Origin of the sequence: Burkholderia sp. AU38729, from assembly GCF_020419725.1 — a bacterium.
Taxonomy (GTDB): Bacteria; Pseudomonadota; Gammaproteobacteria; order Burkholderiales; family Burkholderiaceae; genus Burkholderia.
In genome coordinates this window covers 57,672-115,342 of sequence record NZ_JAIZQO010000001.1, presented here as the reverse complement: position 1 = coordinate 115,342, position 57,671 = coordinate 57,672, and the positions used below count along the sequence as shown (strand labels likewise).

Genomic DNA, 57,671 nt, shown 5'->3' with positions numbered 1-57,671 from the left:
TCTGGACACGTGCGCACATGCCGCTATGCGGTCGGCCGTCGTGTGAAGATCCTCTCGATCCGATGCGCGCGCTGTACCTCGTCATCGTCGAGATAGATTGAGGTCGTCGAAATCGATGCGTGGCGCAGGTTATCACGCACGGTTGTGAGCGTTGCACCGTTGACCAATGCGTTCGTCGCATGCGCGTGGCACATCCAGTGCGGCGTGGCCCGTCCCAGCTTGTCTGCGAGCGGTGGATGTTCAGCCTCGATGGAATCGGCCGCACCATCGAAGAACCGGCGCAGCCTCTGCCGCAAACGTGGCGTGGTGATGCCCCGGGGCTCATCGAGGTGGCCAAGTAGCGGCGTATCAGGCGCCCATCGGGAGGGCGTGATTGGCTGGATCGGCAGCCTTGCATTCGCACGACTCGTGCGAAATCCGATGCGAACTGACTGCTGAGCTCTCAGCATCAAGCCAGACCGCGACGCAAGCGGTTTGGATGTCGCGTCGATCAGGCCGCTACATCGCATTTGGATAATGCGTCATGTCGGTATCAAAACAACACGCCGAGTGTCGTGCAGGATTCGCCCCACTTGGCGATCTATCGACGATTATTCGCTTTTGTATTGTGCGTGGAGCCACACCGATTGCCTGCGCCAAGGTGCCCTTGGACGGGCGTGCATACTCTCCTGGCCTCCACCAGTAACCAGCGAGGTGAATCAAAATATTGATATCGAGCGGAGTAAGCCCCAACGCCTGCTGACGCTCGACAATGACGTTCGGGAAAGAAGTCCAGCCCGACTTCGCCAACGGCACCGACCACTTGGCCGCAACACTCTTGTCTACTGCATGGTTGCCTGCGGTTTTGTCGCGACACTCATTTCGTGCTCCCCCGACGTTCATTGCGTTGAGTTAAGTATCGCGACGACGCATCGGTCTTGCAAGATCAGAAGAACGCATACGGGACGCCCTATGCATCTCCCCCTGCGCGTAGTTTGCTGTGTATTAGGCCCCTGCATCGAACTGGGTTCATCTCGTGATCCAGGTATGTATTTTGGGAGGTCTCCAGTTCCCCCTGGGGCCGACCTAAAGGCCGCCCGGTACAGCTCTCCGAAACGCCCCTGCAAGAACACGAAGCCTCCCCCTATTCGATCATATGGGTTCGCCTTGTTGACTCCGTGCCCATTTCGCAACATCACCGGAGACCCAGGGGGTCATGTGCGTATGCCCAGCCGGCTTACCGAACGTCGGGGGCACGACATTCAGTACCGCGCAGGGGCCCCCTCGCTCGTCTTAGATGTCAATCCGCTCGGTTTTACGACCAACGACACCGGCGTGCCCATGGCCGCTCGAAAATACGCGTTTACGGAAGCTATGCAAGAATCTTTCGACCCGTAAACGCATAGCTACGCCATGAGTGACACGCTGCAGGAAGAGCATGCAGCCGCAGATCACGCAATGCGCAACTGGACCTTCGAGAGGCAAGGTCCGGTCCGGATCGGTTCCGATGCGCACATGCAGATGTTCTGCCGCATGCTGCTCGACACACACAATCCGTACAAGCCGGCCGTGATCGACTGGCCGGCGCTCACACCCGCCGAGCTCAAACGGCTCACGTCGCTGCCGATCTGGGACATCGCGGTGCAGACCGAAGGCCGCGCATCGATCCGCGTGGCCACCTATGCGGCGACGATCGGCGATCCGCTGCTGCGCCGCGCACTCGAGATGGACGGCGGCGAGGAAGCGCGCCACAAGGTCGTGCTGTCGAAGCTCGTCGAGGCATACGGCATCCGGCTCGCCCCCGAGCCCGCCTACCCCGCGCCGAAAGATCCCGAGTGGTGGTGGATCGTCACGGGCTTCAGCGAATGCATCGACAGCTTCTTCGCGTTCGGCCTGTTCCGTTCCGCGCAGCGCTCCGGCTATTTCCCGCCCGAACTCGTCGACACCTTCGAGCCCGTGATTCAGGAAGAAGGCCGCCATATCCTGTTCTTCGTGAACTGGTACGCGTGGTACTGGCGCTCGCTCCCGTGGTGGCGCCGGCCGTGGTTCTTCGCGCGGGTCGCGGCCGTGTGGGTGCATTTGATCCGGGAGCGCATCGGCATCGCGCGCGGCATCGATTCCGACGGCGTCGCACGTGACGCGAACTTCCCGGCAACCGGCACCGCCGACATCGGCGACGCACTCAATCCGCGCGAGCTGATCGAACTGTGTCTCGCCGAGAACGACCGGCGGATGGCCGGCTACGACAAGCGCCTGCTGCGCCCGACGTTCGTGCCGCGCATGGCGCGGTTTGCGCTGCGGTTTCTCAAGAAGTAAGGCTACCGCGCCGGGCAGACGTCCGGTTGGCCCCGTTGTCCGGCCGGGCAACCGGACAACGCCTTCGTCGACGCTCGAAACCTCGGGCCGCTGAATTCCACCGGGATCCGGGCGCCGGCAACGGCATCGCCAGTATCCGGCGCGCACAGCAAGCGGGACACGACGATCGACGCACCCGTGCTGTTCGGCGGCCCGCGCCCGGGTCGCGTTCGAACTTCGCTACGCGTTCGTCGCACTTCCATGGCGAGCCGCCTCACTGGGGTTACTGCCCGCCACCCACTCGAGGCCGCCCCATCGCATGCGGTGTGGAACCTTGCAGACCTGCATCGACCCGCCGGATGTGGCGCGGCTGACACACTCACTCCCGCCCTTTTTTCTTCAGCGCTTCGGCGCGCGCGGACAAATTGTCACACCCCGGATTTGACAATTCGGGGACGTCGCCACCGAGGCCGGACAGCCCCTTTAACAACCTGTCGCCGCCGGGCGCACCATCGACGCAGGTCACGCCTGCCAGACGGATTTGCCCCGTCGCCGAACCCCATCCGATTGTCGCAATCTCCGAAATAGTCAATAGGACAAATTCGAAAGATGAATGGTGACGGTCTGGTTCACCGCCCTGTAGCACTTTTTTACAAATTCAACGGGCCAACCGGCCCGAAACGCCCGTCTCGCGGGCCATTGCGGCGGCCCGGACGCGCAAATCAGCACAGCCCGATGTTCGATATTTCAAATTAAATCTATTTTAAGATAATCCGCAAAATCAATTAAAAACCAAAACATGAACCATAAATTAACAAATTAATGAGATGGAGAACACTTTAACCACTTGCTCACCCCAAATACATTACATTGACGAAAGGATTGCTTAACTCGCAAACGTTTGCTATTTCATTTGTCTTACAGTTCGATGCTTTTGTTGTGTAATCCATCACACAAAACAACCGTAACATCATGATTTTTATAAGAAAAATCTAGAAACTCGCGGAAGTTTAAAGCCCTTCGCTAAACATTCTTACATCTTACAAATACATTCCGAGTCAATGCATCAAAAACGATCTATTAACCATCCTTTAACTTTCAAAACACTCCATTTATCACTTTTTATCAATCTGAAAAATCCTCCTCCAATAAACTCCGCCCATCAATTTTGAGATTCGCGCGAGCGCACGGAGCAATCCTCTAACAAAAGAGACCGGTGTGTGGCGTGCATATTTGGAGGTAGCAGGACATGAACCGCACATACCGCTCGATCTGGAACGAAGCCCTCGGCGCGTGGGTCGCCGCATCGGAACACGACTCGGCACGGGGCAAGCCGAACAAGTCGGCTGTTGCCGCCGCCGTGCTCGTCGCGCTGGCCGCACTGCCTTCGTTCGCGAACGCCAATACGTTCGTCCCAGGAACGACCAACGGCACCCAGTTCACGGTGTCGTCATGTACGTCGGGCAGTGGCAACGCTACAGTCGGCCGCACGACGACCGGCAACACCAATGCGTATCCGGTCGACGGATCCGGCACTTATTCCACGGTCGGTGGCTGTAACTCCACCGGCAACAACAACTTGGCAGCGACGGTTTACGGTGCGTTCGCACAGGTCACCGGTACCGGCGGCACGGCAACGGGCTTTCTGTCGTCTGCCGGTCTGTGGGGCACGTCCGCCGGCCTCGAGTCGACGGCCAGCGGCGCGGGTGCCACCGCGCTCGGCTTCGGCGCAACGGCCAACGCGCTGAATTCGGTCGCCATCGGCGGCGCAGCAGGCAATGGCACGACCCCGCTTGCTTACGCAAACTCGACCATCGCTTCGGGTGCAGGCGCGGTTGCGATCGGCAGCAATGCAACGAAGGGAGCGCAGTCGGCCGCTTCGGACGGAATTGCAATCGGCGGGCAGTCGTCGGTGGCGTCGAGCGCCACGTCGGGGATCGCAGTCGGCCGCGGCGCGGCCGTCAATGGCGCATACGGCATCGCGCAAGGCGACGGTGTCACCTCCGGCGCGACGGGCCAGAACGTGGCGATCGGCTCGTCGGGCACCACCGCGAACGGCGCCACGGCAGGCGGCGGTGCGGTCGCGATCGGTCGAGGCCAGGTCGCGAGCGGCGACGGCGCCGTTGCGATCGGCGATCCCAACAGCGCAACCGGCACGGGTGCCCTGGCGATCGGCGCGAACAACACGTCGAACGGTTCCGGTGCGCTTGCGCTCGGCAACGGCAATTCGGCGAGTGGCACCGGCTCCGTCGCGCTGGGCAACAGCAGCACCGCAAGCAACAGCGCGGTGGCAATCGGCAGCTCCGCGAACGCGACGGGCACGAACGGCGCCGTCGCAATCGGCAATTCGGCAACCGCGACGGGCGTCGGCGCAATTGCACTCGGCACCGTCGGCAGCTTCGCCGCCAACACGCGTGCGACGGGCGCAGACGCCATTGCGCTCGGCAACGGCTCGACGGCCAGCGGCGCGTCCGGCTCGGTCGCCGTCGGCTCCGCCGCCGTGGCCTCGAACAACTATGCGACGGCCTTCGGCTCGAACTCGACTGCGTCGGGTTCGGGTTCGGTCGCGTTCGCCCAAAATGCGAATGCAACGGTCTCGAACGCCATCGCCATCGGCGTGGGTTCGACCGCGAACGTCGCGAATTCGGTCGCCCTCGGCAGCAGCTCGGTGACGAGTAGCGCCGCGTCGGCGACGACCGGCGGCAATACCGCCGTCAACAGCACCACGATCGGCGGCCAGACGTTCGGCAACTACCAGGCCGGGACGCCGACGGGCGGCATTGTCAGCGTCGGCCAGCCGAACGCGGAGCGCCGCATCCAGAACGTCGCGGCAGGCCTCGTCAGCGGGACCAGCACCGACGCCATCAACGGCAGCCAGCTCTACGCAGTTGCAAGCACGACGACGTCGAGCATCACGAGCCTGTCGACGTCGGCATCGACCGGTTTGTCGTCGGCTAACAGCTCGATCACTTCGCTCTCGACCTCGACGTCGACGGGTCTCTCGTCGGCCAACAGCTCGATCGGCTCGCTGTCCACCGGTCTCTCGTCGACCAATAGCTCAGTCACTTCGCTGTCGACTTCCACGTCGACCGGCCTCTCGTCGGCTAACAGCTCGATCAAGTCGCTGTCCACGTCGACCTCGACCGGCCTGTCGTCGGCTACCAGCTCGATCGGCTCGCTCTCGACCGGTCTCTCGTCGACCAACAGCTCGGTCACTTCGCTGTCGACTTCCACGTCGACCGGCCTCTCGTCGGCTACCAGCTCGATCGGCTCGCTCTCGACCGGCCTCTCGTCGACCAACAGCTCGGTCACTTCGCTGTCGACTTCCACGTCGACCGGCCTGTCGTCGGCCACCAGCTCGATCGGCTCGCTCTCGACTGGTCTCTCGTCGACCAACAGCTCGGTCACTTCGCTGTCGACTTCCACGTCGACCGGCCTGTCGTCGGCTACCAGCTCGATCGGCTCGCTCTCGACCGGCCTCTCGTCGACCAACAGCTCGGTCACTTCGCTGTCGACTTCCACGTCGACCGGCCTGTCGTCGGCTACCAGCTCGATCGGCTCGCTCTCGACCGGTCTCTCGTCGACCAACAGCTCGGTCACTTCGCTGTCGACTTCGACCTCGACGGGTCTGTCGTCGGCCAATAGCTCGATTACTTCGCTGTCCACGTCCACGTCGACGGGCATCAACTCGCTGTCCACGTCCACGTCGACCGGTCTGTCGTCGGCCACCAGCTCGATTACCTCGCTGTCCACCTCGACCTCGACTGCGATCGAAGCCGCGAAGACGCACTACTACAGCGTCAACGACGGCGGTGTGCAGCAAGCCAACTACGACAACAAGGGCGCAACGGGCATCAACTCGCTCGCCGCCGGTGTAGCCGCCACTGCCGCGGGCGCCAGCAGTGTCGCCGTCGGCAATGCTGCCAACGCAGCCGGCGCAAGCGGCGTCGCCGTCGGCAATGCTGCGAACGCGAGCGCAAGCAACGCGGTCGCGATCGGTCCGAATGCCGTCGCGAGCAACGTCGGCAGCGTCGCGCTGGGCAGCGGCTCCACTACGGCCGCAGCCAACCCGACGCCTACCGGTACCGTCGGCGGCGTAACCAGCACGTTCGCGGGCGGTAATCCGACGAGCGTGGTCAGTGTTGGCAGCTCGACCAACCAGCGCCAGGTCACGAACGTTGCGGCCGGCGAGATCTCCCAGACCAGTACCGACGCAATCAACGGCTCGCAGCTCTTTGCAACCAATGTGGCCGTGAATTCGCTGTCGACGACAGTGTCGTCGTCCAGCAGCGCGATCTCGTCACTGTCGACTGGCCTGAGTTCGACCAACAGTTCGGTCTCGTCGCTGTCGACTTCCACGTCGACGGGGCTGTCGTCGGCTAACAGCTCGATCGGTTCGCTGTCGACTTCGACCTCGACGGGTCTTTCGTCGGCCAACAGCTCGATCGGTTCACTGTCCACCGGCCTCAGCTCGACGAATAGTTCGGTGACGTCGCTGTCGACGTCGACGTCGACCGGCTTGTCGTCGGCGAACAGCTCGATCACCTCGTTGTCCACCTCGACTTCGACCGGTCTGTCCTCGGCTAACAGCTCGATCACGTCGCTGTCGACTTCGACCTCGACCGGCCTGTCGTCGGCCAATAGCTCGATCACGTCGCTGTCCACCTCGACCTCGACCGGACTCTCCTCGGCCAACAGCTCGATCACCTCGCTGTCGACCTCGACCTCGACGGGTCTGTCGTCGGCCAATAGCTCGATCGGTTCGCTGTCCACCGGACTCAGCTCGACGAATAGTTCGGTAACGTCGCTGTCGACCTCCACGTCGACGGGTCTGTCGTCGGCTAACAGCTCGATCACGTCGTTGTCGACTTCGACCTCGACCGGCCTCTCGTCGGCAAACAGCTCGATCACCTCGCTGTCGACTTCGACCTCGACCGGCCTGTCGTCGGCAAACAGCTCGATCACTTCGCTTTCGACCTCGGCCTCGACCGGCCTCTCGTCGGCCAACAGCTCGGTCACTTCGCTGTCGACTTCCACGTCGACCGGTCTGTCGTCGGCTAACAGCTCGATCGGCTCGCTCTCGACCGGCCTCTCGTCGACCAATAGCTCGGTCACCTCGCTTTCGACTTCGACGTCGACGGGTCTGTCCTCGGCTAACAGCTCGATCACCTCGCTGTCCACGTCGACCTCGACGGGTCTGTCGTCGGCCAATAGCTCGATCACTTCGCTTTCGACCTCGACCTCGACCGGCCTCTCGTCGGCCAACAGTTCGATCACCTCGCTTTCGACCTCCACGTCGACCGGTCTGTCGTCGGCTAACAGCTCGATCACGTCGCTGTCGACTTCCACGTCGACCGGCCTCTCCTCGGCCAACAGCTCGATCACCTCGCTGTCGACCTCGACCTCGACGGGTCTGTCGTCGGCCAACAGCTCGATCGGTTCGCTGTCCACCGGACTCAGCTCGACGAATAGTTCGGTAACGTCGCTGTCGACCTCCACGTCGACCGGTCTGTCGTCGGCTAACAGTTCGATCACGTCGCTGTCGTCTTCCACGTCGACCGGCCTCTCATCGGCCAACAGCTCGATCACTTCGCTCTCGACCTCGACCTCGACCGGCCTGTCGTCGGCTAACAGCTCGATCGGCTCGCTCTCGACCGGCCTCTCGTCGACCAATAGCTCGGTCACCTCGCTGTCGACCTCCACGTCGACCGGTCTGTCGTCGGCTAACAGTTCGATCACGTCGCTGTCGTCTTCCACGTCGACCGGCCTCTCATCGGCCAACAGCTCGATCACTTCGCTGTCAACTTCCACGTCGACTGGTCTGTCGTCGGCCAACAGCTCGATCGGTTCGCTGTCCACCGGCCTCAGCTCGACGGATAGTTCGGTGACGTCGCTGTCGACTTCCACCTCGACCGGCCTCTCGTCGGCTAACAGCTCGATCGGTTCGCTGTCCACCGGCCTCAGCTCGACGAATAGTTCGGTGACGTCGCTGTCGACTTCGACCTCGACCGGCCTGTCGTCGGCCAACAGCTCGATCACGTCGCTGTCGACTTCCACGTCGACCGGCCTCTCGACGGCCAACAGCTCGATCACGTCGCTGTCGACTTCCACGTCGACCGGCCTCTCGACGGCCAACAGCTCGATCACGTCGCTGTCGACTTCGACCTCGACCGGCCTGTCGTCGGCTAACAGCTCGATCACGTCGCTGTCGACTTCCACGTCGACCGGCCTCTCGTCGGCTAACAGCTCGATCACGTCGCTGTCGACTTCGACCTCGACCGGCCTCTCGTCGGCTAACAGCTCGATCACGTCGCTGTCGACTTCCACGTCGACCGGCCTCTCGTCGGCTAACAGCTCGATCACGTCGCTGTCGACTTCCACGTCGACCGGCCTCTCATCGGCCACCAGCTCGATCGGTTCGCTGTCCACGGGCCTGAGCTCGACGAATAGTTCGGTAACCTCGCTGTCGACTTCGACCTCGACCGGCCTCTCGTCGGCCAACAGCTCGATCGGCTCGCTGTCCACCGGCCTCAGCTCGACGGATAGTTCGGTGACGTCGCTGTCGACCTCGACCTCGACCGGCCTGTCTTCGGCCAACAGCTCGATCGGTTCGCTGTCCACGGGCCTGAGCTCGACGAATAGTTCGGTGACCTCCCTCTCGACCTCGACCTCGACCGGCCTGTCGTCGGCCAACAGCTCGATCGGTTCGCTGTCTACGGGCCTCAGCTCGACAAATAGTTCGGTGACCTCCCTCTCGACCTCGACCTCGACCGGCCTGTCGTCGGCCAACAGCTCGATCGGTTCACTGTCCACGGGCCTCAGCTCGACGAATAGTTCGGTGACCTCGCTGTCGACCTCGACCTCGACCGGCCTGTCCTCGGCTAACAGCTCCATCACGTCCCTGTCGACTTCCACGTCGACCGGTCTCTCGTCGGCCAATAGCTCGATCAGTTCGCTGTCCACGGGCCTCAGTTCGACGGATAGTTCGGTGACGTCGCTGTCGACCTCGACCTCGACCGGCCTGTCTTCGGCTAACAGCTCGATCACGTCCCTGTCGACTTCCACGTCGACCGGCCTCTCGTCGGCGAACAGCTCGATCGGTTCGCTGTCCACGGGCCTCAGCACGACGAATAGTTCGGTGACTTCGCTGTCGACTTCGACCTCGACCGGCCTGTCGTCGGCGAACAGCTCGATCACGTCCCTGTCCACGTCGACCTCGACCGGCCTGTCCTCGGCTAACAGCTCCATCACGTCGCTGTCGACGTCGACGTCGACCGGCCTCTCGTCGGCCACCAGCTCGATCGGTTCGCTGTCCACGGGTCTCAGCTCGACGAATAGTTCGGTGACCTCCCTGTCGACTTCGACCTCGACGGGCCTGTCCTCGGCTAACAGCTCGATCACGTCGCTGTCGACCTCGACCTCGACCGGCCTCTCGTCGGCCAACAGCTCGATCACCTCGCTGTCCACGTCGACCTCGACCGGCATCAACTCGCTGTCCACCGGCCTGAGCAGCACGAACAGCACGATCCTGTCGCTGTCCACGTCGACCTCGACCGGCATCGGCTCGCTGTCCACCGGCCTGAGCAGCACGAACAGCTCGGTGACGTCGCTGTCCACGTCGACCTCGACCGCGATCAACGCCGCGAAGACGCACTACTACAGCGTCAACGACAACGGCGTGCAGCAAGCCAACTACGACAACACGGGCGCAACGGGCACCAACGCCCTGGCGGCCGGCGTGAACGCCAGCGCGGCAGGCGCCAGCAGCGTCGCGGTCGGCGACGGCTCGAACGCGCAGTCGGCAGGCGCGGTCGCCATCGGCCAGAACGCATCGGCAACGGGCGGCAAGGCCGTGTCGATCGGCTCCGGCAACACGGCAACCGGCGACGGCGCGGTCGCGATCGGCGACCCGAGCATCGCAACGGGTACCGGCGCGGTGGCGATGGGCGCGAACGACACGGCGACCGGCAACGGCGCAGTGGCGCTCGGCAACGCGAACACGGCCAACGGCGCGAGCGCACTCGCCCTCGGCAGCTCGAACCAGGCCACCGCGGACAACACGATCGCGCTCGGCAACCAGGCCACGGCAAGCGCCACCGGCGCGCAAGCGTACGGCTCGGCAGCGCAGGCAACCGCCGCCGACGCACTCGCCTTCGGCACGAACGCACAGGCCAACGTGGCCAACTCGATCGCACTCGGCGCGAACTCGGTCACGAGCGCCGCGAACCCGACGTCGAGCGCCACGATCGGCGGCGTCACGTACCCCTTCGCAGGCGGCTCGCCGGTCGGCGTGGTGAGCGTCGGCGCACCGGGCCAGGAACGCCAGATCACGAACGTCGCCGCGGGCCGGATCTCGGCCAGCAGCACGGACGCGATCAACGGCAGCCAGCTCAACGCGACGAACAACGCGATCAACACGCTGTCGACGTCGACCGCGTCGAACGTCGCGTCGCTGTCGACGGGCATCAACTCGCTGTCCACCGGCCTGAGCGCGACGAACAGCAACGTGGCGTCGCTGTCCACGTCGACCTCGACCGCGATCAACTCGCTGTCGACGGGCCTGAGCGCGACGAACAGCAATGTCAACTCGCTGTCGACGTCGACCTCGACCGGCATCGGCTCGCTGTCCACCGGCCTGAGCACGACGAACAGCAACGTGGCCTCGCTGTCGACCGGCGTGACCAACATCAACAACACGTTGAACTCGCTGTCGACGACGATCAACAACAACACGATTCGTTCCAACAACAACAACGGTGTCGCCGCCGACCTGAACGGCAAGGGCAACGACCTTCCGGTCGTCACCGCCGGTTCGAACTCGGTGGCGATCGGCGCGGGCTCCAACGACGGCGGCCGCTCGAACGTGGTGTCGGTCGGCAACGACACGCAGCAGCGCCAGATCACGAACGTCGCGCCGGGTACGCAAGGCACCGACGCGGTGAACGTGAACCAGCTGACGCAGGTGCAGACGACGCTGTCGACGGCACTGTCGGGCCAGCAGGCGCAGATCAACTCGCTGGGTTCGCAACTGCAGCAGACCGACCAGATGGCGAAGCAGGGTATCGCGGCCGTCGGCGCGATGGCATCGATCCCGCAGCTCGATCGCGATGCCAACTTCGGGATGGGCGTGGGTACGTCGACCTTCCTCGGCCAGAAGGCGATGGCGGTCAACATGCAGGCTCGCATCACGGAGAACCTGAAGGCGTCGATCAACGGCGGCTTCAGCGGCGGTCAGAAGGTGATCGGCGCCGGCATGCTGTACCAGTGGAAGTAACGCGTCGCGTCGAGCCGCCAGGCCGCCCGGCTCGCCAGCCGTCCGGCCCGCGGCGGCCCCGACGGCCGGACGAGCCCGCCGCGCCACCCGTGGCGGGCTTCAGTCAACCCAAGCATTGAGGATGTAACCGTGAACAAACTCGCTCTTGCGCTCGCACTTTCCGCAACGGCCCTCGCCGCGTGCTCGACCGCATCCGGCCCGACCTTCAGCGCTTCCGAACTGCAGCCGCGCGACGGCGTGCGGACCTTCCAGGTGGACTGCCACGGCCTGCTGTCGGGCCCGCAAACCTGCATGAAGGCCGCCCGCAAGATTTGCGGCGAAGAGCCGGTGCGCGCCGTCGACTCGGCCCGCGCGCTGCGCGACAAATCCGATCCCGCGACGCTCGTGTTCCAGTGCGGCGCGGCGCCGGTCGAGGCGGCTTCGGCCCCGGCCGCCGCGCCGGCGGCAGCCGTCGTCGAACAGGTGAACCTGTCGGGCGACGCGCTGTTCGCGACCGACCACGCAACGCTCGCCCCGACCGCGCGCGAATCGCTCGACCGGTTGCTGAGCGAGCGCGCCGACCACACGTACTCGCAGGTGAGCGTCACCGGCTTTACGGATTCGGTGGGCAGCGACGACTACAACCTCGCGCTGTCGAAGCGCCGCGCCGAATCCGTCGCGGCGTACCTGAAGGCGCACGGCCTGAAGACCGACTCGCTGACGGTCACGGGTCGCGGCAAGGCAGATCCGGTCGCGTCCAACGCGACGCCGGAAGGCCGCGCCAGCAACCGCCGCGTCGAAATCCGCCTGCAGCACTGAGCGGGCCGCCGCCGCGCGCGGCATCCCGCTCCGGCCGCCAGCGCGGCGCCGGGCGCGCACCCGACCGCCGCCGGACCGACCGGGCGCCGCTTCGCCGGCGCCCGTTTCCGTTGGTCGTCGGCTATGTCAAAGTTCGTCACGTCCCGCCAAAACCGGTGGTTTCCGTGCCACAATCGCCGCAGACAGTCGCCGGGGCAGCCTGCCCGAATCGCACGCCGTGCCAGGCGTGCCCGACGACACGCCGGAAACCGGCTGCCGCCCTCGCGAACCCGGTCGCCCGATTCGCCCGCCGCGGCGCACCGGCGCACATGCAACCATGACAATCCACGGCGCGCCGCTTCCAGGCCAGACGCTCGACGCGATGCCCGGACGCACGACGCCGCAGAGGAAACCAACCGGTGACGGACATCAATGAAGCCGCCTCGGGCGGCACCCGCAAGCAACGGCCGGCGGTCGGCATCTCGCTGTTTGCGCGCGACGGCCAGGCGATCTGGGAAAACGGCATACACCAGAACATCGCGTTCCTCGCGATGATGCTCAAGCGCTCGGATCGCGTCGGCCCCGTCTACTTCCTGAACGGCGGCGACGCCAACGCGCTGCCGGCCGGCCTCGAACTCGACGGCCTCGACATCCCGCTCGTGAAGCCCGCCGACGTCACGCACGAACTCGACGTCGTGATCGAAATGGGCGCGCAGCTGCCGGTGGAATGGCTCAGGCACATGAAGGCGCTCGGCAAGAAAATCGCCGCGTTCTTCTGCGGGCACGTGTATGCCGGCCTGTGCGAAACCCCGATCTTCGGCAAACCGTCGGGGCACATCTTCAACGGCGCGCCGTTCGACGAAGTGTGGCTGCTGCCGCAATACGACAAGACCGCCGCGCCGATGCTGCAGACCATCCTGCGCGCGCCGGTCCACCTGATGCCGCACATCTGGTCGCCGTACTTCCTCGATCGCCGCGTCGCCGCGCTCGCCGCGGAAGGCGCGACGTTCGGCTATCGGCCGGGCCGGCGCCCGTGGCACCTGGCGATGCTCGAACCGAACATCTCGGTCGCCAAGTCCTGCCATTACCCGATGCTCGCGTGCGACGAGTTCTACCGTGCGCGCCCGGACGCGGTTCAACACATGTTCGTCGTGAACTCGTTGCACATGAAGGAGCATCCGACCTTCGTGCACTTCGCGAACAGCCTCGACCTCGTGCGCCAGCACAAGGCGACCTTCGAGCCGCGCCTCGACCTGCCGGGCTTCATGGCGCGCCATGCGGACGCGGTCGTGTCGCACCACTGGGAAAACGGGCAGAACTACCTGTATTACGACGTGCTGTACGGCGGCTACCCGCTGATCCACAACTCGACGCTGATCGGCGACGCCGGCTACTACTACCCGGACTTCGATTCCGCCGCAGGCGGCCGAGCACTGCTCGAGGCCTGGCTGCATCACGACGAACGCCTCGACGACTACCGCGCGAAGGCCGGCCGGCTGCTGCAGTCGGTCTCGATCGACAACCCCGCGAACCTCGACGCGTTCGTCTCGCGTCTGGTCGCCTGAACCGGAGCATACGCATGTCGGACTCCAATGCCCGTCAAGCGCCCGGCGAGGGCAAGCGTCTCGTCGTCGGCGTGTCGCTGTTCGTGCGCGGCGCCGGCCAGTCGCTGTGGGAAAACGGCATCTTCCAGAACTGCCTGCTGCTGATCCTGCTGCTGCGCCAGTCGCCGCTCGTCGCGGAAGCCGTGATGGTGAACGGCGGCGAACAGGTCGCCGATCCGCAGATGATGCTCGGCGAATGGGACGTGCCGCTGCTGTCGATGGACGAAGCGCTGGAACGCTGCGACGTCCTGATCGAAATGAGCGCGCAGTTCGGCGCGGACTACCTGCGCGCGTTCCGCGAGCGCGGCGGCAAGGTCGTCACGATGCGGGTCGGCAACGACTACGTGATCGACATCGAACGCGCGATGTTCAACAAGCCGTCGGGCTTCCTGTTCTCGGGCGCGCCGTACGACGCCGTATGGACGATCCCCGAGTTCGAGCGCTCGTGCCTGCACTATTACCAGACGGGCCTGCGCGCGCCCGTCACGATCGTCCCGCACATCTGGCACCCGATGCTGTTCGACAAGGCGCGCGCGACGCTCGGCGCCGGGCTGTCGTTCGGCTATGCGCCCGGCAAGCCGCGCTGGCGCATGACGATGTTCGAGCCGAACATCTGCATGGTGAAGACGAGCGTCATTCCGATGCTGGTGGCCGAGGAAGCGTATCGCGCGAAACCGGATTTCCTCGAGTTCGTGCGCGTGTGCAACACGCTGCACCTGAAGGAACACGCGACGTTCGTCCACTTCGCGAAGAGCCTCGACATCGTGAATCACGGGATCACGACGTTCGAAAGCCGCTATGCGGTGTACGAGTTCATGGCCGCCTACGGCGATGCGGTGGTGTCGCACACGTGGGAAAACGCGCAGAACTACCTGTACTACGAGCTGCTGTACGGCGACTACCCGCTGATCCACAACTCGCCGTTCCTCGGCAAGGCCGGGTATTTCTATCCGGACTTCGACTGCCAGGCCGGCGGCCGCGCACTGCTGAAGGCGTTCACCGAACACGACGCGAACCTCGAGGCGTACCGCGAGCAGTCGAGGCACGTGCTCAGTTCCGTCAGCATCTACAACCCCGAGAACGTCGCCGCCTACACGGACGCGATCGCCACCCTCTATCGCGACGCGTGACGCGCCGCCCTTTCCGGACGCCGACATGAACGCACGCCCGTCCCTCACCCGCGCCAAATGGCTGATCGGCTGCGCCGTCGGTTCGATCGCGCTCGGCGCGCATGCGCAATCCGCCGGCGAATCGGCCGACGCGCTGCTCCGCGACTCGGATGCGGTGTTCAAGCAGCTCGATGCCGGCCGGTACGGCGCGGTATGGACCGACGCGGCTCCGTTCGTGAAGGCGCGCATCAAGCAGGACCAGTTCGCGGCCGACATGCAGCATGCACGCCAGTCGGTCGGCACGGTCAGCCGTCGCGGCTGGGCGCAGGTCACGCGCATCCGCTACACGAATGCGGCGACGACGCCCGACGGGCTTTACGCGAACGTCGACTACACGACCACGCTGACGAGCGGCGCGACGGTCTACGAGAAGCTGAGCTTCCGCCTCGAAGATGACGGCCGCTGGCACCTGACCGGCTACGTGCCGCGCCAGTCGCAGCATTTCGCGCAATAACCCGCGCGCCGCGCCCCCACGGAGCCGATCCGATGAAACTCAATGTCGCGATAACGATGAACGTGCAGCGCGACGCGACGCAGTCGATCTGGTACAACGGCGCGAACCAGCACTGCGTGTTCCTGTACATGCTGCTGAAGCAGTCGCCGCTGATCGGCGAGGTCTGGCTCGCGCACGACGACGGCATCACCGACTATCCGCAAGCGCTGATGATGGACGCGTTCGGCGACGCGCTGCGGCCGCTGTCGGCCGTCGTCCACCAGACCGACCTGCTGATCGAGATGAATGCGTTCATCGACCAGACCCACACGGATGCCGTACGCCGGCGCGGCGGCAAGTGCGTGTCGTACCGCTTCGGCAACGACTACGTGATCGCGGTCGAGACGATCAACTTCGAGAAGAATCCGTGGCGGCCGAACCCGAACCGCGTGCAGTTCGACGAGATCTGGACCAACCCGCAGCACATGCACACGTGCGCGGCGTATTTCCGGGCCGTCTATCGCGCGCCGGTGATCGAGCTGCCGCACATCTGGTCGCCGTATTTCATCGAACGCAGCCTCGACGCGGATCCCGAACTGAAGGCGCGCTTCGGCTATCGCAACCACGGCACCGCGAAGCGCATCGCGTTCTTCGAACCGAACCTGAACGTCGTGAAGAGCTCGATCGTGCCGATGCTCGCCGCGAACGCGTGCTACGTCGAGCATCCGGAGCTCGTCGAGCACGTGTTCATGACCAACACGTTCGACAAGAAGGAAAACGTCGCCTTCAAGCATCTCGCGCTCGGGCTCGAGATGGTGCGCGACGGCAAGGCGACCGCCGACGTGCGCGCGCCGTTCGTCGCGTGGGCCGCGCATCACACCGACATCGTCGTGTCCCATCACTGGGAAAACGGCCTCAACTACCTGCTGTACGACGCGCTGTACGGCAACTATCCGCTCGTGCACAACTCGCCCTTCCTGCGCGACGTCGGCTACTACTACCCGGACTTCGAGATCTTCGATGCGGCGCGTGCGATCGCGACCGCCGCGCAGACGCACGATGCGCGGCTCGACGACTATGCGGCCGCGGCCCGCCGCTGCCTGCACCAGGTCGACACGCTCGCCGAGCACAACGTCCACGCGTATTCCGCGCAGATCCGGCAGCTGTTCGACGGCCGCGCGCTCGGCTGACCTCCTTCGCACACGGCCCGCCCCTGAATCAGACCGTCCGCAATTTCGTCGGGATCGATTCGATGCAGGGCCCGTTCGTCATCAACCGGCACTGCGCGCTTCAGGCCGAAGCGCTGATCAAGACGGCCGGCCGCCTATCCGGGGCGAGCTCGACACGATCCTGCACGTGATCGCCCCGTTGCCGGACGATGCGACCGCGGTGGACGGCGGCGCAAGTGCGGGGCTCGTGTGCGTGCCGATCGCGCATCGGCTGCGTGCGTGCGGCGGCCGCGTGTAGGCGTTCGAGCCGCAGCGCACGCTGTTCCATGCGCTCGGCGGATCGATCGACAGGATGTTGATCGGGGCCGCGACGCGCGGATGATGTCGACGCGGGCCGCGCGTCTCGCGCTGTGGCCCGTGACTGACGTGAACAGGCGCTAGACCAGCACCCGATCGCCGCTTTGCGCGGCGAACGTACGGCCATGCCGCCGCCCCATCCGCGCGAGCACCGCGAAGCAATGCGCCACCGGCCGGCTGGCGCCGCCGGATGACTTGACGAGGCTGTCGGACACGCCACGCGCGATGGCCGAATCGTCGCCGCACGCGCCCGCGATGACGGCCGCGTAATAGTGCCGCGCCGCCAGCTCGCGGCCGCCGGCGTCGAGCAGCGTCATCCGCTGAATGCGGCGCGCAACGGCTTTCAGGCCGTCGAGATACGGCGTGACGTCGATCGGCACCTCGGTCGATTCGGCGCCCAGTTGCCAAAGCATGTCGGTCAGCTCGGTGATCGCGACGAGGTCGCGCGCACCTGCCGCCTGCGTGCCCGTTCCGCCTCCGGCCTTCGTCCCTGCCATGCTCAGCCCCTTTGCGATTCGCCCCGGCCACGCGCCGATCACGCCCGACATCGGCGTGCATCCTGCACGCCACCTCGCCGGTTCCCGCGCCGTCACGCGGCGGCCGGCGGCCGCCACGAAAAACGGATGCCCTGCGCCCACGCGACGCCGGCATCCAGGATGATCTGCCGGTCGACCTCGCTCTCCACGCCTTCGACGACGACGTGTCGCGCCCCTTCATGCGCGAACGCGATCAGCCGGCGGAGCTGGTAACGCCCGATCGCGTTGCGCTTGATCATCGACAGGATCGACCGGTCGAGCTTCACGATGTCGGGATTGCCGACCACCAGGTTGTTCAATGCGCTGAAACCGACCCCGAAATCGTCGATCGCGATGCGGCATCCGGCCTGCCGGAAGCGGTTCACGAACGATCGCCCCGCGACGGGATTCAGCGGCCCCGTCTCCGTGATCTCGACCACCAGCCGCGCCGCGACCGACGGCTCGCGCTCGAGCCGCCTGAAGATGGCCAGCCACGCGTCGTCGACCACCGCGCTCGCCGCCGCCACATTGCAGCCGTAGACGGCAGCCGGATCGGCACGCAGCGCGTCGATCGTGCGGCCGACCACGAGCCGGTCGAACCACCGCATCAGCCCGAGCGCCTCGAGGCGCGGCAGGAATGCGACGGGCGGCAGCGCATCGCGCTCGCCCCACCGCAATCGCGCCAGGCATTCCTGGTACAGCACACCACCCGACAGGTCGGCCCGGCACACGGGCTCTTGTGCGAACCCGAGCCGGCTTTCCACGAAACTGCGTACCGACGCAAGGTCGGGATGATCGTCGGGGGCGCCGAACACGAGATCGATTTCGTCACGATTCGCTTCCCGATTCGCCTCCAGGCGAGCTTCGACCGCATTCATCCGGCGCTCCGGCAAATGGCGAGCCGCCGATCGCGGCTCGACCTCAAGAAACATGCGGAGCAAGCCGACCATGACGCGCTCCGCCGCCTACCCGGCCCATCCTGTTATGTCGATCTTTTCCGGGAGCGTACTGTTCGCTTCGGCGCGCCGTCAAAATTCGATATTTTTCAACGATATTCAGTTACTGGAAATACACCATGCGCGCACGATATCGAATGTGCGACAGGCCACACTAACGCAAATTACGGAACCCCGATTCGGATGCTGTTTATTGTTCTCACCTAAACAACCCGATCCGATTCAGATCCCGCAATTTACGGATCTCGAAATCAGGAAATCCTGAATTGATCAGATAAATACCGGCCCGTGAAGCATCGTGTCATCGCCCGCTGCCGGGCCCATCGCGGAGGCCGGCAGCGACATCGAAAATCGGTTGCCGCACGTCATTCGATCATCGCAGCATCCAATTTTATTGTTTCAAACGAATTATTAAATTTTCAAACAGAATCAAACAGCCCTTAATCGATAATATCAATTTAATTCATACGACGAATATCGATTGAACCATTTTTAACAATTTTAAATACTTGTCAACCTCTAAAATGATTTCCGACGGACTTCCCTCGGAGCCGTCAAATTCGTGCCTTCAAAACCGTCGAACCGATCGGGTTCGGCGGTTTCTTTTTTAACGGCACGATTTCGTCAGACATTAGGGCGGGACTATCCCGATGGCGGAATTCGGCGCGACGGTGTGCGTCGCGCGAAAAATCGGGCCTTATGCGGCCGATGTGCGGACCAGGTTCGCGAGCAACGCGTCGTATTCGGCGACGAGTGCCGGATTGGCCGACGTATAGCGGCCGAGGATCTCGCGCTGGCGCCGCGTGTACGCTTCCCAATCGTCATCGTGCGTATGCAGCGCGCGCAGCAGCGCGTCGGCGCCCTGCTGCACGTCGTTGTCGGGATAGTAGTAGCCGAGATCGGGCGCGAGGCTCGCGTTGTGCACGAGCGGATAGCCCTGCCAGCACACGTCGAAATAGAAATAGTTGAGCGGATTCGACCATTGGTGCGACACGACGATATCGGTCAGGTCGGCCAGGAACAGCGGCGTATCGAAGCGCCCGACGAAGCTCGCCTTGCCCGCGCGCACGATGTCGAGGTAGTTCATCAGCATCACGAACTCGGGGCTGTCGTGTGCGAGATGGAGGGCATTCGTCACGTGCGTGAAGCAGATCGCGTCGGGATCGCGCCGATACGCTTCGTCGATGATCAGCATCGGATACACGCAGAACTTCACCACGTCGTGGTTCGGTTCCATCACCGTCAGCCGCTTGCCAGGCTCGCTGCGCGGCCGGTATTCACCGTGCTCGGGCAGCGGCGCGGCGCGCGCACTCAGGAACATCGGATCCCACACGAACGGCACGACGCGCCCGGGGCAGCGGCGCAGCGACTGCAGGAACGGCAGCGACGAGGGCGCGATCTGCGGAATCGCCCACACCTCGTCGTAGCCGCGGTTGATGAACAGCGAATCCCACAGCCGGCGGCCGAACAGCATCGACTCCATCACGTTGATGTACTCGACGCCGCAGCAGTAGCTGACGAGCTTCGCGCCGCGCGCCTTCAGGTAGGCCGTCTGCTCCCCGTTGACCTGGCCGCCGAGCTCGATCACCACGTCGAGCGAATCCTTCATGTCGTCGAACGTGCGCGTGTCGAATACGTGGCGATCCCACGGCAGCGCATCGGTGAGCGGCACATCGGTGGTGTTGACCAGCGTCACGCGATAGCCGTGCGGCGACGCCATCAGCAGCTTCGCGAGAAACAGCGCGTTCTGCTTGATGCCGTTGATCCACAGGCTTTCGTCGGGGGCACGCAGTCCGATCGTGATACCGATGCGCAGGCCGTTCAGGACAGGAGACGTCATCGTCGGCAGGATGGAAGGTTGGATGGGGATGGAATGGACGCAGTGTAGCGCGCGATGCGCCGCCCGCGTCAAGCGGCGCTCGCCGGCGGCAAGCCGGCATTCTAGCGGAGCGCCGGTCGCATACTGTCAGGGATGGTCAGCGCGCGGCCGGCGCATGCCAATCGGCGAGACGGCTGTGCGATACTCCGGCGACCCGCCGCGCTACCGGGATGTCGGGGGATGACCGGACGGTATCGGCATCCGGCGCGGGCAGACAACGACCTCGCAGCCGCGCTGCGGAAAAAAATGGCTGACAGAATGGAACGCGACGCCGCGCAAGTCTTCCGGGCAATCCATCACGAACAGGGGCGGCACGCGCCGGAACGCGTGCCCGGCCGCGATGCCGTGCCGACACACCCCGCGCCCGGCGCCCGCCGTGATCCGCTTCGCGGCCTCCGGAGCGCGCGATGATCGTCCTCAGCCATTTCAGTCACGACGCGCCCGCCAGCCTCGATAATCACCGGCAATACGCGCAGGCGCACGGCTATCGCCACGCAATCGTCGACGCCTCCGCGATGCCGCAGGCGCTGCCGCTGCGGCCGCTCCATCGCTACGAATCGCTGCTCCATGTGCTGCGCGGCGCGCAGCCCGACGAACTCGTGCTGCTGCTCAGCGAAGATGCGGCGATCATCGAGCCCGCCGCGCTCGATCGCCTGATGCGCGGCCGCGACATGCTGCTCGTCGACGCGTTCGCGCCCCCGTTGCCGCAGGTCGACGTGCAGATCTGGCGCAATACGGCGGCCGTGCGGGCGATCGTGATGCAGCTGGTGCAACGCTGCAAGCTCGGCAGCGAACCGCGGCTGACCTCGGAGGCCGCGCTGTTCGCGGCGCTCGACACGCATCACTACATGACCCCGATCGACGGGCTGTATCCGGTCATGCCGAGCAGCCCCGACCTCGATCCGATGTGGAGCCGCGAACCGACGTTCGCGATCAGCATCGACGACACGCCGCACGATCCGGAACGGAAAGGCGCGACGCCCCGTTTCCGCGACACGCTCGTCGCGCACGTCAATCGATGCCGTGCCGCCGGCCGGCCGATGTTCTCGTTCGATCACGATGCGGCCCATACGCCGGACGAAGCCGCCGAGCGCAGCACCTACAACCCGGGCCGCCCGATTGCGTTGATGACGCTCTACACGCCGAACATCGGCAGCTATGCGCGCGTCGCCGAACGGAATTTCCGGCGTTACTGCGACACGCACGGCTACACGCTCTACGTGCATCGCGACATTCCGGCCGAGATCGGCCTGAACGCGACCGGCAACTGGTTCAAGCCGTGGCTGCTGCATGCGTACCTGCAGCATCACGAATGGGTCGTGTGGCTCGATGCCGACGTGCTGATCGCGGACCAGCAGAAAGCGCTGGCGCCGCTGCTCGAAGGGCGCGACTGGCTGCTCGCGCACGATCTCGGCCAGTGGGCGTTCAACTCGGGCGTGATGGCATTCCGGCGCACCGCGCGCAACGACGCGATGCTGCGCGACATGATGACGACGATCGCCGCGCTGCACGACCGGTCGAGCGTCTATGCGAGCGACGGCGACCAGCTGCATTTCATTCGCGCGATGGAGCGCGACGGGCAATTGCACGGCGAAGGCGTGGCCGATCTCGTCAGCTTCAACACGCCCTGGCTGTTTCGCCGCGCGGACAGCTACATCGTCCACTACTACGGGATGTGGTCCGCGATGCGCGCGCTGATGATGGCGCACGACGACGGGGTGCTGGGCTGACACCGATGTCCGAAGCGGCAAAAGCCGTTCGACGACTACAATCCATTTCTCGAACCAGCCGTGATGGGAGAGCAGATTGGAACAGATCGGGTATTCGTGGCCAACCTTTGACCAGCTCACTCAGTATCTCGTCAAGTCCATCAACCCGAAGCATATTCTGGATATCGGGGCCGGAGGCGGCAAGTACGGGCGCCTGCTCAAGCCGGTCGTGCCGGACTGCCGGTTGACGGCGCTCGAATGCGACGAGGAGACGCATCCGTTCCTGATCGAGAACGGGTACGACGACATCATTTCCGGCGTCAGCGACACGCTCTATGAACGATCGGGTGACGCGTATGACACGGTCATTCTGGGAGACGTCATTGAACACATGCGTCACTCCCACGGTCGCGATCTACTGGAATTTCTCAACTATCGATCGCGGTACATCCTCATCTCGACCCCCGAGTGCATGCCGATGAGCACCGCCTCGTACTTCGAGAGTCACAATTCCGTCTGGCGCCCCGATTCGTTCATGTGGCACGACTTCTGGGCGCATCAGCAATGCGGGATCATGCACTTTTACCTGCTCAGAGGGCACCTCGACTGGAACGCGATGCGTCTCGATGCGCTTGTGGACGCCGCGAATTCTTCAAACCTGTTCAATACGCGCGCCAGCAACGAGCAAGAGTCCGCGAATGAAAACTTGCTCCAGCCGGTCAACCTGACGCTCCATGACTCCCGGTACGTGGAAAAACTCGATGGCGACCAATTTGCCGTATTTCGGCCGATCTGATTTCACGCACGTGATGCGATCCGACATCGACGCATCCAGCCTGCACGACGAATGAAAAAGGAAAAAGGCGCCTCACGGCGCCTTTTTCACGATTGACGGCACGTGCGAGCGGCGCTCAGATCGCCGTCACCGTCGGCGCGACGGCGGCCGGATCGGTAAGGCTGGGCTTGCCGGTTTCGACGTGCCCCGCGATACGTCGCGTCCACCCGGCATTCCCCGCCACCGCGAACTGCAGGTCGTACCAGTGGCTGCTGCACGACAGATCCCAGCGCGCCTCGATGCGCTGCCCGGCCGGCACCGTCAGCGTGCGCGCGGCGCTACCGTACGCGACATCGGTGGCCGTGACCGTGAGCGCGCCGGTGCCGGCGTTGGCGATCGTCACGTACACGTCGCCGTTGGCCGTGTCGTAGCATGGCGTGATTTCAGGCTTCGCGCCGGCATCGGCCGCGGCCGAACCCGCGAAGCGCCGGAAATAACCGTTCGGCCCCCACACGCTCACCAGGTAGTTGCCGTTCGCGTCGAGCGCCCACGTATCGGTCAGCTGCTTGCCCGCTTCGACCGTATAGCGGCGCGGCATCGCGGTCGCGTCACCCGTATAGACCCAGAAGTGCGCGCCTTGCGTGCCGGTATTCGCAAACGTCAGCGCGTAGCCCTGCGTCTGGAGCTGGCCGGTCACATGCAGTTCGTACGGCAGCGCGCGCGCCGGCCGCGTGCCGGGCTCCTGTGCCGTCACGACCTGTTGCGCGGTGCTGGCCGGCGCGGTCTGCGACGACGCGCGCGAGCACTGCAGGTCCGCCTGCGCGACGTACGCCTGCGTGCTCGGCAGGGTCGGCAGCGTGGCATCCGATTTCGAGAAGTCGAGCGCCGACGTCAGGTCGCCGCAGATCGCGCGGCGCCACGGCGAGATGTTCGTTTCCATCACGCCGAAGCGCTTCTCGATGAATTGCAGCACCGACGTGTGATCGAACACCTGCGAGCAGACGAAGCCGCCCTTCGACCACGGCGAGACCACGAACATCGGCACGCGCGGCCCGAGGCCGTACGGCAGGTTGTCGGCCGTGTACGTGCCGGTCTGGGTCGAGGTCACGACGTTGTGCCGCTCGAGCGACACGTCCACGGTGCTCATGCCGGAGCCCGGCAGCGTCGGCGCCGACGGCGGCACGACATGGTCGAAGAAGCCGTCGTTCTCGTCGTACATGATCAGCAGAACAGTCTTGCTCCACACGTCCGGATTCGACGTCAGCGCATCGAGAATCGTCGACAGGTAGTACGCGCCGTACAGCGGCGTGAACTTCGGATGCTCCGAATACGCGGCCGGCGGCAGCAGCCACGATACCTGCGGCAGCGCGTTCGCCTGCACGTCGGCCTTCAGCTGCGTGATCGGGCGCGTGCTCATCCCGCGCGTCTGCAGCGACGAGCCGGCCGGCGCGTTCACGAAGTTGTTGAAGCACGCGAGCATGTTCGTGCCGTAGTTGCCGGTGAAGTTGTCGAACCCGGTGCCCTGCTGATAGATCTGCCACGAGATGCCGGCCTTTTCGAGCCGTTCCGGGTAGGTCGTCCAGTTGAAAGGCGGCAGCTTGATCTTGTCGAACGGGTTGTCGATGTAATCGGTGTTGTCGAGCAGCGGGCCGCCGCCCGTGCCGAGCGGGTCGACCATGCCCGTCATCAGGTACATGCGGTTCGGGTGCGTGTTGCCGGGGATCGAGCAGAAGTAGTTGTCGCACACGGTGAATGCATCCGCGAGCGCGTAATGGAACGGGATGTCGTCGCGGACGTGGTAGCCCATCGTCATGTTCGACTTCTGCACCGCCCATTGATCCGCGCGGCCGTTGTCGATCGCGCCGTGCGTCGTCGCCCACGTATGCGGCAGGCCGCCGATACATTGCGCGTTGACGCCCGGGTTGGTCGTGTCGTAGCGGAACGGCGCGATCACGCTCGACGTGTCTTCCTGACGCGGCTGGAACCACACCGGCTTGCCGTTCGGCAGCGTGACCGGGAAGCGGTCGTTGTAGCCGCGCACGCCGCTCAGGTGTCCGAGGTAGTGGTCGAACGAGCGGTTCTCCTGCATGAACACGACGATGTGCTGGACATCCTGGATCGTGCCCGTGACGGTATTCGGCTCGATCGCCAGTGCCTTGCGGATCGATTCCGGCAGCAGTGCGGTGGCGGCGGTCGCGCCGGCGAGGCCGGCGGAGAACTTCAGAAAGTCGCGTCGCGAATGGGTGGCCATGCTGATTGCTCTTGATTGGATTTCTGGTGGAAACGGCCGGGATCAGGAAGCGGGCGAGGAGGCAGGCGCGGTGAAACCGGGCGGGCAGTGCATCTGCGCGGTGGCGACCACGCCGCCGCCGCAGGCGGCCTTCTGCTGCGCGACGGGTGCGGCGGGTGCGGTCACGTCGTCGTTGCAGGCGCCGAGGAGTGCGGTCAGCGCGATCAGGCCAGCGACCGCGAAGGGCCGTAGGGCCGAGTTTCGCATAACGTCTCTCCGTGGATGTGATGACATGACCCAGGCGCGGATGCGCTGCGGTCATATCGACGGCGAGATGCTAATTTCGACGTGTTACACGATGGTGTCGTGCGGCGGCAGAATCGGTCTGCGGCGGGTGAAAACACCCGAGGTGCGGAATGTGCGGCACGGCATGTCATCAGCGCCGGTGAATGCGTAATTCAATCGAAAGCTTCGGACTGCTGCCGCTTGTCGATGCGATCAAGGCGGCGCTGTCGCAACCACCGGCGCGCGATGAATCGCGACGCGATTTGCGCGGGCCGGCAGCCGCCGGCCCGTGTCCGACGAAAGCGCTGCTCAGTCTTCCGCCATCATCAGCAACTGCGCGCCGTCCGACACCTGGTCGCCGACGCCGTACAGCACTTCCGCGACCACGCCCGCGCTCGGCGCGCCGATCGTGTGCTCCATCTTCATCGCTTCCATCACGATCAGCGGCGTGCCGGCTTCGACCTTCTGGCCGGGCTCGACCAGCACCGCGATCACCTTGCCCGGCATCGGCGCGGTCAGGCGGCCACCGCCCTGCTCCGCGTCACCCGCATGCGCGAGCAGGTTGCGCCATTCGAACGTCTCCGCCGTGCCCTGCGTGAACACGTGGAAGTGGTCGCCGTCCGCATACACGCGGCCGCTGCTGCGCACGCCGCCGAGCGTCACGTCGAAATCGAGCGGCGTGACGCCACGCGTCCACGCGAACGGTTGTGCGGCGGCGGCGCCGATCGCGACGCGCGTACCCGCGCCGTCGTCCTCGTACGTCACCGTCACGTCCGCTTCGCGCTCGGCCGCGTGCCATTCGAGCGTGCGGCGATAGCCGCCGTTCAACCGCCAGTCCGGCAGCGCGCCCCACGGCGATGAACCCCGTGCGCCCGCGCCGCGTTCGCGTGCCAACAGCGCTGCGCACGCAAGCGCCAGCGTCGCGCGCGGCGGTGCCTGCGGCGCGAACAGCGCGTCGTGGTTGCGCTCGATCAGGCCCGTGTCGAGATCGGCCGTCGCGAACGGTGCGCACGCAACGATTCGCTGCAGGAACGCGGCGTTCGTGTGCAGGCCGACCACTTCACAGGCACGCAGTGCGCGCAGCATCAGGCTCAGCGCTTCGGCACGGTCCGCGCCATGAACGATCAGCTTCGCGATCATCGGATCGTAGAACGGCGTGATCGCATCGCCTTCGCGCACGCCGCTGTCGACGCGCACCGACGCACCGATCGCGAACTCGACGCCGGCCGGCAGCCGCAGGTGCTTCAGCGTGCCCGTCGACGGCAGGAAGCCGCGCGCCGGGTTCTCCGCATAGAGGCGCGCCTCGAGCGCGTGGCCCTGCACGCGCAGTTCGTCCTGCTTCAGCGGCAGCGGCTCGCCGGAGGCGACGCGCAATTGCCACTCGACGAGATCGAGCCCCGTGACCATCTCGGTGACCGGATGCTCGACCTGCAGGCGCGTGTTCATTTCCATGAAGTAGAACGCTTCGCCCGTCATGATGAATTCGACGGTGCCCGCACCGACGTAATTCACCGCACGCGCGGCCGCGACGGCCGCCTGCCCCATCGCCTGGCGCACGTCGTCGTGCAAACCGGGCGCCGGCGCTTCCTCGAGCACCTTCTGGTGACGGCGCTGCACCGAGCAGTCGCGGTCGAACAGGTACACGGTGTTGCCGTGCGTGTCGCCGAACACCTGCACCTCGACGTGGCGCGGGCGCGTCAGGTACTTCTCGATCAGCACGCGATCGTTGCCGAAGCTGCTCGCGGCTTCGCGCTGGCACGATGCGAGCGCCGCCGGGAAATCGTCGGAGCGCTCGACCACGCGCATCCCCTTGCCGCCGCCGCCCGCGCTGGCCTTCAGCAGCACCGGATAGCCGATCGCGTCGGCTTCGCGATGCAGGTTGGACGCGTCCTGGTCGTCGCCGTGATAGCCGGGCACGAGCGGCACGGCCGCCGCGTGCATCAGCGCCTTCGCGGCCGCCTTCGACCCCATCGCCGCGATCGCGTCGACCGGCGGCCCGATGAAGACGATGCCGGCCGCTTCGCACGCATGCGCGAAATCTTCGTTCTCCGACAGAAAGCCGTAGCCGGGGTGGATCGCCTGCGCGCCGGTGGCGCGCGCGGCTTCGATGATGCGCTCGATGCGCAGGTAGCTGTCTGCCGCGGCCGAGCCGCCGATGTGCACGGCTTCGTCGCATGCGGCCACGTGTTTCGCGTTCGCGTCCGCGTCGGAATAGACGGCGACGCTCGCGATCCCGAGACGTTTGCACGTCGCGGCGACGCGGCACGCGATTTCGCCGCGGTTGGCGATCAGAATCTTGTCGAACATGGCTTCGGTGTCGTCCGGAAAGAGGGGGTCACGCGCGCTGCGCGATCATTCACGCCACGACGGCGTGCGCTTTTCGAGGAAGGACGCAATCCCTTCGCGCGCTTCCGCGCCGGCGCGGGTGCGCGCGATCCAGTCGGCGGTCTGCTCGATCAGCGTCGCGTCGAGCGGCCGGCCGGCGACATCCGCGACGAGCCGCTTGCACGCCTTCACCGCGTCGGGGCCGTTCGCGACGAGCGTCGCGGCCAGCTTCGCGACGGTGTCGTCGAGCGCGTCGGCCGGCACCGCGTCGTGAATGAAACCGAGCGACGCCGCGCGCGTGCTGTCGAACACCTCGGCCGTCGTGAAGTACCGGCGCGCCGCGCGCTCGCCCATCGCGCGCACCACGTACGGCGCGATCGTCGCGGGGATCAACCCGAGCCGCGCTTCCGACAGGCAGAACTTCACGCCGTCGGCGGCGATCGCGATGTCGGCTGCCGCCACCAGGCCCACGCCGCCCGCATACGCGTCGCCATGCACGCGTGCGATCACCGGCTTGCCGCAGCGATGGATCGCCTCGAGCATCCGCGCGAGCTTGCGCGCATCGGCACGGTTCTCGTCGTCCGAGTAACCGGCCATCTTCTTCATCCAGTTCAGGTCGGCGCCCGCGCAGAACGCCGCGCCTTCCGCGGCGAGCACGATTGCGCGCACGCCTTCGTGCGCGTCGAGCCATTCGAACGCGGTAGTGAGCTCGGCGATCGTCGTCTCGTTGAACGCGTTGCGCACGTCGGGACGCGCGAGCGTGACGGTCGCCACGCGGCCGGCTTCGCTTACCTTGATCGTTTCGTATCGCATCGTTCAGCCCTCCCGGCCGTTACATGCGGAACACGCCGAAGCGCGTGTCTTCGATCGGCGCGTTCATCGACGCGGCGAGGCCGAGGCCCAGCACGTCGCGCGTCTGCGCGGGGTCGATCACGCCGTCGTCCCACAGCCGCGCGCTCGCGTAATACGGATGGCCCTGGCGCTCGTACTGATCGCGGATCGGCTGCTTGAACGCATCCTCTTCCTCGGCCGACCACGAACCGCCCTTCGCCTCGATGCCGTCGCGGCGCACCGTCGCGAGCACCGACGCGGCCTGCTCGCCGCCCATCACCGAGATGCGCGCGTTCGGCCACATCCACAGGAAGCGCGGGCCGAATGCGCGGCCGCACATCCCGTAGTTGCCGGCGCCGAACGAGCCGCCGATGATCACCGTGAACTTCGGCACCTTCGCGTTCGACACGGCCGTCACCATCTTCGCGCCGTGCCGCGCGATGCCTTCGTTCTCGTACTTGCGCCCGACCATGAAGCCCGTGATGTTCTGCAGGAACACGAGCGGAATCTTGCGCTGGCAGCACAGCTCGATGAAATGCGCGCCCTTCACCGCCGATTCCGAGAACAGGATGCCGTTGTTCGCGACGATCCCGACCGGGTGGCCCCAGATGTGCGCGAAGCCCGTGACGAGCGTCGTGCCGTAGCGCGCCTTGAATTCGTCGAATTCCGAATCGTCGACGATGCGCGCGATCACCTCGCGCACGTCGAACGGCTTGCGCGTATCGACCGGAATCACGCCGTACAGGCTCTTCGCGTCGTAGCGCGGCGGCTTCGGCTCGCGCAACGCGACCGGCGACGCAATCTTCGGCGCGAGGTGACCGACGATGTTGCGCGCGATCGACAGCGCATGCGCGTCGTTCTGCGCGAGATGGTCGGCCACGCCCGACAGGCGCGTATGCACGTCGCCGCCGCCGAGATCCTCGGCGCTCACTTCCTCGCCGGTCGCGGCCTTCACGAGCGGCGGCCCGCCGAGGAAAATCGTGCCCTGCTCCTTCACGATGATCGACTCGTCGCTCATCGCGGGCACGTACGCGCCGCCCGCCGTGCACGAACCCATCACGACGGCGATCTGCGCGATCCCCGCAGCCGACATCGTCGCCTGGTTGAAGAAGATGCGGCCGAAGTGGTCGCGATCGGGAAACACGTCGTCCTGGTTCGGCAGGTTCGCGCCGCCCGAATCGACCAGATACACGCACGGCAGCCGGTTTTCCGCGGCGATTTCCTGCGCGCGCACGTGCTTCTTCACGGTGACCGGGTAATACGTGCCGCCCTTGACCGTCGCGTCGTTGCACACGATCACGCATTCGCGGCCCGCGATGCGGCCGATCCCGGTGATGACGCCCGCGCCGGGCGCGTCGTCGTTGTACATGCCGTTCGCCGCGAGCTGCGAGAACTCGAGGAACGGCGCGCCCGGATCGAGCAGTTGCGCGATGCGGTCGCGCGGCAGCAGCTTGCCGCGCGACAGGTGCTTGTCGCGCGCGGCCTGGCCGCCGCCCTGCGCGAGCTGTTCGATCTTCGCGCGCAGGTCGGCGACGACCGCCTCGAGCGCGGCGGCATTCGCACGGAAGTCTTCCGAGCGCGGATTCAGTTTCGATTCGATGATCGGCATCGACGGGGCTCCGTTCGCGTGACGTGGGGCGTTACATCGTTTCCGCGAACAGCTCGCGGCCGATCAGCATCCGGCGGATCTCGCTCGTGCCGGCGCCGATCTCGTACAGCTTCGCGTCGCGCCACAGGCGCCCCACCGGGTATTCGTTGATGTAGCCGTTGCCGCCGAGGATCTGGATCGCCTCGCCGGCCATCCACGTCGCCTTCTCGGCCGTGTAGAGGATCACGCCCGCGCAATCCTTGCGCACCTGGCGGATGTGGTCGCTGCCGGCCGAGTCGAGGTGGCGGCCGACCGCGTACAGGTACGCGCGGCAGGCCTGGAACGTGGTGTACATGTCGGCGACCTTGCCCTGGATCAGCTGGAATTCGCCGATCGCCTGGCCGAACTGCTTGCGGTCGTGGATATACGGCACCACCGCGTCGAGGCACGCGGCCATGATGCCGGTCGGGCCGCCCGACAGCACCGCGCGTTCGTAGTCGAGCCCGCTCATCAGCACCTTCACGCCGCCGTTGAGCTGGCCGAGGATGTTTTCCTCCGGCACTTCGACGTCCTGGAACACCAGCTCGCCCGTGTGCGAGCCGCGCATGCCGAGCTTGTCGAGCTTCTGCGCGACCGAGAAACCCTTCATCCCCTTCTCGACGATGAACGCGGTGATGCCGCGCGAGTTGGCTTCGACGTCGGTCTTCGCGTAGACCACCAGCGTGTCGCAATCGGGGCCGTTGGTGATCCACATCTTCGTGCCGTTCAGCACGTAGCGATCGCCGCGCTTGTCGGCGCGTAGCTTCATGCTGACGACGTCGGAGCCTGCGTTCGGCTCGCTCATCGCGAGCGCGCCGATGTGTTCGCCCGACACGAGCTTCGGCAGGTATTTCTGCTTTTGCGCTTCCGTGCCGTTGCGGTGAATCTGGTTCACGCACAGGTTCGAGTGCGCGCCGTACGACAGGCCGATCGACGCCGATGCGCGCGAGATCTCTTCCATCGCGACCATGTGCGCGGTGTAGCCCATGTTCGCGCCGCCGTATTCCTCGGCTACCGTCATGCCGAGCACGCCGAGATCGCCGAACTTCTTCCACAGATCCATCGGAAACTGGTCGGTGCGGTCGACCTCCGCCGCACGCGGCGTGATTTCCTTCGCCGCGAACGTCGCGACGGCGTCGCGCAGCATCTCGATGTCTTCACCGAGCATGAATTGCACACCGGGCAGGTTGATCATGTCTCCTCCGTCTCCAGAAAGTGTGTGGCACTCACCGATTTCTGAGTTTCGCTCAAATCGAATGAATACCTAGATTCATTGACCTATACAGCGTAAATTTTGCACAGTTTCGCGCCTCGCCGGGTTCGGCGTCAATAGTTTTTTGAGTTACACTCAGATATCATGCCGAGATGACAGCCGCTACCGCCGACACCATGACCGCCACCGTCAAAGCCGACCGCGCCGATCCCTCGCGCGCGCCCGCCGGGCGCAAATCCCAGCAACGCGTGCAGGACATTCTGCGCGCCGGCCGGGAAGTGTTCGCCGAAAAAGGTTACGAGCATGCGACGGCCGCCGAGATCGCGCAGCGCGTGGGCGTGTCGGAGGCGACGGTGTTCAGCTATTTCCGCGGCAAGCGCGAGCTGTGCGCGCGCGTCATCGCGGATTGGTACGACGAAAACATCGCCGCATTCGAGGCAGGGATGCCGCAGGACGCATCGGTGCGGCAGCAGTTCGCGTTCATCGTGCGCACCCACCTGCGGCTGATGCTGGTGAACGGCACGGGCCTGTGCGCGCTGGTGCTGTCGGAAGGCCGCGCGAAGCAGCATGCGCTGAGCGACGAGCTCACCGCGCTGCAGCGCCGCTACACCGCGCCGCTGATGGACGTGCTCGCGCGCGGCCAGGCGGCCGGGCAGGTGCGCACCGACCTGCCGCTGAGCCTGCTGCGCTCGATGGTGTTCGGGCCGATCGAGCACGTGCTGTGGGATGCGATCCTCGGGCACCGCAAGCTCGATACGGAAACGACGGCCACCCAGCTCGTCGACATGCTGTGGGCGGCCGTGCAGCCGCCGGCGCCGGAACAGGCGGCGCTCGTGCGCTTCAGGAACGAAGTGGCGGAAGCCGTGCGGCGGCTGGAAGGCGACAGCACGCGCGGGTGACGCGCGGCGGGCAACGCGCCCGCCGCCTCATCGCCGCTTGCCTGTCGTCACGGGGTTCGGGGCCGCTACGACTCGTCGCCGACGCGCAGCGGCGCGCGGCTCTGCTCGTTGTTCAAATGGACGAACTTGCGCAACAGGCGCACCAGTTCCTGCGAATCGTCCTCCCCCATCCCGTCGAACAGGCCGGCACGCAATTCCTTCACCGACGGAATCAGATGCGTAAGCAGTTCGACGCCCGCCGGTGTCAGCACCAAGCGGCGCTGACGCCGCGGCAGCACTTCGCGCACGATCAATCCCTTCGCTTCGAGCCGGACCGCGATATCCGCGGTCGTCGACGTGTCGAGCGCGACCCGCTGCGCGAGCGTCACCTGATCGAGCCCCGGGCACTCGTAGAGCATCCGCAGGACCGCGTACTGCACCGGCGTCACGTCCCGGCCCAGCTTCTCGTAGAACATCGCAACCGCGATCTGGTGTGCGCGCCGGATCAGGTGCCCGGGTTCGTCGTACAGATCGAGCGGGAAAGCCGGTGCGTCGGCGGGATTCGTTTTTTTCATGAATGAGTCGATGACGTAAGCGGCGCGTGCCGGTGGCGCGCGCCGACGGCATGGCGCTGCCTCGCGCCATTTCCCGGGAAAACCAGTATACCGCTCGCCTTGCCCCCGCCAATCTCGATGAGTACACTGAATCTCATTCAGTACACGGAATATTGAGATGCCGCGTACCAGCGGCATCGACCTGACGGAGACGACGAACGTGTTTCTCAAGAATGCTTGGTACGTGGCGTGCACGCCCGATGAAATCGACGGCAAGCCGCTGGGCCGCAAGATCTGCAACGAGTCGATGGTGTTTTACCGCGCGGCGGATGGCCAGGTCGCGGCGCTCGAGGACTTCTGCCCGCACCGCGGTGCACCGCTGTCGCTGGGATTCGTGCGCGACGGCGTACTCGTGTGCGGCTATCACGGGCTGGAAATGGGCTGCAACGGCAAGGCGGCCGGCATGCCGGGCCAGCGTGTCGGCGGCTTCCCGCCGATTCGCAGCTTCCCGGCGGTCGAGCGGTACGGATTCATCTGGGTCTGGCCGGGCGATGCGTCGGCAGCCGATCCCGCGAAACTGCCCGCGCTGGCGTGGGCGGAAGACCCGGCCTGGGCTCACGGCGGCGGCCTGTATCACATCCGCTGCGACTACCGGCTGATGATCGACAACCTGATGGACCTCACGCACGAAACCTACGTGCATGCGTCGAGCATCGGCCAGAAGGAAATCGACGAAGCACCGCCGAAGACCACCAGCCACGGTGACGAAGTCGTCACGAGCCGCTTCATGGAGAACGTGATGCCGCCGCCGTTCTGGCAGATGGCGTTGCGCGGCAACGGGTTGGCCGACGACGTACCGGTGGACCGCTGGCAGATCTGCCGCTTCGCGCCGCCGAGCCACGTGATGATCGAAGTGGGCGTCGCGCATGCGGGCCACGGCGGCTACGACGCGCCGGCCGACCTGAAGGCGTCGTCGATCGTCGTCGATTTCATCACGCCCGAGACGGACACCTCGATCTGGTACTTCTGGGGGATGGCGCGCAACTTCCGGCCCGACGATCACGCCCTGACCGCCGAAATCCGCGAAGGCCAGGGCAAGATCTTCGCCGAGGATCTCGAGATGCTCGAGCGCCAGCAGCTCAATCTGGAGAAGTGGCCCGATCGCAAGCTGCTCAAGCTCAACATCGATGCCGGCGGCGTGCTGTCGCGCAAGGTGATCGAGCGGCTGCTCGCCGACGAGCTCGCGTCGAGCCCGTCGCGGCCCGTGATTCCGGTCGCGCAGGTCAGGGAGGCGTCATGAGCACCGCGACGCTGACGGTCCGCGTGGCCCGCAAGTGGCAGGAAGCACGCGACATCTGCGGCTTCGAATTCGTCAGCGATGACGGCTCGCCGCTGCCGCGCTTCGACGCCGGCGCCCATATCGACGTGCATCTGCCGGGCGGCCTCGTGCGCCAGTATTCGCTGTGCAACCACCCGGAGCACGGCGATCGCTATCAGATCGCCGTGCTGCGCGATGCCGACGGTCGCGGCGGGTCGCGCGCCATTCATGATGCAGTCCGGCAAGGCGATACCGTGCGGATCGGCGTGCCGCGCAATCAGTTTCCGCTCGCCCCCGACGCGCCGCACCACCTGCTGCTCGCAGGCGGGATCGGCGTCACGCCGATCCTCAGCATGGCGGAACGGTTGTTCTCGTCCGGCGGCGCATTCGACATGCATTACTGCGCGCGCTCGACCGACCGCATGGCCTTCGTCGAGCGGATCAACGCGGCCGGGTTCCGTGATCGTGCCCGCTTCCACGTCGACGACGGCGCGCCCGAGCAACGCTTCGACCTGGCCGCCGTGCTCGCCGCGGCGCCCGAAGGTACGCACCTGTACGTATGCGGGCCGCGCGGCTTCATGGATGCGGTGTTGAACGGAGCGCGCGAGCGCGGCTGGGCGGAAGCGCGACTGCACTACGAGTTCTTCGGTGGCGCGGTGGCGGCGTCCGGCGCGGATCGCGCGTTCCAGGTGCGGATCGCGAGCAGCGGCCAGGTGATCGACGTGCCGGCCGAATGCACGGTCATCGCCGCACTGGCGGCAAACGGCGTCGACGTGCTGACGTCGTGCGAGCAAGGCGTCTGCGGCACGTGCGTGACACGCGTGCTGCAAGGCGAGCCCGATCACCGCGATGCGTATCTGACCGACGAGGAAAAAGCCGCCGGCGACCAGTTCATGCCCTGCTGCTCGCGCGCACGAACCGACCTGCTGGTACTCGATCTGTAGACGGACACGCCCGACTCGAGGCGGCCCACCACCATACTGGAGACGATCAATGGCGCAACCTGCCCGGCCATCAATCAATACTGCTAAATTCCCGGTCGACCGATGGTGGGTCGCCGCGCTGTCATCCGAACTGACGGACAAGCCCATCGCCCGCACGCTGCTCGGCCATCCGGTCGTCCTGTTCCGGTTGCCGTCCGGGGAAGTCGGTGCGCTGGAGGATCGCTGCTGTCACAAGTCGCTGCCGCTGTCGTGCGGCTCGCTCGAAGCACGCGGCCTGCGCTGCGGCTATCACGGCCTGCTGTTCGACCGCGGCGGCGCATGCGTGGAGATTCCCGGGCAAGACCGGATTCCGGCCCAGGCGTGCGTGTCGTCGTATCCGGTGCAGGAGCAGGACGCGATCGTGTGGATCTGGATCGGCGCCGACGCGCACGCTCGACCGACCTGCGCGCCGCCGCGCTACGCGTTCCATACGGATCCGCAATACCGGTTCGGCGGCGGCCAGTACCATTACGACGCGCCGTATCAACTGATTCACGACAACCTGATGGACCTGAGCCACCTCGGCTATGTCCATCTGAAAACGATCGGCGGCAACGCGCCGCTGCATATGGGCGCGGAAACCCGCGTCAGCAGCGACGGCGACACGGTGACACTGGTGCGCCGGATGCCGGATTCCGTCCCGCCGCCGACCTACACCGCCGCATGGCCGTTCGCGGCCCGCGTCGATCGCTGGCAGGAAATCGAGTTCCACGTGTCGCACATCCGGATCTGGACGGGCGCGATCGACGCCGGCACCGGCGACCTGCACGATCCGGCACGCGGCGGCCTTCACATGCGCGGCTTCCACGGCATCACGCCCGAGACGGAAACGACGACGCACTACTTCTGGACCGTCGCGACCAATCCGCAGCACGACGTCGAGCGCACCGCGCGAACGGTCATCGAGCAATCCGCGGCGACGTTCGACGAGGACAAGGCCGTGATCGAAGCGCAATACCGGAATCAGCTGCGCTTTCCGGATGGTCGCCAACTCGACATTCACGTCGATGCGGGCCCCAACCGCGCGCGGCGCGTGATCGAGCGGTTGCTGCTGCAACCCCAACCCGCGTAAGCATCTTGCCGGCGCGCTAGCGGCGCCTGCCGGCCGCAGCGGGTGTTCCCCGGGGGTGCCCGTCAACCCACGCATTCGCTACCGCCGGCTTCGATGCCATTCAATTTGATTAGTCATACTATTTTATGAAGGATCTTTGACGTGAGCGCCAATATCCGCAATACGATCGACGAATCCCCGATGAGCGCGTTCCAGACGATGGCGGTCACGGCCTGCGTCGTGCTGAACATGCTCGATGGCTTCGATGTGCTGGCCGTCGCGTTTGCCGCGCCGCACCTGGCGGCCGAATGGAAACTGAGCGGCAAGGAAATCGGCCTGCTGCTGAGTGCCGGGCTGGCCGGCATGGGCATCGGCTCGGTGCTGATCGCGCCGCTGGCCGACCGCGTCGGCCGCCGCCGCATCATCCTGCTCTGCCTCGCCGTGATCTCGACCGGGATGCTCGCCTGCGCGGCCACGCACAGCACGCTGCAACTCGCCGTCGCGCGTGCGTACACGGGGCTCGGCATCGGCGGCATGCTGGCGAGCCTGACCGTGATCAGCGGCGAGTACGCATCGAACAAATGGCGCAGCGCCGCGATCGGCATGCAGTCGACCGGCTACGCGATCGGCGCCACCGCTGGCGGCGTCATTGCAGGCACCTTGCTGTCGACGTGGGGATGGCGCAGCGTGTTCGCGTTCGGCGGCATCCTGACCCTGCTGTCGATCCCGATGGTGCTCGCGCTGCTGCCGGAATCGCTCGATTTCCTGCTGGCAAGGCGTCCGGACCACGCGCTGCAGAAAATCAACCGCATCCTCGCGAGAATGAAGCGCGCACCGATCGACGCGCTGCCGCCCGTGGCCTCGTCGATCGACACCGCAAGCCCCGCGTCGAGCTGGACGGCCGTGCTCCGCGCACCGCTCGCGCGCCGCACGATCCCGTTGTGGATCGCGTTCTTCCTCGTGATGGGCAGCTTCTATTTCGTCGTGAGCTGGACGCCGAAGCTGCTGGTCCAGGCCGGGCTGTCGGCATCGCAGGGCGTCACCGGCGGCGTCCTGCTCAACCTCGGCGGCATTGCGGGCGCCTCATTCTTCAGCCTGCTGTCGACGCGCTTCGGCCTGCGCAACCTGCTGGGCGCGACCCTGCTGCTCGGCGGCGTGCTGATGGTCGTGTTCGGCGCGAACACGGGCTCGCTCGGCATCGGGATGACCGTCGCGGTGTTCCTCGGCGCGGTGATCAATGCGTGCGTGGCCGGTATGTACGCGCTGTCGCCGACGCCGTACCCCGCCGAAATCCGCACGACCGGCATCGGCCTCGCGGTCGGCATCGGGCGCCTCGGCGCGATCCTGTCGCCGATGACGGTCGGTGCGTTGCTGGACGACGGCTGGTCCGTGTCCCATCTCTATCTCGCGTTCCTCGTGCCGATGGCCGGCGCGGCAATCGCCGTCGTCATGGTGGGCGCGCGTGCCGCGACACCGCGCCCGCAACGCGACCCGGCGATGTCGTAACACGCGACGCCAGCCGTCTTGCCGATACCTGTCGGCACCCCGGATTCGTCCGGGTCACCATAAAAATCGATAAGTATTTCTACATACTGTTTGGAGACAGTCATGAAAAAGAAACTGGGCGTCGCGCTCGCGACGGCAATGGCGCTGGCCGGGCCGGCCTGCGCGCAAAGCAGCGTCACGCTGTACGGGATCATCGATACCGGCGTGTCCTACTACAACAATGCCGCGCACGGCGGATCGTTCATGGGCATGCCGACGCTGACCGGCGAGGTGCCGTCGCGGTGGGGGCTGAGAGGCACGGAGGATCTCGGCGGCGGCTACCAGGCCTTCTTCGTGCTCGAAAACGGTTTCCAGCCCGGCAGCGGCGCACTGAACTACGGCGGGCGCCTGTTCGGGCGACAGGCGAACGTCGGCGTGAACGGGCCGTTCGGCGCGCTGACCCTCGGCCGCCAGATGAACATGTCGATGATCGTGCTGACCAATGCGGACGTAATCGGCCCGTCGATTCACTCGATGGCGGATTTCGATTCCTATCTGCCGAACGCGCGCAGCGACAACGCGATCGGCTACAAGGGCACGTTCCACGGCGTGACGCTCGGCGCCACCTACAGCTTCGGCCGCGACGCGGCCGGCCCGGCCGGGCCGTCGGCGACGGGCTGCGCCGGGCAGGTACCCGGCGACATCGTCGCCTGCCGCCAGTACACGGCGATGCTCGCGTATGACGCGAGCAACTTCGGGGTCGCCGCGTCGCACGACGTGATGCGCGGCGGCGGCGGCGCGCTCGCCCCTCTGAACAATCCGGCGTACACCGACACGCGCGACATCGTCGCCGGCTACGTGAAGATCGGCCCGGCGAAACTCGGCGCCGGGTGGATTCGCCGCAATCTCGCGGCGGCCGACCACCTGCAGGCCGATATCGTGTTCGCGGGCGGCACGTACTACGCGACGCCCTACCTCGCGCTCGACCTGCAGGGCGTACGCTACCTGCAACGCCGCGAAAACAGCGAAGGCGGCACGAATGCCACGCTGCTCGTCGGCCGCGCGAACTATTTCCTGTCGAAGCGGACGACCGTCTACACGTCGGTGGGCTACATGTTCAACAGCACGCTGGCGGCGAACGCGGTCGCCGCCGGCGGGACGGTCGGGACCGGGATGAACCAGCTCGGCGTGATGGCCGGCATCCAGCAGAAGTTCTGAACGCCGGCCCGCGCCAGCGCGGGGTCAGTTGGCGAGCCGGCAGTGCGAGAGCTTCAACCCCGGCAGCACCGGCGCATCGATATAGCCTTCGTTCACGCAGCTGAAGCGGAACGCCGCCGACGTGACGAACGGCTTGATCTCGCCGCCGGGGAATTTCGGCTTCAGCGCAACCTGGTCGGCCACGTCGAAATGCGTGTCGAACTGTTCGCCGTCGGCCGTCAGCGCGCCGAAATAGGTGCCGCCCGGGTCGCCGCCCATCCGGATCACGGCGCCGACGAACAGGAGGCGCTTGCCGTCGTACTTCGTCTTCGCAGCAGCCATGTCCTGCGTATAGGCCTCGATCACGGCGCCGTAACGCGCGTCGATCGCGGGCTCGGCGTCCGACGCGGCGCAGGCGCTCTGGTAAACGCCCGCCAGCATCGTGCATGCCGCAAGCGCGGCCGCCGCGAACGGCGTGGAAATTTTTCGCATGGGTGGTCTCCCGTCAAGCGTGGTGGTTGAAGTGATGGAATACGGCGCTTCGGCGGCTGCCCGGCGCAACGCCCGATGAATTCGCTCCCGTTGCTTTAATCGTTCGAATGGCGGAACACGGCTGCAATCACTTCTCCACCCGCAGGGTCGTGTGCGGTGCGCAGCGTCGCACTGAACGCGACGTGACAGGAAGGTGACATGGTGCGGCCCCCGGCTCTCTCATTGAATTTCACTGCATCTGATTTTGGTCGCTACGGTAGCAGACGGCCGACGGCCCGGCAACCGAGGTCCCCGTGGCGCAGATCATCTCATTACAATTGCAAATGATTCTCATTACATATATTATTCGCGTCCTGGTCATGGCGAAACGCCGCGGCCCGCGCCCCGATCCTTAGCACTCCGTCCTGCATCGATTCATGCCATCCCGCCGAACACCCCGCCGTGCCCGGACCCTGCGTCCGTGGCGCACGAGCCTGCCTGCCCTGATCACCCTGTGCGTCGCGAGCGGCACGCATGCGTCCGCCGCCGAACGCGCTGACGCCGAACCCGTCGCGGCCGCCGCCACACCCGCGCCGCTGGCCGCGCGCGAACTCCCGGCGATCAGCGTCAGCGCATCGGCAACCGCCGATCCGACGGTCGGCTATCAGCCGCGCACCACGAGCATCGCGGGCGGCGACAACCGTTCGATCAAGGAGATTCCGCAGTCGGTCGCGGTGGTCAGCAGCAGCGTGATGCAGGACCAGCAGGCGCGCACGCTCGACGACGTGCTCGGCAACATCAGCGGCGTGACGCAAACGAACACACTCGGCGGCACGCGCGACGCGTTCATCAAGCGCGGCTTCGGGTCGAACAACGACGGCTCCGTGCTCGTCGACGGCGTGCGCACGCCGGTGCTGCACAGCTATCTGGCGACGATCGACCGCGTCGAAGTGCTGAAGGGCCCGGCTTCGCTGCTCTACGGGATGCAGGATCCCGGCGGCGTGATCAACCTCGTCACGCGCAAGCCGGAAGACGCCTTCGGCGGGTCGATCTCGGCCTCGCGCACGAGCCACGGCGGCAGCAGCGCGACGTTCGATCTCACAGGCCCAGTCGGCCACCCGGGTCAGGTCGCGGGCGGCACGCTCGCGTTCCGGCTGACCGGCCAGTACGACACGAGCCGCTACTGGCGCAGCTTCGGCCGCCAGCGCGACGCGCTGATCGCGCCCGCGCTGTCGTGGCACGACGCGAACACGTCGATCGACGTCAGCTACCAATACGTCGACTACACGACGCCGTTCGATCGCGGCACGGTGCTCGTGAACGGCCAGCTCGACGATGCGTTGCGCTATCGCCGCTACGAGGAAGCGTGGTCGCAGAGCACCGGCATTCAGGAAACGCTGCGTGCGCGCGTCGAGCACCGCTTCTCCGATGCGTGGCGCGTGCGTGCAACCTACGGCTGGGGCCGCGATCGCTACGATCAGTACATTACCCGCACCACCGCGTTCAACAGCACCACCGGCGCACTGACGCGCTCGTCCGATGCGAATCTCGGGCGCAACGATTCCGACCAGATCGCGACGCTCGGCCTGCTCGGCAACGTGACGCTCGCCGGCATGAATCACGCGATCTACATCGGCGGCGAATACGAGCGGCAGCGCAGCTTCCGCGGCGACACGATCCGCGGCAAGGCGACGAAGGGCTTCAATCTCTACGATCCCGTGTACGACCTGCTCGCACCGGGCGGCACGCCCAACCCGAAGCAGAGCGATTCGCGCTCGCTGGTGCATGCGTATTCGATGGTCGTGCAGGACTCGGTGAAGCTCACCGACCGGCTCACCGCGGTAGGCGGGCTGCGTTGGGAAAACTGGCAGCAGGAATCGGGGATGGGGCGGCCGTTCGTGTTCGCCGACCGCTCGCGCGGCAGCGTGTGGCTGCCGCAGTTCGGGCTCGCCTATGCGCTCACGCCGGCGTTGACCGCCTACGCGAACGTGAGCCGCTCGTTCAAGCCGAACGTCGCCACGAACGTCGCGGCGCCGCTCGCACCGGAATACGGCCGCGTGCTCGAAGCCGGGCTGAAGTTCAGCCTGAAGCCGGCGATCACCGGTACGCTCGCGGTCTACCAGATCGACAAGCGCAACGTCGCGGTCACGGTCGGCGATCTGACGTCGACGATCGGCACCGCGCGCTCGCGCGGGATCGAGCTCGACGTCGCGGGGCAGATCACGCGCCACCTGAGCGTGATCGGCAGCTATGCATACACGAATGCGACCGATCGCGACAGCAACACGCCGCTAACCAACGTTGCGCGCCATACGGGCAGCCTCTTCGCGGTATACGACACGGCGATCGCGAACCTGCCCGGCCGCTGGCGCTTCGGCGGCGGCGCACGTCTGGTCGGCACACGCTCCGGCGACACCGCGAACAGCTTCACGCTGCCCGGCTACGTGACCGTCGACGCGTTCGCGGCGTACGAAACGACGATCGACAAGTTCCCGACGCGCTTCCAGCTCAACGTGAAGAACCTGCTCGACAAGACCTACTACCCGTCGAGCAACAACAACCTGATCATCGCGGTCGGCGAGCCGCGGCTCGTCACGCTGACGACCACGGTGTCGTTTTGATGGGCTGATGGGCGCGTGGGTCGCAAACCGCGACCCACGCGCAAACCCCGCATCGATGCTCCGCGCTCGCTACGCGGCGGCTCTGCTCCCTTCTCTGCGCAACATCCGCGGCATCAATCCCGGCGCCCCGCAAAAATGCATCCTAGCGATGCAATTCCATCCGATCCCGAACCGCATCGTACGCCGTATGATCGCCCCGGCCTTTTCTCGAGGCTGCCCGTACGCGTCGTCATCTCCATTCGTTCACGCGTTCCGCCACACCAACCCAGCGAATATGTCTCACTTCTCACTCATACTCGTCGTCTCCATGTTGAGCGCCTTCGGCCTGATCGCGTCCGACGTCTATTTGCCCGCGATGCCGTCGATGGCTCATGAATTTTCAATCGGTGCATGGCAGATGCCGCAGACGGTATCGGCCTACCTGATCGCGCTCGCCTGCGCCCAACTGGTCTATGGCCCCCTCTCCGATCGATGGGGACGCAAACCCGTGCTGACTGTCGGAATCCTTCTCTACATTCTCGGCTCGATCGGCTGCGCAAATGCCGGCGGCTTTGAAAGCTTTCTCGGATGGCGCGTGCTCGAAGCCCTCGGCGCGGCGTCCGGTCTCGTCATCGGCCGCGCTATCATCGCCGACACCTGCGACAAGAAGGAATCCGCCAAGGTCTATAGCATCGTGTATCCGCTCGTCTCGCTGTCTCCAGCGATCGCCCCGGCAATCGGCGGCTATCTGGCAGCCTGGTTCGGGTGGCGAAGCGACTTCATCTTCGTCGCCGGATTTGGCCTAGTCTCGCTCATGCTGGCACAGCTTCTTCTGAAAGAAACGCGGCCGCCCGTCACACCGGGACAACAGAGCACAGTGCCGCTGGCCGGCTTTTCCAGCGTGCTCAGGGATCGAACGTTCATCCGATATACGCTCGTCGTCTGTGCGATCTATTGCGCGTGGTTCGTCTACCTGACGCAGTCGCCGTTCATCTTCTCCGGCCTGGGCCTGTCGGAACAGCAAAGCGGCTGGCTCTATCTGCCGCTTACCGCCGGCATCATTTCCGCCAACATGATCTCGCGGCGGATGCTCGATCGGATGTCCTACGACTCGATCGTCGTGGCCGGTGTGTGCTGCTTCGTTGCCGGAGGAATTGCGTTCGCCCTGTGCGAGTCATGGCATTTCAAAAGCGTCGTCGCGATCGTGATACCGATGTTTCTCGTCAGTCTGTCAAACGGATCGTCGCTGTCGCTGGCCGTGTCGGGCGCCATCGCTAGCGAACATGGGCGCGCCGCCACGGCGTCCGGACTGGTCGGTTTCTTCCAGATCGGAAGTGCCTCGCTCGCGGCCACAGTTTCCAGCGGCCTGCTCGGTACCGGCAGCCACGTGCTTGCGACGGCCATTCCGTTCTTCGCGATCGTCGCCGCAGTCGCGATCGTGCCCCGCTGGTACGCCGCTCGGCGCGCGCTTGCAACGCGCAAGACCCTGCCGCATTAACCAGCGCCCCCGGTACCGGCGAGATCCCGGCTGCTACCGAAAGCGGTCGAACGAAGCAGCGATCTCGTCGGTGACTGCTCGAACGCGGGCGGTCCGGTTCAGGTCCGTATGCGACACAAGCCAGACCTGATACGGCGTGGTTCGAGTCCGGTGGGACCAGATGCGTACGAGCGAATCGTCCTCGTGCGCCATATACACCGGAAGTTCGCCTATTCCGATGCCCGACCGGATCGATGTCGCCAGCATCAAGCTCGAACTCACTTGCGCGACGACGCGCCCTCGATCCATCGGCTCGCCGCACAGCGAGTGTCCCTGGTTGGACGTGATGGAGGGCTGGTAGATGACCAGATCATGACCTTCGAAAGCGGATCCGATCTCGGGGGCGCCACGTCCATCCAGATACTCGCGGCTCGCGAACAGCCCAACCTCCCACTCGGCCAGCCTCCGCCGAACAAGATCGGGATTTTCCGGCATCACGGTTCGAATCGCGAGGTCGGCATCGCGTCGCGTCAAATTGAGCACCTGCACGGAAGTCGTCAGGACGACGTGTATTCCGGGACATTTCCGCCGTAACGCGCGTATCGCGGGAACGACAAAATCCATCGCCAGGGAATCGGTTGTCGTCACCCGAACCTCCCCTTCGAGCCGGTCGTCCGAGCCATGTGCTCGACGCTCGAATTCGCACGCCGCTCGCTCCATCTCTTGCGCTGCCTGCAGCGAATGCTCGCCGATCTGCGTCACGACATAGCCGGACGATGTCTTGAGAAAGAGCTTCGCACCCAGCGCCCTCTCCAGTGCCATCAGCCGCCGCCCCACGGTTGCCTGATCGACATCCAGAACGACGGCAGCCTCGCGCAGCGTCCCGGCGCGATGAACCGCCAAAAAGACGCGGGCATCGTCCCAATTCATGAATAACCTTCTCTCTCGTCAAAGCAGTTTTGCATTCTTCGGATGCAATTATACAAGTTGAGCCAATACTCTCCAACAGAGATAATCAGGCCCCCGTACCAAACGGTATATCGCAGTGTTCCGGCAATCGCGATTTCCCTCCCCATACCGAGGGTTAGAAAAAAAAAGCCGGCGTATTCGACTCGCTAGATCGTTGTAAATCAAAAAAGCATAAAAAGATGGAAAAGGCAACTCACATTCCGGCCCGATACGACGTTTCGGGAAGCGTTATGAACCTCCTCCGGTCGCTGCACATCGACCACATTTTTCTGGTCCCCGGAAAGATGGTTTATCCGTTGCTTGACGCGATAGACAAGACGCCGGAAATGCGTGGCATCGTTGCCGCGCACGAGACCGGCAGTGCTTTCATGGCCGATGGCTACGCGAGAGCAAGTCGCAAATTCGGCGTGTGTCTCGCCATTTCCGGACCCGGCACGATGAATCTCGTTCCCGGCATGGCGGCTGCCCTCGCCGACCGGATCCCGGTTCTCTATCTCGCCGGCGGCATATCGTCGAATGCCGAGGGAAAAGGTGCTTTCCAGGACGGTACGCTGGGAGGAATTGCCGAAAGCAGCGTCGTACAAAATCTCGTGGACGACGTTGTTGAGCTGAAAAACAAGCACAATCTGCTGGCCGAAATGCGTCGCGCTACTGACGGTCTGAACTGGATGCGCCGCGCCCGTTCATTCATCAGCATCCCGCTGGACGTTCAGCAGCAACCTGCGCCGGCCCCTAACGAGCGCATGCAGCGTCCGTACGCACAAAGTATCGTGGATACGAACCATGTCCCGGCCAACCCGATCGCAGTGCAAGCGCTTTGCAAGCAATATCTCTTTCAGGAAAAGAAGGTCGCATTTCTCGTCGGTGGCCGCGGAAACGATCCAGAGACGGCCCGGGTTCTGCTCAAGGTTGCCGAGTGCTTCAATATTCCGGTTGCGACAACCTTATCCGGAAAAGGCGCCTTTCCGGAACGGCACCCTCTCGCGTTGGGTGTCTATGGATTCTCGGGACACACACGAGCAATACAACTGATCAATTCCGCCGATCTCGATGCGCTCGTCGTTCTCGGCTGCGATCTCAATCAACGCGATAGTCTGAACTGGAGCGACAAGCTGAGCGCCGGCAAGGAACTCATCATTTTCGACGATAGCTTCAATGCGCCGGCAACCGGTCACGTTCCGAGCCGAAGCATTTTCTCCGGCATTACCGCGACCCTCCGTATGCTTGCGCATATGCCGACAGGCGCAACCCGGGAATTCGACAAAGCATTCGCTCATCGGGATGAGTGGCTCGAGCGCGTGAAGCCGGTTCCGCTTTACGATCATCGATTCGAGCCGACCTCGATCGGAAGCGCATCCGATTCGCTTTCCCTCTATCCGGGTGACGTCGTCCGAAGTCTCAGCAACCTCGTGCCCGAGGACACCAACGTTGTCGTCGATTCAGGTGCGCATCGAATCTTCATGGCGCACTACTGGCTCTCGTCCGGCCTCGGAAACTACTTCTCGTCGAGCGCGCTGGCTCCGATGGGCTGGGCAGTCGCAGCCGGAATAGGCGTCAGACTCGGCGCGCCGCATCGTCCCTGTCTCGTGGTGACCGGGGACGGCTGCATGCTGATGCACGGCATGGAGATGCAAACCGCTGCCCGGTACGGCATCAAGGTGATCTTTATCGTCCTGAACAACGCCGCTCACGGCGCGATTCATATCGACGCCATCACCAAGCGGACCGTCGCGGAGCAATTCAGCAAGTTGCCTCGCCACGACTGGACACGGTTCGCCCAATCGGTGGGCGTCCCGGCACGTCAGGTCGATAGCCTAGTCGATCTCGAACAGGCCGTCGGCGACGCATTGGCATGCGACGGTCCATTCGTCATCGAAGTGGCCGTCGGCGTCTTCCCGTCGCCAAACCGCTACTACGCCGAATCCTCGACGGCAATATCAGTGAAACACGCTCCTGCCGACGCGTTCGACGCTCCGTATACAACGGCAATGGACACACCCGAGTGCATCGACTGATGTTGAAAGAACTGGACCGATACGCGACGTTGAAAAGAATGACCCATCCGAAGTGGCCTGCCTGTCTCGGGGCAGTTGCGATCACCGCCTTGTCGATCGCTTCAGGCGCGCGAGCGTCCGAAGGAGGCGTAGAGGTCACGTCGCTTGCGCATACGTCGCAATCCTGGGATGGCGCCGACTACACACGCTATCCGGAGGGTACGCCGCTGCTCGACGTGCAATATGTGCGGATCCCGGCTCACACGATGCTTCCCTGGCACAGCCACGGTGTCGTCAATGCCGTCTATCTGCTGAGCGGCCGCCTCACCGTGGAGAAAAAGAACGGTGAATCCCGGACGACGTTTACCTCGGGACAGGTGATCGCCGACACCGTCGGAACGATTCACCACGGCTACACGACAGACGAACCAGCCGAGATGGTTGTGTTCTTCGCCGGCGCCAAGGGCCAGCCGTTGCGCACGCTGGAAGCAAACTGAATCACCAAACATAAAACATGTCTGAAATCGTTGTCACCGCCATCAACGTAGCGAAACCAGGAAAGGAAGCCGCACTTGAAGCACTGCTGCGCGGCCTCCTCGCCCCGACCGAAGGCGATCCGGGCATGATCCGCTACGAGCTAAGTCGCGATCTGCGCGACCCGCGCACCTTCGTCTTCCACGAGATTTGGGAGAGCCAAGAGGCACTCGACGCTCACCTGAATACGCGTCACATTGCCGCCTATCGCGCGCTTTCCCCCGAGCTCGTCGAGCGCAAGGAATTGCTTATCACGAGAAAGGTTCAGTAACGCATCGAGATACGCGACGGGAAGCCGACGCCGGAGACGACTCGGCTTCCTTACCTCAGCTGTCGCGCCCATCATATCGCCTCTCCCTCCCCGATCTTCATCGCGTCTATCCGCCAGCCCGGATCGCGACCGATTCGAGTCCAAGCACCATGCAACCCCCAGTCAAAGCGCCGGCTACCGGCGGCGCGCCCTCGCTTCTTGCCGACGAACCGCGCTCCCCCGCCCCCACGCCATGCCCATCATCACGCCCGTTCGGTCAATCGCTGGCGGCGATGACAGGCATCGGGATCGTCAATATGCTGGTCGCGCTCGATCAAACGACCGTCAGTACGGCATTGCCGCAGATCGTCGCGACCTTGGGCGGCTTCGAGTGGTACACCTGGATCGCGACCGCGTATCTGTTGACGTCTCTGATTACCGTACCGGTTTTCGGTCGGCTCGGCGACTACTACGGACGCAAACCGTTCGTAGTCGGCGCAGTCGCGACTTTTACCGTGGCCTCGGTTTTATGCGCATCCGCCCCGAATATGGCTACGCTCGTCGCCGCGCGCGCGCTTCAAGGTATCGGCGCGGGAATGATGACGGGGACCGCGTTCGCGTCCATACCGGACCTGTTTCCCGCGCCGCTGGAGCGCGCTCGATGGCAGGTAGTACTCGCCGCGGCCTATGGCATCGGCACGGCCGCGGGGCCATCCCTCGGAGGTTGGCTAACCGATCGATACGGTTGGCGCTCGACGTTCCTGATCAATCTGCCGGTAGGCGTCGCCGCGCTCTACTTCACACAGCGCTATCTTCCGCGCGTCGCTCCGGCATCGGGAACACGGATCCGCATCGACATCGCCGGCGCGCTGACGCTTTCCTTGTTACTTGCATGCCTGTTGTTCGTATTCGGTAACGAGCTTGACGACATGTCGATGCAACTCCGTTGCGCTGCTATCGCGAGCTTGCCGGTTCTGGTCACATTGTTCGTCCGTTGTGAACGGCGCGCAACCGTACCTCTGGTACCCCTCGAACTGCTGGGCGACCGACGCATCGTGACGTTGCTCGGACTATCCTTTCTGACGGGCGCAGTCATGTTCTCGGCGATCTTCTACGCGCCGCTGCTGCTCCAGAGCGGCTTCGGGCTTTCGGCCACGGCAGCAGGCCAGCTATCGACGCCGCTCGCCGGATCGATCGCGATCGGCAGCCTGCTCAATACGGCCATCGTCACGCGCGTCGAGCGTCCTGCGATCATCGTGCTCGCTGGCTTCTCGATGCTCGTGCTGGCCTGCTATGGCTTGTCATGCGTCGCGCTGACGAACATGCATGCGCTTCTGATCATTTCGTTGTCCGGGGCGGGCGTCGGATTGGGGCTCATCCTCAATAACGTCAATATTTTCACGCAGGAGATCGCGGGGAAGACGCGCGTCGGTATCGCGACATCACTCATCCAGTCCACCCGGATGATCGGCGGAATGGTGGGGCTGTCCGCGCTCGGCGCCTGGGTATCGGCACACTACAAGGCCGGTACGGCCCAGATATTGAACGCGTTGGGTGTGAGGACGCTCGGCGGACACCTGAACAGCCTGCTGGAAGATCCCCAACTGCTCATCGACCCGAAGAAACAGTCCGCCGTCATCGAATCGCTGGCGGGCACGCCGTTCTACGGCCAGCACATCATCGACGTCTTGCGCGGCGCCTTCAGCGGCGTCCTGCACACAGGGTTCCAACTGGCCGCTGGGGCCGCCTTCATTGCCCTTCTGGCCGCATTGACCATCCTCGAGATCCGTTTCAGCGTGGGGCAGAAGGACGACAGCGCGCGTCACAACGCCACCTGAAATCTTCGCGGCCGGCTCGCCCTGCGCGCGTGCCGGTCGCTCAAACTCTCTCAAGCCATGACAATCCGCCCACTCCTGTCAAACACACTTCATGATTTCCTGCTGTTGATCGCTCGCGTGCTGATCATCTCGCTCTATTTGAAAATCGGAATTCCGAAGCTACTCGACTTCGGAGGTGCAGTCGCCTACATGACTCGCATCGACGCCCCGTTGCCGATGCTGTCTGCTGTGATCCTGATCGCAATGGACGTCGTGGTAGCGATTGCGATTCTGATCGGCTTCCATACACGCCCGCTCGCGCTGCTGCTCGCCCTCTATACGCTCGGCGCCGCGATTATCGGGCATCCGTTCTGGGTAATCGACGGCCCTCGACAGATGACCGACATGATTCATTTCTACAAGAATCTGTCGATCATGGGCGGCCTTCTCGCGCTCTACTCGGCGGGCCCGGGACGATTTTCGATTGACCGTGGCTGAGCCGAGCGGCACGGCCCACGCACTCACGGATGCCAGCGATACACGATCATGCTGGTGCCGTTGTAGTTGTCCTTCGTGATCACGTATTCGCCGGTCGAGCGCAGGTACGCACGGATCCCGTACATCGAGTCGACGTCGTTGCCGACGTCCATCGCCGACGTGTTCGAGTTGGTCAGCGTCGTCACGAGCGCGCCGGTGTTGAGATCGAACACGTCGACGTTCGGCACCGTGTGCACGTAGCCGACGAACAGGTAGTGGCCGGCCGCCGCGATCGATTTCGGGTTCGCGCTGGTCAGGTTGATCACCGGGTTCGGCGCGGTCGTGTTGCCGTTCTTCCAGCCGTGATAGACCTCGATGTGCCCGTTCATCGCGGTCCAGTCCCAGTTGTTCGCGAGGCCCTGCGCGAGGATCATCGTGTCGCTGTCCGCCTGGTAGACGATGCGCGTCGTCGGCGCCACGGTGCTCGGCACGGGCGTCGTCACCGGCTTGCCCCACGACGGCTTGCCGGTCGCATCGAAGCCCGTCATCGGGTAGCGGGTAATCGCGTTGGTGCCGTTCAGCCCGGCCCACACGTCGCCGTTGCCGTCGATGTCGAAACCGGTCGTGACCTGCAACGTCGTGTTGAAAGGCTTGCCCGGCAGCGAGCCGGCCGGATTCGCGATATAGCCGGTCGCCGGCGTGAAGTAATAGAAATTGAAGTTGCCGGGGTTCTGGCCCGACGCGACGAGAATCCGGTTGCCGCCCACCATCACGAGCTGGCCGAAATGCTGGCCGCGCTGGTAGTCGTTCATGTCGAGGCGCGGGTCCTTCGGATAGGTGAACGGGTCGACCGTGTTCGCGACGAACGTGCCGCCCGCCGAGCCCGTATACACGTTGTTGCCGCTGTAGAAGAACGCGCCGTCGGTCGACGGGTCGGGCGCGGCGATCGCCTCGAAGTTCAGCGCCTGCAGCTTCCATTGCAGCGCGCCCGTCGGGCTGTACGAATGAAGATCGGTGCTGCCGTTGCGCCCGAGATCCCAGCCGCCGCCCCACGCGTTGTTGAGCACGTACAGGTTGCCGCCCGAATCCTTGCCGATGCCGACCACGCGCGTGAAGCGCTTGTCGCCGACCTGCCCCTTGATGCCCGAGGTCGTGTCGAGATAGCCGCCCTGCACGCCGAACGTGCCGACCTGCTGCGGCAACCCGGCGAGGCTGTAGAGCTTGATGTTCATGTCCGGGCCCTGGTCGCCCACCAGCAACTGCCCCGTCGACGCATCGAAATACAGCGCCGACGGCCGCGCGCCGGCCGCCATCTGGATCGTGTTCATCAGCGTGCCGGCGGCGCTGTACTGCACGACCACGCCCGCGCTCATGCGCGCGACCCACAGGTTGCCCGCCGCATCGAGCGCCAGCGCGCCGGGCCCGGTCACGCCGATGTCGCGCTGCCAGACGCCGTCGGTCGTATAGACGCGCACGCGGTTGCCGTAGAAATCGCTCGCGTACAGCAGGTTGCCGGCCGTCGCGAGGCCGGTGATCACGTCCGGGTTCGGGAGGCCCGTCCACGTGCTGACCGGGATACGCAGGTCGCGTTTGTTCGTACTGCGATCGTAGCGGCCGACGGAGCCGCTGCCGAAGTTGCGGTTATAGCCGAGCGCGACGAAGATCGACGTCGCGTTGCCGGTAATCGCGCCGCCCTGGAATTCGTCGTGGATACCGATCGTGCCCAACGTCTGGCCATTCTGGTAGAGCGCGACGCCGCCCGCGTTCTCGTCCCAGCGCGACGACGTATAGATCACGCCCTCGGGCGCGACCCACATCGAGCGCGCGGCATTGCCGACGTGCTGGGCCAGCGTGCCGTACGTGTTCGCGAGCCAGTCGGTCGAGTATTGCACCTGCGCGTGACTCGCCGGCGCCAGCATTGCCATGCACATTCCCAGCAACGCCGCCCGAATTTGTTTCATTGACATGAATAATGCTCCCGAACGTTCAATTGTCGACACTGTAAATCGCGGCGCGTGAAATATTGGTGATTCCGGCTAAAGCGCATTCGCCGCCCTCCCGAATTATTCACTCCGTTCTTTTTGCCGTCCGGCGCTTTTCCGTCAACGATGGTCAAACCCGCTCACCGCGCCGCAGCAGCTTGCCGGGCGCACGGTTTCGGCGCTTTTTCCCCGGCATTTTCTTCCGGCTCACTCAATGAGAATGCGTCATTTTTTCTGAAATGCCCGCATTGTCTTTTTCATTCCCCGGAAATGGGCCAAATGATTACAAATCGAAATTGAAATGAAAGAGAAAAAATAATATCCGGCGCAATCGCGTCATCGCGATTCGGCACGGCGGCATGCGGCGGGAGGAAGGGAGAGGAAAGCGGGATACGGTGGAGCAAACCCAAAACCCGCGCGCCGGCCATGCCGGCACGCGGCCGCGATCGTTCAGTTCGCGTCGTCGAGCGTCGGGCCAGCCCAACCGTCGAGGAGTTTCGGCCGCGCGTCGACGATGTCGATCACGCGGTACCGGTAGAAGAGGAAAGGAGAAGCGACAGGTCAGGAGCCTGCATGCAACGTTGCCGGCATCGGCGGCGGGAAACGTTGCGGCCGCAACGATCGATGCGCGTCAGAACTTCTGGCGCAGGCCGAGGCTGACGATGGCCTGCGAGCGGGAATCGGACGAGTGGCCGTTCGCCTTGTCCGATACCGACGCAGTCGCGGCCACCGGCCGGCCGAGCGCGTCGAGCGTCATGCCCGATGCATGCTGGTACGCGCCGAGCAGGTACACGCTGGTGCGCTTCGACAGGTCATACACGGCGCCGAGCGTGACGTTGTGATACTGCGCGCGGTCGTCCACGCCGTCGACATCGCTGCCGCGCGTGTAGCTGTAGCCCGCGAACAGTTGCGTCTGCGGGCGCACGTTCCAGCGCGTGAACACGCCCGCGACGTTGAACGTCGCGTGGCCCGTGAACAGCGACTGGCCGCCGCTGCGGTACTGCACGTTGCTGTAGTTCACGCCGACGACGGCCGGCCCGAAGTCGTAGGTCGCGCCGGTCGCGATGATCTGCTGCGATTGCGCGCTCGCATAGCCTTCGTTGATCGACGAGTTGAACAACCCGTCGTCGGTGCTCTGCCACTTGCCGGCCGTCGGGTCGGTCGCACCCGTCTTGCTGTTGTCCGACCGCTCGTAACCGACGCCGACGCGCAGCGGGCCCGCCGCGTATGCCGCGCCGACGCTCCACGTGTTGCGCTGCTTCATGCTGCCCGGCTGGCTGCCGAAGCCGTACAGCGCGCCGAACGTGAAGCCCGAGTAGTTGGCGCTCGTGTACTTGATCGAGCTGTCGACCCGCGCGGTCTGGTCGAGGTCGTCGATGTCGCCCGGGTGCGCGCCGAAGCCGCCGATGTACGACGACGGGCCGACCGGGCTCACGAAGTCGTCGAGCGACGTGTACTGGCGGCCGAGCGTGACCGTGCCGTAGCGGTCGCTGCCGAGGCCGACGAATGCCTGGCGGCCGAACTGGCGGCCACCCTGCCCCGACGTGCCGTTCGTGATGTCGAAGCCGTTCTCGAGGACGAACAGCGCGCGCATCCCGCCGCCGAGATCCTCGGAACCCTTGATCCCCCAGCGGCTGCCGGACAGGTTGCCGGTCGTGAGCCCGACGCTCGAGTGGCCGGTGTACGCGCCCGCGGAGCCGACCCGCTCGTTGCTGCGATAGGTGACGCCCGCATCGACGATGCCGTACAGCGTGACGGAGCTTTGTGCGGCGGCGATGCCCGCGAGCGAGAGCAGCAGCGGGGCTGCGATCAGTTGCTTGTTCATGATTATCGTGTCTCCGGGCGTTGAACCCGTTGTTCTGGCTGTCAGTTGCGAGCAGCGCGCGGGCGGCGAGATGTGCCGGCGGTGCGAGGCCGGCCGCGTCCGCGCGCGACGACGCGGCGGGCATGCCCACTGCGGCCGCCATGGTAGATGGAACCGGTTCCCGTCGAAAGCACAATAATGAAAACAGTTTCTTGCCAAAATCGAGATAGTCGCGCAGCCGGCCGTGTGCGCAACGCGTCTCACCTGTACAGCCCGGGCGGGCGCAACCGATAATCGAACGCGCCGCCATCCATCGGGAGTGCCTTCATGCATGAAACGACCCTGCTGATCTTCGCCGCCGTCGCGTTCGTCGGTATCGCGACACCCGGCCCGACCGTGCTGCTCGCGCTGACCAACGGCTCGCGCTACGGCGTGCGCCGCGCGGCCTACGGCTTCGCGGGCGCGATGCTGTCCGACTTCGTGCTGATCGTCGCGGTGGCGCTCGGCCTCGGCGCGCTGCTGATGGCGTCGGCGTTCTGGTTCTCGGTGGTGAAGTGGCTCGGCGCCGCGTATCTCGCGTACGTCGGCATCCGGCTGCTGATGTCGAAGGGCTCGCTCGACGTCGCCGCCGCGCACGGTGGCGACCCATCCGGGCGCAACGCGTCGATCTTCGCGAAGAGTTTCCTCACGGCGGTGACGAACCCGAAGGGCTATCTGTTCTTCTCCGCCTTCCTGCCGCAGTTCCTCGATCCGTCCGCGCCGCTCGCGCCGCAATACGTCGCGCTCGCGATCACGTTCGCGCTGCTCGACGGGGTCGTGATGTTCGGCTACGCGCTGCTCGGCGCACGCGCGGTGCGGCTGCTGAAGCGCGCGGGGGCGCTGTGGCTCGAACGCACCTGCGGCGCGATGCTGCTCGCGCTCGCCGGGTCGCTGGCGCTGTACCGACGTCATGCGGCATAGGCGCGGATGCCGATGAAAATCGCTGCGCCGCCCCGCTCCGGCTTTCCCGGCCTGTCGCTCCGCCAGATCGAACGCGCCGACCTCGACGCGTGGTACGCGTACCTGACGAACCCCGACGTCTACCGCCACACGAGCTGGAACCTGCGCTCGCCAGACGATCTGCTGCCGCTGTTCGACGCCATCGAATCGACGGACCCCGATTCGATCCGGCGTCTCGCCGTGATCGACGACGCATCGGGCGCGCTCGCCGGGACGATCGGCCTGCATACCGTCTCGACCGTGAACCGCTCGGCGGAAATCGCTTACGATCTCGCGCCGTCGCACTGGGGGCGCGGGATCGCGAGCGCGCTGTGCACGGCCGTCACCGAGTGGGCATTCGCCGAGGGCTTCATGCGCATGCAGGCCGTCGTGCTGACCAGCAACGCAGGCTCCGCGCGCGTGCTGCAGAAATGCGGCTACCGCTACGAAGGGCTGTTGCGCGCGTACAAGATGGTGCGCGGCACGCCGGGCGATTTCGCGATGTACGCACGCCTCGCGACCGACTGACACACCCATCGCGGCTTCACGTCAAACCGCTCACCGCGTCGCCTGCGCCCGCCATTGGACGGCCTGCGCCGAATTGGCGACAATCGCCGTTCCCTTCCTCGCCGACCCGCCATGAAAATCGCCGCGCTGTCCGACATCCACGGCAACCTCGCCGCACTCGACGCGGTGCTCGACGACGTCCGCCGCCGCGGCGCCGACGTGATCGTCAATCTCGGCGACATCCTGTCCGGCGCGCTCCATCCGCCCGAGACGGCCGACCGCCTGATCGCGCTCGACCTGCCGACCATCAAGGGCAATCACGAACGGCAACTGCTCACCGGCGATCGCGCGTCGATGCGGCTGTCGGATCGCTGGGCGCACGACACGCTGCGCGCCGATCATCTGGAATGGATCGCCGCGCTGCCCGAACGCATGACGCTCGGCGACGATGTGCTCATGGTGCACGGCACGCCCGACAGCGACCTCGTCTATTTCCTCGAAACGGTCACGCCCGACGGCTGCCGCGCGGCCACGCCCGATGAAATCGCGCAGCGCGCGGGCAACGAACCGGCGTCGCTGATCCTGTGCGGCCACACGCATATCCCGCGGACGGCGAAGCTCGACGACGGCCGGCTGATCGTCAACCCGGGCAGCGTCGGGCTGCAGGCCTACACGGACGACCTGCCGCATCCGCACCGCATCGAGACAGGCTCGCCGCATGCGCGCTACGCGATGGTGTCGCGCACGGCCGCCGGCTGGAACGTCGAACTCCATGCGGTCGAATACGACTGGCACACGGCAGCCGCCACCGCGGCCTCGCGCGGGCGCGACGACTGGACCGTCGCGCTGCGCACCGGCCGGTGCTGATGCGCCCGGCTCACGTCGCGCGCCCTTCCGCTTCACTTCACTCACCGGGAAACCGCACCGCCATGCCCGTTCCGTCGCAACTGCTCTTCCTGCCCGGCGCATCGGGCAGCACCGCTTTCTGGCAACCGCTCGCCGGCCTTCTCACGCATCCGGCCGAGCACCGCATCGTCGGCTACCCGGGCTTCGGCGACACGCCGCACGATCCGGCCGTCGACGATTTCGACAGCCTCGTGCGTCATGTGCTGGAAACGATCGACCGGCCGACCGCCGTGATCGCGCAGTCGATGGGCGGCGTGATCGCGATGCGCGCGGCGCTCGACAAGCCCGCACTGATCACGCACCTCGTGCTGACGGTCACGTCCGGCGGCCTCGACATGGCCGGGCTCGGCGCGCAGGACTGGCGCACCGGTTTCGCGGAAGCGAACCCGCAGCTTCCCGACTGGTTCCTGACGCTCCGTGCCGACCTGTCGCAGGAGATCGGGCGCATCGCACAGCCGACGCTGCTGCTGTGGGGCGACGACGATCCGATCAGCCCCGTCGCGGCCGGCCGGCGCCTGCTCGAACGGTTGCCCGACGCGCAGCTGCATGTCGTGCCGGGCGGCCGGCACGATCTCGCAGCCGTGCATGCAACGACGCTCGCGCCGCTCGTCGATGCGCATCTGCAGCGCGTGTGACACCGGACACGGCAGCTTCAACGGCAGCGCCGGTTTCGATTTCGGCGCACACCGGAAGCCGCGGCGCTCACACGCCGCACGCTGTCACCCCGCATTCCTCAACGTCAGCCGCGCCTCGAGCCCGCCACCGTCCGCCCGGTTGCTCAGCGTGAGCGTGCCGCCCATCGCCAGCGCGAGCTGCCGCGCGATCGCGAGGCCGAGCCCCGTGCCGCCCGTCTCGCGGTTGCGCGACGTCTCCACGCGCCGGAACGGCTCGAACACCGCGTCGAGCTGATCGTCCGGAATACCGGGCCCGCGGTCGAGCACGGCGATCACCGCGCCGCCGTCCGGCGCGGCGTGCACGTCGATCTCGGCCGCGCCCGCGAACTTCAGCGCGTTGTCGACGAGGTTGCCGACGATGCGGCGCAGCGCCTTCGGCCGCGTGACGAGCGCGAGCGGCGCGCGGCTGTGCAGCGCGACGTCCTGCCCCGCATCCGTGTAGTCGCACACGATGCTGTCGAGCAGCGCATCGAGATCGATACGGCGCGCGGCTTCCTCGTTGCCGTGCAGCGTCCGCGCGTACGCGACGCCCTCCTTCACCAGATGCTCCATCTCGAGCAGGTCCTGGCGCAGCTTCGCGCCCTGCGCGTCGTCCTCCATCATGTCGGCGCGCAAGCGCATCCGCGTGATCGGCGTCTGCAGGTCGTGCGAGATCGACGCGAGGATCTGCATGCGCTCGGCCATGTACTGCGCGATGCGATCCTGCATCGCGTTGAACGCGCGGGCAGCGCGCGCGACTTCCGACGGCCCGCCCTCGTTCAGCCGCTCGCCTTTCAGGTCGGGGCCGAGCGCATCGGCGGCCTGCGCGAGCTGCTTGAGCGGCCGCGTCGCGAGCCGCACCGCGAGCCAGCAGCACGCGGCCAGCACCGCCAGCTGCAGCACGAGCACGACCGGCAGCCAGCCCGACAGCGGCACCGTCGACATCGGATGGATGTCGATCGTCAGCGGCGACCCGTCGGTCAGGCGCAGATGCACCTGCAGATGTTCGCGGTCGCCGGGAATCGCGTTCGCGGTCAGCGGGTAGTCGCCGCCGATGCCGTCGGAAATCGAGCGCTCGACGCGCGCCGACAGCCGCGCTTCCGGCGGCGTGCCGGTCTCGCCGGGCCCGAGGATGAACGCGTAGCTGCGCCGCGCGAGGCGCGGCACCCACGCGGCCCGCTCGGCCGGCGGCAGGTGGTCGAGCAGCGCGACCGAGCTCGCGACCTCGCGCTCGATGTAGCCCATCATCAGGTTGGTGGTCGCCTGGTCGCGCTCGGTCACGGTGAGCCAGAACGACAGCGTCTGCGCGAGCGCGAGGCCCACGCACAGGATCAGCGCGAGACGCGCGAACAGCGAGCGCGGCCAGTGCCACGGGATGCGCGCG

At 65.4% G+C, this 57,671-nt stretch carries 43 protein-coding genes and 1 pseudogene (1 of these 44 only partly in view); 27 read left to right on the top strand and 17 right to left on the bottom strand.

From position 1 onward, the window contains the following. Positions 1–23 precede the first annotated feature (23 nt). Positions 24–377 (bottom strand): annotated as a pseudogene (locus tag LGM56_RS00430) (integrase); the annotation flags it as partial. Between the two features lie 1,015 nt (positions 378–1,392). On the opposite strand from LGM56_RS00430, the gene LGM56_RS00425 reads away from it, so the two are divergent. Both LGM56_RS00425 and LGM56_RS00420 read left to right on the top strand, forming a co-directional pair. Next, positions 1,393–2,295 carry an aminomethyltransferase gene (locus tag LGM56_RS00425; protein WP_089496244.1) on the top strand — a complete coding sequence of 301 codons (903 nt, stop codon included), beginning with the start codon at positions 1,393–1,395 and terminating at the stop codon, positions 2,293–2,295. A gap of 1,228 nt (positions 2,296–3,523) precedes the next feature. Beyond that, positions 3,524–11,548 (top strand): ESPR-type extended signal peptide-containing protein, encoded by an 8,025-nt coding sequence (locus LGM56_RS00420; RefSeq protein WP_226203211.1) that lies wholly within the window; start codon positions 3,524–3,526, stop codon positions 11,546–11,548. Here the strand turns inward: LGM56_RS00420 and LGM56_RS00415 are convergent. Further along, the gene (locus tag LGM56_RS00415) at positions 11,506–11,664 is read right to left on the bottom strand and encodes a hypothetical protein (protein ID WP_226202141.1); all 159 of its coding nucleotides are present in this window, start codon (positions 11,662–11,664) and stop codon (positions 11,506–11,508) included. The two genes, LGM56_RS00420 and LGM56_RS00415, sit on opposite strands and share 43 nt — an antisense overlap. 13 nt (positions 11,665–11,677) lie before the next feature. Between LGM56_RS00415 and LGM56_RS00410 the strand changes: the two genes are divergently transcribed. The 5 genes from LGM56_RS00410 to LGM56_RS00390 all read left to right on the top strand — a co-directional run bounded on the left by LGM56_RS00410 (position 11,678) and on the right by LGM56_RS00390 (position 16,721). Further along, positions 11,678–12,346, top strand: a complete 669-nt coding sequence (locus LGM56_RS00410) for an OmpA family protein (protein ID WP_226202139.1) — start codon at positions 11,678–11,680, stop codon at positions 12,344–12,346. Between the two features lie 398 nt (positions 12,347–12,744). Then, positions 12,745–13,890 carry a DUF2827 domain-containing protein gene (locus LGM56_RS00405; protein ID WP_089496240.1) on the top strand — a complete coding sequence of 382 codons (1,146 nt, stop codon included), beginning with the start codon at positions 12,745–12,747 and terminating at the stop codon, positions 13,888–13,890. Between the two features lie 14 nt (positions 13,891–13,904). Then, positions 13,905–15,059, top strand: coding sequence for a DUF2827 domain-containing protein (locus LGM56_RS00400; protein ID WP_226202137.1), 1,155 nt, complete (start codon positions 13,905–13,907; stop codon positions 15,057–15,059). A gap of 25 nt (positions 15,060–15,084) precedes the next feature. Then, positions 15,085–15,552 (top strand): DUF4019 domain-containing protein, encoded by a 468-nt coding sequence (locus LGM56_RS00395; protein ID WP_226202135.1) that lies wholly within the window; start codon positions 15,085–15,087, stop codon positions 15,550–15,552. 32 nt (positions 15,553–15,584) lie between these two features. Continuing rightward, positions 15,585–16,721 carry a DUF2827 family protein gene (locus tag LGM56_RS00390; protein ID WP_089496237.1) on the top strand — a complete coding sequence of 379 codons (1,137 nt, stop codon included), beginning with the start codon at positions 15,585–15,587 and terminating at the stop codon, positions 16,719–16,721. 416 nt (positions 16,722–17,137) lie between these two features. Here the strand turns inward: LGM56_RS00390 and LGM56_RS00385 are convergent, their stop codons facing one another. Then, positions 17,138–17,554, bottom strand: coding sequence for a hypothetical protein (locus tag LGM56_RS00385; protein ID WP_226202133.1), 417 nt, complete (start codon positions 17,552–17,554; stop codon positions 17,138–17,140). Positions 17,555–17,646: 92 nt separating this feature from the next. Further along, the gene (locus LGM56_RS00380) at positions 17,647–18,450 is read right to left on the bottom strand and encodes an EAL domain-containing protein (protein ID WP_226202130.1); all 804 of its coding nucleotides are present in this window, start codon (positions 18,448–18,450) and stop codon (positions 17,647–17,649) included. Positions 18,451–18,520: 70 nt separating this feature from the next. On the opposite strand from LGM56_RS00380, the gene LGM56_RS00375 reads away from it, so the two are divergent. Further along, positions 18,521–18,793 carry a hypothetical protein gene (locus tag LGM56_RS00375; RefSeq protein ID WP_226202128.1) on the top strand — a complete coding sequence of 91 codons (273 nt, stop codon included), beginning with the start codon at positions 18,521–18,523 and terminating at the stop codon, positions 18,791–18,793. Positions 18,794–19,225: 432 nt separating this feature from the next. Here LGM56_RS00375 and LGM56_RS00370 read toward each other — a convergent pair whose 3' ends face one another. Next, entirely contained in the window at positions 19,226–20,368 is a 1,143-nt protein-coding gene (locus LGM56_RS00370; RefSeq protein ID WP_226202126.1) for a DUF2827 domain-containing protein, read from the bottom strand. Between the two features lie 446 nt (positions 20,369–20,814). On the opposite strand from LGM56_RS00370, the gene LGM56_RS00365 reads away from it, so the two are divergent. Then, on the top strand, positions 20,815–22,137 hold the full coding sequence (locus tag LGM56_RS00365; protein WP_226202124.1) for a galactosyl transferase GMA12/MNN10 domain protein: 1,323 nt from the start codon (positions 20,815–20,817) through the stop codon (positions 22,135–22,137). 76 nt (positions 22,138–22,213) lie between these two features. Continuing rightward, positions 22,214–22,912, top strand: a complete 699-nt coding sequence (locus LGM56_RS00360) for a class I SAM-dependent methyltransferase (protein WP_089496233.1) — start codon at positions 22,214–22,216, stop codon at positions 22,910–22,912. A 115-nt stretch (positions 22,913–23,027) separates the two neighbouring features. On the opposite strand, the gene LGM56_RS00355 is transcribed toward LGM56_RS00360, so the two are convergent. The 6 genes from LGM56_RS00355 to LGM56_RS00330 all read right to left on the bottom strand — a co-directional run bounded on the left by LGM56_RS00355 (position 23,028) and on the right by LGM56_RS00330 (position 31,384). Continuing rightward, positions 23,028–25,142 carry a phosphocholine-specific phospholipase C gene (locus LGM56_RS00355; RefSeq protein WP_226202122.1) on the bottom strand — a complete coding sequence of 705 codons (2,115 nt, stop codon included), beginning with the start codon at positions 25,140–25,142 and terminating at the stop codon, positions 23,028–23,030. Between the two features lie 42 nt (positions 25,143–25,184). Next, entirely contained in the window at positions 25,185–25,388 is a 204-nt protein-coding gene (locus LGM56_RS00350) for a hypothetical protein (RefSeq protein WP_039339629.1), read from the bottom strand. A gap of 327 nt (positions 25,389–25,715) precedes the next feature. Continuing rightward, positions 25,716–27,713: an acetyl/propionyl/methylcrotonyl-CoA carboxylase subunit alpha gene (locus tag LGM56_RS00345; protein ID WP_226202120.1), complete on the bottom strand. Its 1,998-nt coding sequence runs from the start codon at positions 27,711–27,713 to the stop codon at positions 25,716–25,718. Positions 27,714–27,758: 45 nt separating this feature from the next. Further along, positions 27,759–28,544, bottom strand: coding sequence for an enoyl-CoA hydratase/isomerase family protein (locus LGM56_RS00340; RefSeq protein ID WP_089426733.1), 786 nt, complete (start codon positions 28,542–28,544; stop codon positions 27,759–27,761). A 19-nt stretch (positions 28,545–28,563) separates the two neighbouring features. Further along, on the bottom strand, positions 28,564–30,171 hold the full coding sequence (locus tag LGM56_RS00335) for a carboxyl transferase domain-containing protein (RefSeq protein ID WP_089426732.1): 1,608 nt from the start codon (positions 30,169–30,171) through the stop codon (positions 28,564–28,566). A 31-nt stretch (positions 30,172–30,202) separates the two neighbouring features. Then, positions 30,203–31,384 (bottom strand): isovaleryl-CoA dehydrogenase, encoded by a 1,182-nt coding sequence (locus tag LGM56_RS00330; RefSeq protein ID WP_039339638.1) that lies wholly within the window; start codon positions 31,382–31,384, stop codon positions 30,203–30,205. Between the two features lie 170 nt (positions 31,385–31,554). On the opposite strand from LGM56_RS00330, the gene LGM56_RS00325 reads away from it, so the two are divergent. Further along, positions 31,555–32,301, top strand: a complete 747-nt coding sequence (locus tag LGM56_RS00325; protein WP_206138180.1) for a TetR/AcrR family transcriptional regulator — start codon at positions 31,555–31,557, stop codon at positions 32,299–32,301. Between the two features lie 65 nt (positions 32,302–32,366). Here LGM56_RS00325 and LGM56_RS00320 read toward each other — a convergent pair whose 3' ends face one another. Beyond that, positions 32,367–32,855 carry a MarR family winged helix-turn-helix transcriptional regulator gene (locus LGM56_RS00320; RefSeq protein ID WP_089496229.1) on the bottom strand — a complete coding sequence of 163 codons (489 nt, stop codon included), beginning with the start codon at positions 32,853–32,855 and terminating at the stop codon, positions 32,367–32,369. 199 nt (positions 32,856–33,054) lie between these two features. Here LGM56_RS00320 and LGM56_RS00315 point away from each other — a divergent pair, with 199 nt between their 5' ends. The 5 genes from LGM56_RS00315 (at position 33,055) to LGM56_RS00295 (ending at position 38,889) form a co-directional block, all read left to right on the top strand. Next, entirely contained in the window at positions 33,055–34,134 is a 1,080-nt protein-coding gene (locus LGM56_RS00315) for a Rieske 2Fe-2S domain-containing protein (RefSeq protein ID WP_226203209.1), read from the top strand. Then, the gene (locus tag LGM56_RS00310) at positions 34,131–35,096 is read left to right on the top strand and encodes a PDR/VanB family oxidoreductase (RefSeq protein ID WP_226202119.1); all 966 of its coding nucleotides are present in this window, start codon (positions 34,131–34,133) and stop codon (positions 35,094–35,096) included. Before LGM56_RS00315 ends, LGM56_RS00310 begins: the two co-directional genes overlap by 4 nt. A 49-nt stretch (positions 35,097–35,145) precedes the next feature. Continuing rightward, a complete protein-coding gene (locus LGM56_RS00305; RefSeq protein WP_226202117.1) occupies positions 35,146–36,207 on the top strand; it encodes an aromatic ring-hydroxylating dioxygenase subunit alpha in 1,062 nt (353 codons plus the stop codon). 141 nt (positions 36,208–36,348) lie between these two features. Beyond that, on the top strand, positions 36,349–37,692 hold the full coding sequence (locus LGM56_RS00300) for an MFS transporter (protein WP_226202115.1): 1,344 nt from the start codon (positions 36,349–36,351) through the stop codon (positions 37,690–37,692). 102 nt (positions 37,693–37,794) lie between these two features. Beyond that, a complete protein-coding gene (locus LGM56_RS00295; RefSeq protein ID WP_226202113.1) occupies positions 37,795–38,889 on the top strand; it encodes a porin in 1,095 nt (364 codons plus the stop codon). A gap of 24 nt (positions 38,890–38,913) precedes the next feature. Here the strand turns inward: LGM56_RS00295 and LGM56_RS00290 are convergent, their stop codons facing one another. Continuing rightward, entirely contained in the window at positions 38,914–39,360 is a 447-nt protein-coding gene (locus LGM56_RS00290; protein ID WP_226202111.1) for a hypothetical protein, read from the bottom strand. 416 nt (positions 39,361–39,776) lie between these two features. Here LGM56_RS00290 and LGM56_RS00285 point away from each other — a divergent pair, with 416 nt between their 5' ends. Both LGM56_RS00285 and LGM56_RS00280 read left to right on the top strand, forming a co-directional pair. After that, a complete protein-coding gene (locus tag LGM56_RS00285; RefSeq protein ID WP_226202109.1) occupies positions 39,777–41,960 on the top strand; it encodes a TonB-dependent siderophore receptor in 2,184 nt (727 codons plus the stop codon). A 7-nt stretch (positions 41,961–41,967) separates the two neighbouring features. Then, positions 41,968–43,437, top strand: a complete 1,470-nt coding sequence (locus LGM56_RS00280; RefSeq protein WP_226202107.1) for a multidrug effflux MFS transporter — start codon at positions 41,968–41,970, stop codon at positions 43,435–43,437. A gap of 33 nt (positions 43,438–43,470) precedes the next feature. On the opposite strand, the gene LGM56_RS00275 is transcribed toward LGM56_RS00280, so the two are convergent. Next, on the bottom strand, positions 43,471–44,346 hold the full coding sequence (locus LGM56_RS00275) for a LysR family transcriptional regulator (protein WP_226202105.1): 876 nt from the start codon (positions 44,344–44,346) through the stop codon (positions 43,471–43,473). Positions 44,347–44,564: 218 nt separating this feature from the next. On the opposite strand from LGM56_RS00275, the gene LGM56_RS00270 reads away from it, so the two are divergent. From LGM56_RS00270 to LGM56_RS00250, 5 genes are all read left to right on the top strand, one after another. Further along, a complete protein-coding gene (locus LGM56_RS00270; protein ID WP_089496220.1) occupies positions 44,565–46,400 on the top strand; it encodes a thiamine pyrophosphate-binding protein in 1,836 nt (611 codons plus the stop codon). Then, positions 46,400–46,876, top strand: coding sequence for a cupin domain-containing protein (locus LGM56_RS00265; RefSeq protein ID WP_089496219.1), 477 nt, complete (start codon positions 46,400–46,402; stop codon positions 46,874–46,876). Before LGM56_RS00270 ends, LGM56_RS00265 begins: the two co-directional genes overlap by 1 nt. Positions 46,877–46,893: 17 nt before the next feature. Next, a complete protein-coding gene (locus LGM56_RS00260; protein ID WP_089496218.1) occupies positions 46,894–47,184 on the top strand; it encodes a putative quinol monooxygenase in 291 nt (96 codons plus the stop codon). Positions 47,185–47,333: 149 nt separating this feature from the next. After that, positions 47,334–49,001, top strand: a complete 1,668-nt coding sequence (locus LGM56_RS00255; RefSeq protein ID WP_226202103.1) for an MFS transporter — start codon at positions 47,334–47,336, stop codon at positions 48,999–49,001. 57 nt (positions 49,002–49,058) lie between these two features. Beyond that, positions 49,059–49,478: a DoxX family protein gene (locus LGM56_RS00250; RefSeq protein WP_089496216.1), complete on the top strand. Its 420-nt coding sequence runs from the start codon at positions 49,059–49,061 to the stop codon at positions 49,476–49,478. Positions 49,479–49,501: 23 nt separating this feature from the next. On the opposite strand, the gene LGM56_RS00245 is transcribed toward LGM56_RS00250, so the two are convergent. Together LGM56_RS00245 and LGM56_RS00240 are read right to left on the bottom strand one after the other, a co-directional pair. Further along, positions 49,502–51,424, bottom strand: a complete 1,923-nt coding sequence (locus LGM56_RS00245; RefSeq protein WP_089496215.1) for an SMP-30/gluconolactonase/LRE family protein — start codon at positions 51,422–51,424, stop codon at positions 49,502–49,504. Between the two features lie 646 nt (positions 51,425–52,070). Further along, positions 52,071–53,264: a porin gene (locus tag LGM56_RS00240; RefSeq protein ID WP_174954369.1), complete on the bottom strand. Its 1,194-nt coding sequence runs from the start codon at positions 53,262–53,264 to the stop codon at positions 52,071–52,073. Between the two features lie 306 nt (positions 53,265–53,570). On the opposite strand from LGM56_RS00240, the gene LGM56_RS00235 reads away from it, so the two are divergent. The 4 genes from LGM56_RS00235 to LGM56_RS00220 all read left to right on the top strand — a co-directional run bounded on the left by LGM56_RS00235 (position 53,571) and on the right by LGM56_RS00220 (position 56,269). Continuing rightward, a complete protein-coding gene (locus LGM56_RS00235) occupies positions 53,571–54,203 on the top strand; it encodes a LysE family translocator (RefSeq protein ID WP_089475555.1) in 633 nt (210 codons plus the stop codon). Between the two features lie 12 nt (positions 54,204–54,215). Next, positions 54,216–54,749: a GNAT family N-acetyltransferase gene (locus LGM56_RS00230; protein ID WP_226202101.1), complete on the top strand. Its 534-nt coding sequence runs from the start codon at positions 54,216–54,218 to the stop codon at positions 54,747–54,749. 111 nt (positions 54,750–54,860) lie between these two features. Continuing rightward, on the top strand, positions 54,861–55,595 hold the full coding sequence (locus LGM56_RS00225; RefSeq protein WP_226202099.1) for a metallophosphoesterase family protein: 735 nt from the start codon (positions 54,861–54,863) through the stop codon (positions 55,593–55,595). A gap of 62 nt (positions 55,596–55,657) precedes the next feature. Then, positions 55,658–56,269 (top strand): alpha/beta fold hydrolase, encoded by a 612-nt coding sequence (locus LGM56_RS00220; RefSeq protein ID WP_226202097.1) that lies wholly within the window; start codon positions 55,658–55,660, stop codon positions 56,267–56,269. Positions 56,270–56,353: 84 nt separating this feature from the next. Here LGM56_RS00220 and LGM56_RS00215 read toward each other — a convergent pair whose 3' ends face one another. Beyond that, positions 56,354–57,671, bottom strand: the 3' portion of a protein-coding gene (locus tag LGM56_RS00215) for an ATP-binding protein (RefSeq protein ID WP_089441638.1). It continues 5 nt past the right edge of the window; the window shows 1,318 of its 1,323 coding nt (coding positions 6–1,323); its start codon lies beyond the right edge, outside the window — the gene reads right to left on this strand; it ends in the stop codon at positions 56,354–56,356.

Bases quoted from the DNA above. Each gene is read 5' to 3' on its own strand.
- LGM56_RS00425 (WP_089496244.1), top strand. From the start codon at position 1,393: ATGAGTGACACGCTGCAGGAAGAGCATGCAGCCGCAGATCACGCAATG.
- LGM56_RS00420 (WP_226203211.1), top strand. From the start codon at position 3,524: ATGAACCGCACATACCGCTCGATCTGGAACGAAGCCCTCGGCGCGTGG.
- LGM56_RS00415 (WP_226202141.1), bottom strand. From the start codon at position 11,664: ATGCTTGGGTTGACTGAAGCCCGCCACGGGTGGCGCGGCGGGCTCGTC.
- LGM56_RS00400 (WP_226202137.1), top strand. From the start codon at position 13,905: ATGTCGGACTCCAATGCCCGTCAAGCGCCCGGCGAGGGCAAGCGTCTC.
- LGM56_RS00395 (WP_226202135.1), top strand. From the start codon at position 15,085: ATGAACGCACGCCCGTCCCTCACCCGCGCCAAATGGCTGATCGGCTGC.
- LGM56_RS00390 (WP_089496237.1), top strand. From the start codon at position 15,585: ATGAAACTCAATGTCGCGATAACGATGAACGTGCAGCGCGACGCGACG.
- LGM56_RS00385 (WP_226202133.1), bottom strand. From the start codon at position 17,554: ATGGCAGGGACGAAGGCCGGAGGCGGAACGGGCACGCAGGCGGCAGGT.
- LGM56_RS00380 (WP_226202130.1), bottom strand. From the start codon at position 18,450: ATGAATGCGGTCGAAGCTCGCCTGGAGGCGAATCGGGAAGCGAATCGT.
- LGM56_RS00375 (WP_226202128.1), top strand. From the start codon at position 18,521: ATGACGCGCTCCGCCGCCTACCCGGCCCATCCTGTTATGTCGATCTTT.
- LGM56_RS00370 (WP_226202126.1), bottom strand. From the start codon at position 20,368: ATGACGTCTCCTGTCCTGAACGGCCTGCGCATCGGTATCACGATCGGA.
- LGM56_RS00365 (WP_226202124.1), top strand. From the start codon at position 20,815: ATGATCGTCCTCAGCCATTTCAGTCACGACGCGCCCGCCAGCCTCGAT.
- LGM56_RS00355 (WP_226202122.1), bottom strand. From the start codon at position 25,142: ATGGCCACCCATTCGCGACGCGACTTTCTGAAGTTCTCCGCCGGCCTC.
- LGM56_RS00350 (WP_039339629.1), bottom strand. From the start codon at position 25,388: ATGCGAAACTCGGCCCTACGGCCCTTCGCGGTCGCTGGCCTGATCGCG.
- LGM56_RS00345 (WP_226202120.1), bottom strand. From the start codon at position 27,713: ATGTTCGACAAGATTCTGATCGCCAACCGCGGCGAAATCGCGTGCCGC.
- LGM56_RS00340 (WP_089426733.1), bottom strand. From the start codon at position 28,544: ATGCGATACGAAACGATCAAGGTAAGCGAAGCCGGCCGCGTGGCGACC.
- LGM56_RS00335 (WP_089426732.1), bottom strand. From the start codon at position 30,171: ATGCCGATCATCGAATCGAAACTGAATCCGCGCTCGGAAGACTTCCGT.
- LGM56_RS00330 (WP_039339638.1), bottom strand. From the start codon at position 31,384: ATGATCAACCTGCCCGGTGTGCAATTCATGCTCGGTGAAGACATCGAG.
- LGM56_RS00325 (WP_206138180.1), top strand. From the start codon at position 31,555: ATGACAGCCGCTACCGCCGACACCATGACCGCCACCGTCAAAGCCGAC.
- LGM56_RS00320 (WP_089496229.1), bottom strand. From the start codon at position 32,855: ATGAAAAAAACGAATCCCGCCGACGCACCGGCTTTCCCGCTCGATCTG.
- LGM56_RS00310 (WP_226202119.1), top strand. From the start codon at position 34,131: ATGAGCACCGCGACGCTGACGGTCCGCGTGGCCCGCAAGTGGCAGGAA.
- LGM56_RS00305 (WP_226202117.1), top strand. From the start codon at position 35,146: ATGGCGCAACCTGCCCGGCCATCAATCAATACTGCTAAATTCCCGGTC.
- LGM56_RS00295 (WP_226202113.1), top strand. From the start codon at position 37,795: ATGAAAAAGAAACTGGGCGTCGCGCTCGCGACGGCAATGGCGCTGGCC.
- LGM56_RS00290 (WP_226202111.1), bottom strand. From the start codon at position 39,360: ATGCGAAAAATTTCCACGCCGTTCGCGGCGGCCGCGCTTGCGGCATGC.
- LGM56_RS00285 (WP_226202109.1), top strand. From the start codon at position 39,777: ATGCCATCCCGCCGAACACCCCGCCGTGCCCGGACCCTGCGTCCGTGG.
- LGM56_RS00280 (WP_226202107.1), top strand. From the start codon at position 41,968: ATGGGCGCGTGGGTCGCAAACCGCGACCCACGCGCAAACCCCGCATCG.
- LGM56_RS00275 (WP_226202105.1), bottom strand. From the start codon at position 44,346: ATGAATTGGGACGATGCCCGCGTCTTTTTGGCGGTTCATCGCGCCGGG.
- LGM56_RS00270 (WP_089496220.1), top strand. From the start codon at position 44,565: ATGGAAAAGGCAACTCACATTCCGGCCCGATACGACGTTTCGGGAAGC.
- LGM56_RS00265 (WP_089496219.1), top strand. From the start codon at position 46,400: ATGTTGAAAGAACTGGACCGATACGCGACGTTGAAAAGAATGACCCAT.
- LGM56_RS00260 (WP_089496218.1), top strand. From the start codon at position 46,894: ATGTCTGAAATCGTTGTCACCGCCATCAACGTAGCGAAACCAGGAAAG.
- LGM56_RS00255 (WP_226202103.1), top strand. From the start codon at position 47,334: ATGCAACCCCCAGTCAAAGCGCCGGCTACCGGCGGCGCGCCCTCGCTT.
- LGM56_RS00250 (WP_089496216.1), top strand. From the start codon at position 49,059: ATGACAATCCGCCCACTCCTGTCAAACACACTTCATGATTTCCTGCTG.
- LGM56_RS00245 (WP_089496215.1), bottom strand. From the start codon at position 51,424: ATGTCAATGAAACAAATTCGGGCGGCGTTGCTGGGAATGTGCATGGCA.
- LGM56_RS00240 (WP_174954369.1), bottom strand. From the start codon at position 53,264: ATGAACAAGCAACTGATCGCAGCCCCGCTGCTGCTCTCGCTCGCGGGC.
- LGM56_RS00235 (WP_089475555.1), top strand. From the start codon at position 53,571: ATGCATGAAACGACCCTGCTGATCTTCGCCGCCGTCGCGTTCGTCGGT.
- LGM56_RS00230 (WP_226202101.1), top strand. From the start codon at position 54,216: ATGAAAATCGCTGCGCCGCCCCGCTCCGGCTTTCCCGGCCTGTCGCTC.
- LGM56_RS00225 (WP_226202099.1), top strand. From the start codon at position 54,861: ATGAAAATCGCCGCGCTGTCCGACATCCACGGCAACCTCGCCGCACTC.
- LGM56_RS00220 (WP_226202097.1), top strand. From the start codon at position 55,658: ATGCCCGTTCCGTCGCAACTGCTCTTCCTGCCCGGCGCATCGGGCAGC.